The following is a 57671-nucleotide window of genomic DNA, read 5'->3' as shown; positions in this document are numbered from 1 at the left end:
CACCGCAGTCGATCACCGTCACCGTGCCGCTGAAGGCCGGCGAGAACACGATCGGTTTCGGCAACCCCGCGGACTACGCCTCCGACATCGACCGGATCACCCTCTGACCCCCTGTCCGGCCCCGACCGACGTTCCCGCCTGAACCAGAGGAGAGTGCCGTGGTGGTCACATCACAGGGCAAGCTCACGCAGCCGGCCACACCGCCGCCCGCCGAGGTGACCACCACGGCCACCGCCTCCGGCCGAACTCCGCGCGTCCGCAAGACCCTTGGCGCCCGCAGGCCGGGACGCACCACGCCGACCAGGTCCGCGGCCGCCCGCCGCCGCGACCTGCCGGCCGCCCTCCTGCTCATCCTGCCCGCGGTGGCCGGGTTCGCGGTCTTCTTCGCCTATCCGACCCTCCGCGGCATCTACCTCAGCTTCACCGACTTCCACGTCCTCACCCCGCCGCACTGGGTGGGACTGGCCAACTTCCACGAGATGGCCGGCGACGACGTCTTCTGGCACTCCCTCCTCGTCACGGTCTACTTCGTCGCGCTGTCCGTCTCCTTCGGCACCCTGGTCTCCCTGGTGACGGCCGTGGTGCTGCACCGGGTGACCCGCTCCTCGCTGCTGCGCGGCGTCATCCTGCTGCCGTTCCTCATCTCCAACGTCATCGCCGCCCTGGTCTGGCAGTGGCTGCTCGACCCCAGCCTCGGCGTCATCAACAGCGTCCTCAAGGCGCTGACCGGCCACAGCATCCTCTTCTTCGGCAGTGGCGGCTGGGCGATCCCCTCCCTCGCCGCCATCAGCGTCTGGAAGTGGATGGGCTACTACGCCCTGCTGATCTTCGCCGGCCTGCAGACCATCCCGCCCACCATCTACGAGGCCGGACGCGTCGACGGCGCGGGCGAGTTCCAGATGTTCCGCCGCCTCACCATCCCCCTGCTGCGCCCGATCCTGGTCATGGTGGTCGTCCTGACGGTCATCAACTCCTTCCAGGTGTTCGACATCGTGCAGGTCACCACCCGCGGCGGACCGGCCAACGCCTCGAACGTGCTGCAGATGTACATCTACGACAAGGCCTTCCGCCAGTTCGACTTCGGCTACGCCGCCACCCTCTCGCTGGCCCTGTTCGCCCTGCTGATCACGGTCACCTTCACCCAGCTGCGGCTCGCCCGCGCCAACGAATCCGACCTGAGCTGAAGGAGCCCGTCATGGCAGTCGCCCTCGCACCCGGCCGGACGGCCACTCCGCACGACCGCACCGGGCGGCGCCCCCGCCGCACATCCCCCGGCAGGATCGCGGCCTGGATCTACCTCGGCGCCATCGTCCTGGTCACGCTCTTCCCCTTCTACTGGATCCTGCGCACCGCGCTCTCCGACAACTACAAGCTGGCGACCAACCCTTCGTCACCGCTTCCGGTCGGCTTCACCTGGGGCGCGTTCGAACGCGTCCTGGGGCTCGCCTCCACCGCCGACGCGCAGGCCCAGGGGGGCTCAGGCGCCTCCATCGACATCGCGCTCTACCTGCGCAACTCACTGATCTACGCGACGGTGCAGACGGCCCTGATCGTGCTGTTCTCCGCTGCGGCCGCGTACGCCTTCTCGCGGCTGCACTGGCGCGGCCGCAACCTGGTGTTCAACATCCTCATCGCCGCGCTGATGGTGCCCAGCGTCTTCACGCTGCTGCCCAACTTCGTGCTCGTCAAAGACCTCGGGCTGTCCAACACCTTCGGCGGACTGATCCTGCCCGGCGCCCTCTTCCAGGCCTTCACCCTCTTCTTCCTGCGGCAGTTCATGCTCGGCCTGAGCACTGAGGTCGAGGAGGCCGCCATCATCGACGGCGCCGGCCCGCTGCGGATCTTCTTCCGGATCATCCTGCCGATGTCGTCGGCGCCGATCGCCACGGTGTCGCTGCTGATGTTCGTCAACGCCTGGAACGACTACTTCTGGCCGCTGCTCATCACCAACAGCCAGGACGTGCAGCCGCTCACCCTCGCCCTCGGGGTCTTCAAGCAGTCCTCGCCGCAGGCCGCCCCCGACTGGGCGGGGCTGATGGCCGCCGCCCTCATAGCGGCGCTGCCGATGCTGCTGCTCTTCGTCGCCTTCGGCAGGCGCATCGTCAACTCCATCGGCTTCTCCGGTCTCAAGTGACCGGGCGTACACCGCGATCGGACGGCACAGCCATGCCTCCCAGTGACGACCTGGTACTCAGCTGGCCCGCGCCCGCGGCCACGTGGACCGAGGCCGCCCCCGTCGGCAACGGCCGGCTGGGCGCGATGGTCTTCGGCGGGCCACACCGGGCCCGCATCCAGATCAACGACTCCACCGTGTGGTCCGGCACCCCCGGCGGCCCCGCAGCCGCCCTGGCCGCCGTCCGCGCGGCCGGAGCCGGCCCGCAGCGCCTCGAAGAGGTGCGTGCCGCCCTCCGCACGGGTGACCAGGACCGGGCCGAGAAGCTGCTCATGACCTTCGAAGGGCCCTACAGCCAGGAGTACCTGCCCTACGCCGACCTGCATCTGACCGTCGCGGGCGGCGAGAAGGCCGCCTACCTCGGCAGGACCCTCGACCTCGACACCGCTGTCGCCGAGGACGCCTTCCGGCTCGACGCGACCTCGGTCCGCCGCCGGGTCTGGGCCGACGCCGTGACCGGCGCGCTGTGCACCACGCTGGACACGGACGGCGGCACCGTGGACCTGTCCGTCGATCTGTCGACTCCCCTGCGGGAGGTGCACCGTTCGGCCACGTCGAGCCGCCTCACCCTGGGGATCGAGATCCCGGTGGACGGCGCTCCCGCGCACGAGCCGCAGGTCGCCGAGCCCCTGCGCCACGCCGACGGCCCGCTCGACGGCTACGACCCGTTCGCCGCGCTCGCCCTGGCCCTGGACACCGACGGCGAGGTGACCGCCGCCCACGGGAACCTGCTCGTCACCGGCGCCTCCCACGTCCTACTCACGCTCGCCAGCTCCACCGCGGCCGCCCGGCAGTGGCACGGTGAGGACCCCGCCGACCGCGCCACGCACCTGGCCCTCGCGGGCGACACCGCCGCCCAGGCCCTCGCACAGGGTGCCGATCACCTGCTCGGCAACCACGTGGTGGACGTGCGCGCCCTGCTCGGCGGCACCTCGCTGCGCATCGGCCCCCGCCGCCACGGTACCTACGACGTCGCTCGCGACATCCTCGCCGGGGACGACGAACTCCTCACCGCCACCGTGCTGTTCCAGCTCGGCCGCTACCTACTGGCCACCGCGTCCCGCCCGCACGCCGGTCCCCCGGCCAACCTCCAGGGCATCTGGAACGCCGACCTGCGCCCCGCCTGGTCGTCGAACTACACGATCAACATCAACACGCAGATGAACTACTGGGGCGCGGAGGCGGCCGGTCTCTCCTCCTGCCATGCGCCCCTGTTCGACCTGCTCGACCGCATGGCGGCCCAAGGCGCCATGGTGGCACGGGAGTTGTACGGCGCCCGCGGCTGGGTCGCGCACCACAACACCGACATGTGGGGCTGGGCGCTGCCGGTCGGCATGGGCCACGGCAGCCCCTCCTGGGCCCTGTGGATGACGGGCGGCGCCTGGCTCACCCAACACGCCTGGGACCACTACGAGTTCACCCGCGACCTCGGCTTCCTGCGCGAGCGGGCGTGGCCCCTGCTCAGCGGCTGCGCGGAGTTCCTGCTCGACTGGCTGGTCGACGACGGCACGGGCTTCCTGGACACCCTCCCGTCCACCTCCCCCGAGAACCTCTTCCTCGTCGACGGCACGCACAGGTCCCTGACGCGTTCCTCGGCGATGGACATGGCCCTGATCCGCGCGACCTTCGAACGGACAGTGGCGGCAGCCGAGTTGCTCGGACTGGACACACCTCTCGTCCAAGCGGTACGAGCCGCCCTGCCCCGCCTGCGCCCGCCGCGGATCTCGGCGGAGGGCCGGCTCCCGGAGTGGGCGGAGGACCTGACCGAGGCCGACCCCCACCACCGCCACCTCTCCCACCTGATCGCCGTCCACCCGCTCGGGCTCATCGATCCCGACACGACGCCCGAACTGGCCGTAGCGGCAGGGAAGTCGATGGACCGCCGGGGTCCCGGAGCCATGGGGTGGTCCTGGGCCTGGAAGATCGCCCTGCGGGCCCGGCTGCGCGATGCCGCGACGGCTCGTTCGCTGCTGCTGGAGGCGAGCCGCCCGCTCGACGGCGACGCCACGGTCGACGCTCCGCCCGACGGCTCCGAGTGGGGAGGGCTGCTGCCCAACCTGTTCTCCACCCACCCGCCGTTCCAGATCGACGGCAACTACGGCTTCATGGCCGCCCTCACCGAGATGGTGCTGCAGAGCCACACCGGCACGGTCCATCTGCTGCCCGCCCTGCCCGCGCAGTGGCCCGAGGGCCGGGCAACGGATCTGCGCTGCCGCGGCGGACTCGCGGTCGACTTCGACTGGGCCGACGGCGTCCCGACCACGATCACCGTGCGCCGCCTGGCCGGTGACGCGGACGAACCGGTCAGCGTCCGCCACGGCGACCGTACGACAAAGCTGCGCCTCCCGATCGGGCACCAGGCAGAGCTCGACGCCGACCTGCGGGTGCGAGGGGAGCCGGTGCCGTGCTGACCGAGCAGGACGTGCCCGAGCTCTTCGCCTACCGCAGCTCCTACCGGGAGCCCGCCGACTTCGACGTCTTCTGGAAGGACACCCTCGCGCAGGCACGTGCCGAGCGCGAGGCGGCGCTGGAGCTGACGGCCGTCGACACCGGCCTGGAGACCGTCGACGTGTTCGACGCCGTGTTCCCCGGCTTCGGCGGCCACCCGGTCCGCGGCTGGCTCCGGCTGCCCCGGCACCGCACCGGGCCGCTTCCCGCGGTCGTCCAGTTCCACGGCTACGGCAGCGGGCGCGGCGCCCCCGTCGACGACCTGCTGTGGGCGTCCGCCGGATACGCCCATCTGCTGGTGGACGCCCGCGGGCAGGGCGGCGCCTGGGCGGGCGGCGGCGCGACTCCCGACCCTGTCGGCAGCGGGCCCGCCCACCCCGGCTTCCTCACCCGCGGCATCGAGGACAAGGACGCGTACGTCTACCGGCGAGTGTTCACCGACGCCGTCCGCGCCGTGGAGGCGCTGCGCGGCCGTGGCGACCTCGTCGACCCGGCCAGGGTCGCCGTCGTCGGTCCCAGTCAGGGCGGCGGTATCGCCCTGGCGGTCGCCGGACTCGTCCCCGGCCTGTCGGCCGCCCACTTCCAGGCGCCCTTCCTCTGCGACATCCGGCAGGCCACCCGGCTCACCGACGCCGACCCCTACGCCGAGATCGTCGGCTACCTGGCGGCCCGCCGGGACCGGGTCGCTCAGACCTTCGAGACCCTCGGCTACTTCGACGGGCTGGCCTTCGCCCGCCGCGCCACCGCACCCGCCTGGTTCTCCGCCGGGTTGCGCGACGAGGTGGTCCCGCCGGTCACCACCATCGCCGCCTACCACGCCTACGCCGGGCCCAGGCGGCTGCGCCTGTGGGAGTTCAACGGCCATGACGCCGGCGGCTCCGAGGACCTGGCCATCGCCCTCGGCGCGTTCCGCACCCTCCTCAAGACGTCGTCCCGCCCTCCGGTGCTGCCGTCCCCCGCACCCTCCGCGTCATCCCGAAAGAAGGACCAATGAATCGCTCCACGGGAGTTCGAAAGGCCGTCACGCTGGGCGCCACGCTCACTCTGGCGGCCGTGCTGTCGGCCTGCTCCAACGGCTCGTCCTCGGCCGGCGGCTCCAAGACCGTCAACTGGTGGACCTGGGACGACAAGCAGGCCGCCGCGTACAAGGTGTGCGCCACGGACTTCGAGAAGGCCAACCCCGGTGTCACGGTGAAGATCACCCAGTACAACGTCGCCGACTACTTCACCAAGCTCACCGCCGGCTTCGTGGCCGGCAACGCGCCCGACGCCTTCCAGAACAGCGTCCAGTTCTTCCAGGCGTACGCCTCCCAGCACCAGTTGATGCCGCTGGACGACTTCATCGCCAAGGACAAGTTCGACCTGTCCCGCTTCTCGGTCGGCGTGGGCGCCTGGAAGTTCACCGACGGCAAGCAGTACGCCCTGCCCCTGGACTGGGCGGCGACCGGCCTCTACTACGACCAGGCCGCCCTGAAGAAGGCCGGATACACCGAGAAGGACGTCGACTCGCTCAACTGGAACCCCGACGACGGAGGCACACTCGGCAAGATGATCGCCCACATGACGATCGACGAGAAGGGCCGCCGCGGCGACGAGAAGGGCTTCGACAAGTCCCACGTCAAGACCTACGGCTACGGGGAGGTCGCGGCCAAGGACTTCATCGGGCAGGTCACCTGGAGCCCGCTGGTGGACACCACGGGCTGGCGCCTCGGCGACAGGGCCACCTGGCCGACCGTGTTCAACTACAGCGATCCGCGCTTCGTGAAGACCATGGACTGGGTGCGCTCCCTGACGGACAAGGGGTACGCGCCCAGGATCGGCCAGTTCACCGACAGCGTCAGCGACATCGACCTGCTCTCCTCCGGCAAGGTCGCCATGGAGAGCGCCGGATCGTGGGAGGCCTCGACCTTCGTGAAGATCCCCGGCCTCAAGGTCGGCATCGCGCCCACTCCCTACGGCCCCGACGGCAAGACCCGGGCCGTGCTGAGCAACTCCAACGGCAACAACATCTGGGCCGGGACCAAGAACGCCGACCTCACCTGGAAGTGGGTCTCCTACATGGGCAGCGAGGCGTGCCAGTCCAAGGCCTCGCTGACGGGCACCTTCTTCCCGTCGATCCCGGCCTCGATGAACGCCTCCGCCAAGGCGCTGGCCGGCAAGGGAGTGGACCTGTCCGTCTTCACGGACATGATGAAGAACAAGGTCCTCTACCCGTCTCCGGTCTACGGCAACGGCGCCGCCCTCCAGGACGCGCTCGAGCCGCTGTTCCAGGCCTACTTCGCCGGCCAGAAGGGCGATTCCGTCTTCTCCGAGATGCAGAGCAAGAGCAAGCAGCTGCTCGCGAAGAAGTGACCCACCCGCACGACGACACCGCACCCTGAAAGGCAGGACTCTGCATGCCGGACACCACCGCGCGGATCCACACCCTGCGCGCGGCAGGCACCGCACTGATCGTGGAGCTCACCGAGCCCGTGCCCAGAGTCCTGCACTGGGGGGCCGACCTGGGCGAGCTGCCGCCGGACGCCCTGGCGGCACTCGCCCTCACCGGCGAACCCGCGGTCCTCAACAACTCCGTGGACATTCCACGCCGGTTCACCGTCTGGCCCACCGAGGCCGACGGCTGGTCCGGCACGCCCGCCCACGAGGGACACGTGGCCGGCACCTTCGCCGCACCGAGGCTGACGCTGACCGGCAGCACGTACCGTCCGCTGCCCGAGGGCGGGGAGCTGACTCTCCGGCTCACCGACGAGGGAGCCGGACTCGACGTCGCCCTCACCTACCGGCTGGAGCCGTCCGGTGTACTGGGCGTGCGGACGTCACTCACCCGCCGCTCCGACGCGGACCCCGCGCCGTACGACCTGGCGCAGGTCACGACGCTGCTGCCGCTGCCCCGACGGGCCGCGGAGGTCCTGGACTTCACCGGCAAGTGGAGCCGGGAGCGCTCCCCGCAGCGGCGCCCGCTGGGCTTCGGCAGCCACGTCCGGGAGGTGCGGCGCGGAAAGCCCGGACTGGACTCGCCGTACCAAGTCACCGTCGGTGTGCCCGGGTTCGGCTTCCGCGGCGGCGAGGTCTGGGCGGTGCACGTCGCCTGGAGCGGCGATCAGCGGTATCTGGTCGAGCAGTTGCCGGAGGGTGCGGGCACCCACTCGGCCGTGCTGGGCGGCGGCGAGCTGCTGCGCGCCGGGGAGATCCGGCTCGCGCCCGGCCAGTCGTACACCACGCCGGTGTGTCACTTCGCCTGGTCCGGCCAGGGGCTCGACGGGCTCGCCGACCGCTTCCACACGCTGGTGCGGGCCCGCGCCACTCATCCGAGCCGTCCCCGCCCGGTGATCCTCAACAGCTGGGAGGCGGTGTACTTCGACCACGATCTGGACCGGCTGCTGCGGCTGGCCGACAAGGCCGCCGAGGTGGGGGTCGAGCGGTTCGTGCTGGACGACGGGTGGTTCCGCGGGCGCCGCTCGGACGACGCCGGGCTGGGCGACTGGACCGTGGACCCCGTGGTGTGGCCCGAGGGGCTGACACCGCTGGTGGACCATGTCCGGTCCCTGGGGATGGAGTTCGGGCTGTGGGTCGAGCCGGAGATGGTGAACCTCGACTCCGACCTCGCCCGCGAGCACCCGGACTGGGTGCTCGGACCGGCCCGCGGGATCGGGCCGCCCGCCCGCCATCAGCACATCCTGGACCTGTCCAACACCGAGGCGTGGCGGTACCTGCTGGACTCGCTCGACGCCCTGGTGGCGAAGTACGGCGTGGCCTGTCTGAAGTGGGACCACAACCGGGAGCTGCACGAGACCGTCCACGGCACGGCCGACCGCCCGGTCGCGCACGCCCAGGTGCTCGCGCTCCACCGGCTGATGGACGCGCTCAAGCAACGCCACCCCGCACTGGAGATCGAGAGCTGCGCCGCCGGCGGCGGACGCATAGACCTGGGCATCCTGGAGCGCACCGAACGGGTCTGGGCCTCGGACTGCAACGACCCGGTGGAGCGCCAGGCCATCCAGCGCTGGACCGCGCAACTGCTGCCGCCCGAGCTGGTCGGCACCCATGTCGGCCCGGCCACCAGCCACACCACCGCCCGCGTCGGCTCCGACTCGCTGCGGCTGGCCACCGCCCTGTTCGGGCACGCGGGTATCGAGCAGGACCTCACCCGCTGCTCGCCCGGGGAACTCGCCCGGATCACCGCCTGGACCGCGCTCCACCGCGAGCTGCGCCCCCTGCTCCACGGCGGGCGCACGGTCCGCGCGGACCTCGCCGACGAGGCGACGCTGTTGCACGGGGTGGTGGCGCACGACGGTTCCGCCGCGCTCTACTGCTGGGCCCGCCTGGTCACCTCGCCCGAGGGCCAGTACGGGCGGGTGCAGCTGCCCGGCCTCGCCCCCGAGGCGGCGTACCAGGTGCGGGTGCGGGCCGAGTTGGGCCTGCCGTCCTTCCACCAGACCGACGGGCCCGCCTGGCTGCCGGCTGCGCTCGACGGCCGGCTCACCCTGCCGGGCCCGGTCCTGGCCATGGCCGGGCTGCCCATGCCGAACCTCAACCCCGGTCAGGCGCTGCTGCTCGAACTGCGCCGGACCGAGGCCGGATAGCGGGGTGCCGGCTACGCGGACTCGCGCAGCAGCAGTTCCGCCCTGACCGCCGCCTCGGCGCGGCTGAGCGGGCCGCTCCTGGTGAGCAGCCGGGCGGCCTGCTCCACGGTGAGCGCGCCGAGTTCCCGCGTGTCCAGGGCCACGGTGGTCAGGGGCGGTTCGACGAGTGTGCCGAGCTGCAGGCCGTCGAAGCCGATCACGGCGAGGTCTTCGGGGATCCGCCGGCCGAGCTTCCGCGCGGCGCGCAGGGCCCCGATGGCGATGATGTCGTTGAAGGTGAACACGGCGGTGACGTCAGGGTGTTCGGCGAGCAGGGCCCGCAGGGCGCCCTCCCCGCCCTCGATGCTCTGGTCGGCGCGGCTCACCGTGCCGGAGTCCAGTCCGCAGGCGGACATGGCGGCGGCGAACCAGCGGTGGCGGATGCTCGGCTCGGACCGGGTCGCGTGGTCGATCATGCCGATGCGCCGGTGCCCCGCGTCCACCAGATGCCTGATCGCGTCGCGGACGCCCGCCTCGCCGTCGATGCGGATGGCGCTGAACCGCTCGGCGCGGTGCTCCCGGTCGATGAGCACCACGGGCAGCCCCCGGGTCAGCTTGTCGATCTCCTCCTCGGGCAGGGTCAGATATCCCACGACGGCGTCCACCTGCGTCGCGATGACCTCCAGCGTGCCGCGCTCCTCCTCGACGCGGTCCCCGGTGTCGTAGACGACGACGTGCCAGCCCCGTGCGCGTGCCGCCTCCAGGGCGGAGGCGGCGACCTCGGTGAAGAAGGGGTTGAGCAGGTCGGGGATGACCAGGCCGACGCTTGTCGTGTCCTGCCGCACCAGGCCCCGGGCGAACCGGCTCGGGCGGTAGCCCAGCTCCTGGGCGGCGTCGAGGACACGCTGCTTGGTGGTGGCGTCGATCTCGCCCTTGTCGTTGAGCGCGCGTGACACGGTCTGCCGGGACACCCCGACGGCCCGCGCCACATCGTCGATCGTCACCCGGCGCGGGCCGGACCCCGACGACGCCATCGTCCACCTCCGTCTGTTGGGTTCGACTCCGGAGCCTTGACACTTGTCCGCACATAAGCGCAGACTCCGAATCGCTTGCTCCCGTGAGCGCTCACGTTACCGCTCACGGCGCTTGGTTCCAACCCACCCAGCTACCGCCGCCAGTCGTTCTCTGGGAACGGAAAACATGAGCTACACAGTCACCCGCACCCGCCTCGCCGCCATCGTCGCGGCCACCGGTATCGCCGTGCTCTCCGGCTGCTCCTCGTCCGCTCCGTCGGACAAGGCGGCCGCGGCCTCCTGCGACCCCGCGAAGGGCAAGGTCACGCTCCAGTACTGGAACACCGTTCCGGGCATGGACAAGGTGGTCGCCCTCTGGAACAAGAAGAACCCGGACATCCAGGTGGAGACGAAGAACATCTCCAACGACCAGTACGGCATCCTCGGCAACGCCCTCAAGGCGGGCAAGGCACCGGACCTCGCGCAGGTCGGCTACGACGAGCTGCCCAACCTGCGCACCCAGAACGCCTTCGTGGACGCCTCGGCCTGCTCGGCGGCCACCGCCGCCAAGTCGAAGTTCGTGCCGTGGACCTGGTCGCAGACCAGCTTCGGCAACACCGGGGTGTTCGCCCTGCCGCAGGACACCGGCCCGATGGCCCTCTTCGTGCGCAGCGACCTCTTCAAGAAGTACGGCATCGCCGTGCCCACGACGTGGGACGCGTACGCGACCGCCGCGCAGCAGCTGCACAAGGCGAACCCGAAGCTCACGATCACCTTCTTCGACCCGAACAACGCCGAGTGGTTCAACGGTCTCCTCTGGCAGAACAGCGCCAGGATGTACGGCTACTCCGGCGGCAAGTGGCAGGTGACCGTCCAGTCCGAGCAGAGCAAGCAGGTCGCCGACTACTGGCAGAAGCTGATCTCCGCCAAGCTCGTGCGCACCGACCTCGCCAACGGCTCGACGCAGATGTACGCCGCGTACCAGAAGGACCAGATCGCCAGCTACGTCGGCGCCGCCTGGGGCTACAGCATGTTCCGCGACAACCTGCCCAAGCAGGCCGGCAAGTGGAGCGTCGTGCCGATGCCGACCTGGGGCGCGAACGGCTCGTCCGGCGACTGGGGCGGGTCGACCGTGGCGTTCATGAAGGGCGCCAAGCACCTGTACGAGTCGGTCAAGTTCAACACCTGGCTGAACACCGACCCCGAGGCCCTGGCGATGGAGAACAAGCTGGGCGGTCTCTACCCGGCGGCCAACGCCGGGCTTCAGCTGCCCGCCCTGTCGAAGGGTGTTCCTTACTACAACAACGAGAAGGTCTTCGACGTCTTCGCCGACTCCTCCCGCAAGATCGACACCAGCTTCGCCTGGGGGCCCACCCAGAAGACGGTGAACCTGGCGCTCCAGGACGCGATGGCCAAGGCGGCCGCCGGTGACGGCACGCTCGCCGACGCCCTCGCCAAGGCCCAGGCCACGGCGCTGAAGTCCATGAAGGACCAGGCGATCCCGGCCGCGGCGGGCAAGTGACCGTCGCATGACCGACATCGCGACCCGCACGCCCCGTGCGATCCGCGTGGTGCAGCCGCCCAAGGGCCGCCGCCGTCCCCACGGCGGCGGCCCGCGGGCGGCCACGATCGCCGCGTTCCTCACCCCGTTCTTCCTGCCGTTCGTGCTGTTCTACCTGGTACCGGTCGGTTACGCGCTCTGGCAGAGCTTCCGCGTCGTACGGCGCACCGGCGGCCAGTACGGCACCTCGTACACCACCTTCGGCGGCTTCCACCAGTACGTGCAGGTGTTCCAGAACGACGAGTTCTGGTCCAGCATCGGGCGCATCGGCCTGTTCGGCGTCGTGCAGGTGCCGGTCATGCTGTTCGTCGCCCTGATCATGGCGCTGCTGCTGGACACACCGCTGCTGCGGCTCAAGCCGTTCTTCCGCATCACCGCGTTCATGCCGTACGCCGTGCCCGGTGTCATCGCCGCGATCATGTGGTCGTACCTCTACTCGCCCCAACTCAGCCCGGTCGTGGACCTGTTGAACGGCATCGGACTCAAGCCCGACTTCCTCGGACCGGGCGCCGTGCTGTGGTCGACGGCGAACGTCTCGACCTGGCTGTGGACCGGCTACAACATGCTGATCATGTACTCGGCGCTCCAGTCGATCCCGCAGGAGCTCTACGAGGCGGCACGCATCGACGGCGCGAGCAACTGGACCATCGCGTGGCGGATCAAGGTGCCGATCATCGCCCCGTCGATCGTCCTGACGACAGTCTTCTCCATCATCGGGACGCTCCAGCTCTACGCGGAGCCGGCCGTGCTGCGGCAGATCTCCTCGAACATCTCCAGCACGTTCACGCCCAACATGCTCGCGTACGCGGTGGCTTCGGGGAACAACTACCAGCAGGCGGCGGCGATCTCCGTGGTCATCGCCGTCATCACCTTCGTGCTGAGCTTCGGGTTCATGCGACTGACGTCGAGGAGGGCCGGCCTGTGAGCCACCGACCCGCCGCCCGCGAGAGCCGCGCCGGCCGTACGGCCGTCATGGCGCTGATGCTCCTGCTGGCCGTCTACTTCATGCTGCCCGTCTACTTCCTGATCGTGGCGGCGACGAAGCCGCAGGGCGACCTCGCCTCCACCAACGGCCTCGCGTTCTCCCACTTCAACCTGTTCGAGAACCTGCGCATCCTGTTCACCCGCAGCGACGGCATCTTCGGGCGGTGGGCGGTCAACACCGTGATCTACGCGGTGCTGGGCGCGGCCGTGGGCACGCTGATCTCCGCCCTGTGCGGCTACGCCCTCGCCAAGTTCCCCTTCCGCGGGCGGGAGTTCCTGTTCTCCGTCATCCTCGGCGGAGTGCTGGTGCCCACCACCGCGCTCGCGCTGCCGCTGTTCCTGCTGTTCTCGGCGACCGGGATCGTCAACACCTACCTGGCGGTCTTCCTGCCCAGCATCGTCAGCCCGTTCGGCGTCTACCTGGCACGCATCTTCGCCAACGCCGCCGTACCGCAGGAGCTGATCGAGTCGGCGCGGCTGGACGGCGCGGGCGAGTTCCGCACGTTCTTCTCGGTGGCGTTCAAGCTGATGACGCCCGCGCTGGTGACCATCTTCCTGTTCCAGTTCGTGGCCATCTGGAACAACTTCTTCCTGCCGATGGTGATGCTCCAGAAGGAGTCGCTGTTCCCGATCACGCTCGGCCTGTTCGAGTGGAACGGCCAGACCGCGCGGGCCCCGCTGCTCCAGGAGTCCGTGATCACCGGCTCGCTGGTGTCGATCGTGCCCGTGATCGTCGTGTTCATCCTGCTCCAGCGGTTCTGGCGCACGGGGCTCGCCGCCGGGTCCCTCAAGTGACGCCCCCACCCACCCGGAAAGTGTCTGCCTCCATGCCCCACTCCGCAGTCTTCGTGCCCCACTTCCACTGGGACCGCGAATGGTACGAGCCGTTCCAGGTCTTCCGGCACCGGCTCGTCACCGCGCTCGACACCGTGCTGGAGACGGCCGAGTCCGACCCGGACTTCCGCTTCACCGTCGACGGGCAGATGGCGGCGGTCGAGGACTATCTGGAGATGCGGCCCGAGAACCGCGACCGTGTCGCCGCCCTGGTCCGCGAGGGCCGGCTCGCCGTCGGTCCATGGCTGATCCTGCTCGACGAGTTCCTCTGCTCAGGCGAGACCATCGTGCGCAATCTGCAGATGGGCTGGGCCGCCGCGGAGCGGCTCGGTGGCGCGATGCCGATCGGCTATCTGCCGGACATGTTCGGTCACGTCGCGCAGATGCCGCAGATCCTGGCCCGCGCGGGGATCGAGCACGCGGCACTGTGGCGCGGTGTGCCCGGTTCGGTGGACGGCCACGCCTTCCGCTGGCGCGCTCCGGACGGCTCCGAGGTGCGTACCGAGTTCCTCTTCGACGGCTACGACAACGGCCTCGACGTCCTGCTGGTGCCCGACCGGATCGGCAGCGCGCTCGGTGAGTACGACCGGATGACCGCCGAGCGGTGGGGCGGCGACCCGGTGCTGGCGATGGCGGGCACCGACCACAACGCGCCCGACCCGCGGCTGGCGGCCTGGCTGCGGCGCGCGTCCGGCGAGGAGCGCCCGATCACCCTCGCGACGCTCGACGAGTACGTCCGCAAGCACGTACGGGACGAGGTGACGTCCGTCGTCACCGGCGAGCTGCGCAGCCATGTACGGGGCAACATCCTCCCCGGTGTGCTGTCCGTACGGCTCGGGCTCAAGCAGCGCATGGCCGTGGCCGAGCGCACCGTCGACCACGCGGAACGCATGAACGCGCTGTGGTCGGGTCGCGACGACTCGGCGTTCCTGTCCCTCGCCTGGCACAAGATCGTCGAGTCGACCGCCCATGACTCGGTCGTCGGGTCCGGCACCGACGAGACCTGCGACCAGGTGGCGGCACGGCTGGAGGAAGCCGCGCAGACGGCCCGGGCGGTTCGGGACGCGGCGCTCGCCGAGCCGGCCGCCCGGGTGCCGAGCGACGCCTATCTGGTCGCCAACCCGCTGCCTGCGGCGCGTACGGCGCTGGTCGAGGTGGATGTCGCGGCTCCCGCCGAGGGTGCCGCGCTGGTCGCGACCACAGCCGAGGGGGCGGCGCATCCCGTGCAGCTGGTCTCCGAGGCCCCGACCGTGCTCAGCGACGAGCGCCTGGACGCCTCGCAGCTGGAGCGCGTGCTGCGCCGTATCCACCGGCGCGAGCTGTTCGGCCGGCAGATCGACCACTACGAACTCACCCCGCACTCCCTGGTGTTCCATCTCGCCGAGGTGCCGACCGGCGGGCCCTTCGATCTGATGGTCCTGCGCGGCGAGGTCGCCGCCGCGGCGTCCGCGCATCCGGGCAGATGGCGGGTGCGGACGCTGACGGAGGCCCGGGCCACCGCGCTGGTGGCGCTGCCCGTACCGCCCTCCGGACTGGCCTCTCTCCGGGTCGGGCCGGACGACGCCTCCGCCGCGGCGGCGACGCGGTCCGCACCCGCCACGGCCACCCCCGGCGCGCTCTCCAACGGGCTGGTCGAGGTGGCGGTCGCCACCGACGGCACGCTGGAGGTGACCGGCGCCGACGGCACGGTCCTGACCGGAGTCGGCCGGCTCGTCGACGGCGGGGACCGCGGCGACAGCTACAACTACGCGCCACCGGCACTGGACGCGCTCGTCTCGGAGCCGACGGGCGTCACCGTCGACGTCCTCGAGAACGGCCCGCTGCGCTCCCGCGTGCGCGTCACCCGCGTCTACGAGTGGCCCGACGCGCTCTTCTCCGACCGTGACGTGCGCGGCTACCGCACGGTGCCGACGCCGGTGGAGATGCTGGTGGAGCTGCGCGCGGGCGAGCCGTTCGTCCGCGTCTCCACGTCGTTCCTGAACCAGTGCGCCGACCACCGGCTGCGCCTGCACGTGCCGCTGCCGGAACCGGTGACGACGTCGGCGTCCGCCGGCCAGTTCGCGGTCACCGAACGGGGGTTGACCGCCGAGGGCGGCTGGGGCGAGTACCCGCTCCCGACCTTCCCGGCGAGTTCCTTCGTCTCGGCGGGACCGGCCACCGTGCTGCTCGACCACTCCACCGAGTACGAGGTGGTCGACGACGGCTCGGCGCTCGCCCTCACCCTGCTGCGCGCCGTCGGTTCGATCAGCGTCAACATCCATCCCCTGCGGGACGAGCCCGCGGCGAGCGAGATCCCGGCGCCCGGCGCGCAGGAGCTCGGCATGCGGATCGAGCACCGCTTCGCCGTCGTGCCGTCCGCGCGGGGCTGGCGGGGCGCCGACGCGGTCGCCCTGGCCGAGGAGTTCCGCAACGAGGTCCTCGTCGTGCGCGGAACGGCGCCCGGTTCAGGCCCACTTCCCGAGGACACGACCGGTCTGCGGGTCGAGGGCCGGGACGTCCAGGTCTCCGCCGTCCGGCGCGTCAAGGACGAGGCGGGCGGGACCGGGACCGAGGTCCGGCTGGTCGCGCTGAGCGACGCCGCGACTCCCGTCCGCGTGACCGGGCCGTTCACGCGGGCCGCCGCGGTCGACCTGATCGGCCGCCCGCTCGCTCCCGTGCCGGTACGGGACGGGCTCGCATTCACCCTCGATCCATGGGAGATCCGCACCGTCGTGCTCAGCTGACCGTGTCCGCCCGACGTCCCCGGCGGCCGCACCCGGTCGACCGACAACTCCCCCGCAACCAGCGTCTGTTGCCACCCAGAAAGTTGTGACCTCTTGCCTTACGAGCTCCCCGCACTTGTTTCGGACACCGCACCCGGGCGTGGCGCGCTGCGGCCGGCGCGCTCGTGGCTGCACTCCGACGCCCCCTCGCTCTCCCTCAACGGGCCGTGGCGGTTCCGTCTCTCCCCCACGGCGTCCGTGCCGGAGGACTTCGCGGCCGAAGGCTTCGACGACGGCGGCTGGGACAGCATCCCGGTGCCCTCGCACTGGGTGCTGCAGGGCGACGGCGCCTACGGCCGGCCGATCTACACGAACGTCCAGTTCCCCTTCCCGATCGACCCGCCGCACGTCCCGGACGAGAACCCCACCGGCGACTACCGCCGCGTCTTCGACCTTCCCGCCGGCTGGTCGGACGCCGACCGCGTCGTGCTGCGGTTCGACGGTGTCGAGTCGCTCTTCCGGGTGTGGGTCAACGGCGTGGAGGTCGGCAGCGCGAGCGGCAGCCGGCTGGCCCACGAGTTCGACGTGACCTCCGAGGTGCGGCCCGGCGCCAACGTCGTCGCCGTACGCGTGCACCAGTGGTCGGCGGCCAGCTACCTGGAGGACCAGGACCAGTGGTGGCTGCCGGGCATCTTCCGCGACGTCACCCTGCTGGCCCGGCCTGCCGGAGGCCTCGAGGACGTCTGGCTGCGCACCGGATACGACAACGGGCGCGGGCGCGTCGACCCGGAGGTCCGCGCCGATCCGGCGGCCTTCCCGGTCACCCTGCGCATCCCCGAACTCGGCGTCGAGCGGGTCTGGGCCTCGGCGGCCGACGTGGCCCCGGTCGAGGTGGCCGACGTCGAGCCCTGGTCGGCCGAGCGGCCCCGCCTGTACGACGCCACCGTCTCCTCGGCCGCGGAGAGCATCGCCCTGCGCGTGGGTTTCCGTACGGTCGAGATCCGCGGCGACCGGTTCCTGGTCAACGGCCGCCGCGTCGTCTTCCACGGGGTCAACCGCCATGAGACCCACCCCGAGCGCGGCCGCGTCTTCGACGAGGCGCACGCCCGCGAGGACCTGGCCCGCATGAAGCGGTTCAACGTCAACGCGATCCGTACCAGCCACTACCCGCCGCACCCCCGGCTGCTCGACCTCGCGGACGAACTCGGCTTCTGGGTCATCCTCGAATGCGACCTGGAGACCCACGGCTTCGGCAAGGTCGACTGGGCCGGGAACCCGAGCGACGACCCCACCTGGCGCGCGGCCTATCTCGACCGCGTCGAGCGCACCGTCGAGCGGGACAAGAACCACCCCAGCATCGTGATCTGGTCGCTGGGCAACGAGGCGGGTAGCGGCGGCAACCTCGCCGCCATGTCGGCCTGGGTCCACGCCCGCGACGCCGAGCGCCCCGTGCACTACGAGGGCGACTACACCGGCGACTACACGGACGTCTACTCGCGCATGTACCCCTCGGTCCTGGAGACCGAGCAGATCGGCACCGACGGCTCCCGCGCACCGCTGCTCGGCTGCACGCCCGCACAGGGCGCCCGGCAGCGCACCAAGCCCTTCCTGCTGTGCGAGTACGCGCATGCGATGGGCAACGGCCCGGGCGCGCTCGACCAGTACGAGGAACTGGTGCACCGGCACCCGCGCCTGCACGGCGGGTTCGTCTGGGAGTGGCGCGATCACGGCATCCTCGCCACGGCCCCGGACGGAACGCCGTACTACGCCTACGGCGGTGACTTCGGCGAGGTCGTGCACGACGGCAACTTCGTGATGGACGGCCTGGTGCTGAGCAACGACGTGCCGACGCCGGGCCTGTACGAGTTCAAGGCGGTCGTCCAACCGGTCCGCTTCACCTTCGACGGCGACAAGCTCGCCATCACCAACCTGCGCCACTCGGCCGACACCTCGGACCTGCGCCTCCGCTGGCGCGTGGAGCACGACGGAACTGTCGTCGAGTCGGGGGAGCTGGACACGCCCGTCGTCGCGGCCGGGGAGTCCGGTTGGGTGCCCCTGCCGCCGGTCGCGGTGTCCCCGGACGCCGAGACCTGGCTGACGATCGACGCCGTGCTGGCGACGGAGACCGCGTGGGCTCCCGAGGGGCACGTGGTGGCAACGGCCCAGCTCGATCGCTCGGTCCCGCTCCCCGTCCCCGCCGTCCGGCACCGGTCCGCATGGCTCCCGGCTGCCGGGGCCCTGACCCTCGGCATCGCCGAGTTCGAGAACGGAACGCTCGTCCGCCTCGCCGGCCGCCCCGTGGCCGGACCCCGGCTGGAGCTGTTCCGCGCGCCGACGGACAACGACGAGGGCACGTCCGACCGGCTCGACGGGAGCGACGACAGCCTCGCCGAGGTGTCCAGCGCCGACCTGTGGCGACGGGACGGTCTGCACCGGCTCACCTCGCGGCGCGTCTCGGTGGAGCAGGCCGCGGACGCGCTGCGCACCGTCGACAAGGTCTCGGCCGCGGACTCCGCCCTGTACGTGATGGTGGAGTCGGTCTGGTCGCTGGACGACGGCGAGCTGGAGCTGCGTGTGGAGATCCAGCCCTCGCACGGCTGGCAGGCCGTGTGGCCACGGATCGGGGTCCGCTTCGACCTGCCCGACGGCACGGCCCCCGTCGACGCCGCCGAGTGGTTCGGCCTGGGCCCGTTCGAGTCCTACCCCGACAGCCTCCACGCGGCGCGCACGGGCCGTTTCTCCGCCGGCGTCGACGAACTCCCGGTCGACTACGCCCGCCCGCAGGAGACGGGACACCGCTCCGCCCTGCGCCGGCTGACGCTCAAGAGCGGTGACTCGGAGGTGCTGTCCCTGGTGGCGCTGCCCGACACGCGCGGCCGCCGCCCCGGCTTCACCCTCGCCCGCCACACCCCGCAGCAGATCGCGGCGGCCGGCCACCCCTTCGAGCTCCCCGACTCGACCACGAGTCACCTGTTCGTCGACGCGGCCCAGCACGGCCTCGGCTCACGGGCCTGCGGACCCGACGTGTGGCCCGAGTACGCACTGCGCCCCGAGGCCCGCACGATCAGGCTCCGGATCACCGCGGCGCGGTAAGGGAGGGGTCGTGGGGCCCCCCCCTCCCCCCCCCCAGAAGAACCCACCCCCCCCCCCCCCCCCCGCGCCCGCCTCCAGCGCGTCGAGCACGGTGTCGAGCAGCGGGCGCAGGGCGTCGCGGCCTGCGGGGCCCGAGGCGAGGCTGGACGTGCTCATGGGTTCCTCCCGGGCGCGCGGCTGAGGGAGTTCCAGCTTGGACGCGGATGCGTGCGCGTGCCCGGGGAGTCAACGATCGGAACCCGAAAGTGGGTATGCCCTGCGGCGCCTCAGTGCGGGGTTCGCGGTGGGCGCCGCAGGCGCCGGACGGGCCGGGTCACCTCTCCCTCACCCGCAACGCCCGTGCCAGGTCGTCCAGTTGGTCGATGAGCTTCCTCCGCAGCGACGGGATCGGCTTCGCGTCCGCCAGGCAGGAGTGGCCCAGGTCGAGGGTCTCCTGATCGACGGCGTGCAGCGGGAAGGCCCAGCGGCCGGCGGCGTCGGCGATGGCGGGACCCCGGCGGGCGGCAACGGCCACCGCGTCCTCGTAGTAGCGGGCGACGTACTCCCGGACGAGGTCGGCCTGTTCGGGCTGCCAGAAGCCCTGGGCGGTGGCGATGAAGAGGTAGTTGGAGAGGTCGGTGCGCTCGTCGCCGCCGAACATCGCCTCCCAGGCGCGTGCCTTGGCCTGGTCGTCGGGCAGCGAGGCGCGGCAGCGGGCGGCGCCCTCCTGGCCGGTGGCGGAGGGGTCGCGGTCCAGCTCGGCGGCGATGGCGGCCTCGTCGGTGGCGCCGAGGACGGCGAGGCGGGCGAGGACGCGCCAGCGCAGGTCGGGGTCGAGCTCGGGACCGCCGGGGACGGTGCCCTCGGCGAGCCAGGCGGCGATGGTGTCGGGCTGGGCGGCCACGCCGATGAAGTGGCGTACGGCGATCAGGCGCAGGCCGGGGTTGTCGCCGTCCTCGGTGCGGCGGATGAGGTCGCGGCACAGGGAGGAGAGCGTGCTCAGGGCCGCCGGACGCTCCTCGGGGGTGACGTAGCGGTCGGCCACCTGGGCGGTGGCGAAGGCCAGGACGCCCTGCACGAGGGCGAGGTCCGTCTCGTGCGGGAGGTGCGTGCGGGCCGCCTCCAGGTAGGCGGCGGGCGGGAGTTGGCCGTCGCGGACGGCGTCGCGCAGGGCGTTCCACACGACCGCGCGCGTGAGCGGGTCGGGCAGGCCCGACAGGCTGGTGCGGACCGCCTCGAAGGACTCCGCGTCGAAGCGGATCTTGGCGTAGGTGAGGTCGCCGTCGTTCAGCAGGAGCAGGGCGGGGCGCTTGCCGAGCGCGTGCGGCTCGGACTGCGGGATGTCGAGGCCGACGCGCTCGCGCAGGACGAGCTGCCCGCCCTCGTCGGAGACGTCCTGGTCGTAGAGCCCGACGGCGATGCGGTGCGGGCGGCTGCCGGCGCGGTCTACCTGGAGCGTGTACGTGCCCGAGTCGACGCGGGTCACCTCGGGGCTGAGCAGGTCGACCCCGGTGGTGCGCAGCCACGCGTCGGCCCAGGCGTGCACGTCGCGGTCCGTGGCGGAGGCGAGGGAGTCGATGAAGTCGGCGAGCGTGGCGTTGGCGAACCTGTGGCGTGCGAAGTGGGTGTTGATGCCGGCGAGGAAGTCCTTCTCGCCGAGCCAGGCCACGAGCTGACGCAGCGCGGAGGCGCCCTTGGCGTAGGAGATGCCGTCGAAGTTGAGGAGGGCGGAGGCCGTGTCGTCGACGTTCTCCGGGGCCACCGGGTGGGTGGACGGGCGCTGGTCGGCGTCGTAGCCCCAGGCCTTGCGGGCGACACCGAAGTCGGTCCAGGTGTCGGTGAAGCGGGTCGCCTCGGTGAGGGTGTGGTAGCCCATGTATTCGGCGAAGGACTCGTTCAGCCAGATGTCGTCCCACCACCGGAGGGTGACGAGGTCGCCGAACCACATGTGGGCCATCTCGTGGGCGATGACCATGGCGCGGGTCTGCCGCTCGGTGTCGGTGACCGCGGAGCGGTAGACGAACTCGTCGCGGAAGGTGACCAGGCCCGGGTTCTCCATGGCTCCGGCGTTGAACTCCGGGACGAACGCCTGGTCGTAGGAGTCGAAGGGGTACGGCTCCTGGAACTTCTCGTGGTAGCGGTCGTAGCACTGCTGGGTGATCTCGAAGATCTCGTCGGCGTCCGCGTCCAGGTGGGGGGCGAGCGAGCGGCGGCAGTGGATGCCGAAGGGCAGGCCGCGGTGCTCGGTGCGCACGGAGTGCCAGGGGCCGGCGGCGACGGCGACGAGGTAGGTCGAGATCAGCGGGGTGGCGGCGGCCTGCCAGCGGCCCTCGCCGAGGTGTTCGGTGACGCCGTTGGCGAGGACGCTCCAGCCGTCCGGGGCCGTGACCGTCAGCTCGAAGACGGACTTGAGGTCGGGCTGGTCGAAGGCGGCGAAGACGCGCTGCACGTCCTCCATGAACAGCTGCGTGTAGACGTAGGTCTCGCCGTCGGTGGGGTCGGTGAAGCGGTGCATGCCCTCGCCGGTGCGGGAGTAGCGCATGCTCGCGTCGATGCGCAGCTCGTGCTCGCCGGCGGTGAGGCCCTTCAGAGGCAGGCGGTTCTCGTGCAGCGTCCCGGGGTCGATGGGCTGTCCGTCGAGCGTGGCCGAGCGCAGTTCGGCGGGCTTGATCTCCACGAAGGTGTCGGCGTCCGCGTGCGCGCTGAACCGGATGACGGTACGGGAGTCGAAGGTCTCGTCGCCGGTGGTCAGATCGAGGTCGATCGTGTAGCGGTGGACGTCGAGGAGCGTGGCACGGGTCTGCGCTTCGTTGCGCGTCAGTACGGACATGCAGGCAATGCTGCCTGATGCCGCTGACAAGGCACAGGGGGAATCGGTACGCGAACCGCGCCCGCTCCCCCGCGTGCTACGTCCGCTCCTCTTCGAGCTCCCCGTTGTGCGCCCGTCCGGCGCGCCGGACGGCGAGACGGGAGTCCGGGTGGGGCAGGGCGGGCGCGCGGGGCGCGGGGCCGTCCTCCTCGGTGTGGCCCTTGACCAGGGCGCGCAGGTCGCGGACCTCCTGCTCCAGGTCGAGGAAGCGGCGGTGGGCGTCGTAGAGGTAGCGGACCTTGGTGCGCAGCGCCCAGGGGTCGATCGGTTTCATGACGAGGTCGGCGACGCCGAGCCCGAAGGCCGCGGAGGTCAGGAGGTGGTCGACGCCGAAGCCGGTGAGCAGGATGACCGGTATGTGCTGGGTCTGCTCGACCCGGCGCATGTAGCGGACCACGTCCAGGCCGCTGACGCCGGGCATGCGGACGTCGAGCAGCAGGAGGCCGACCTGCCCGCGGAGCACCTGCTTGAGGGCGTCGTCGCCGTTCGTGGCCCGCCCCAGCTCGTAGCCCAGCGGGGCCAGGGCGCTCTCCAGGGCGTACAGGGTGTCCTCGTGGTCGTCGACGATGAGGATCTTGGCATCCGGCATGGCCCGACGTCCCTCCCGCGTGGACAACCAGCTTATGACCGGAATGCTGACGTGGCGTGCTCGTCAGCTGACAAGGAGTGCACAGCGCAGCATGCCTCCTGCCGGCCGTGCTGTCACGCCCCCTGTGGCATCTGCCGAGGTCAATTGGCCGTCTGTGCGGAGCCGTTCACGGTGTCCTCGGCGATGCGCTCGTGGTGGCGGATCACTTCCGCCACGATGAAATTCAGGAACTTCTCAGCGAAGGCCGGGTCCAGCTTGGCGCTCTCCGCGAGGGTGCGCAGGCGGGCGATCTGGCGCGCCTCGCGGGCCGGGTCGGCCGGCGGCAGCCGGTGCGCGGCCTTGAGGTGGCCGACCTGCTGGGTGGCCTTGAAGCGCTCGGCGAGCATGTGGATGACGGCCGCGTCGATGTTGTCGATGCTGTCGCGCAGCCGGGCGAGTTCCGCGCGGACGGCGGGGTCGACGTCCTGGGTACCGGTGTTGCTGGTGGTCATGGGCGTCCACCCTACGGGGCGGGCCGGGGTGCGATCATCCCCGCGGGCCGGGCGAGGGGCCGAGCCTCGGCGGATCGTCGGGGTCCGGCACGCGGTCGCTCCAGCCGCCGGGCACGGCGCGGTACTGCTGGGCGCGGAAGCGCACCGGGGGCATGCCGACGCGGCGGGTGAACAGGCGGGAGAAATAGGCCGGATCGTCGTAGCCGACGCGGCGGGCGACGGCGGCGACGGGCAGTTCGGTGGCGGCGAGGAGCTCCTTGGCGCGGCCGAGCCGTATGCCGAGCAGGAAGTCCTTGGGGCTGCAGCCGGCACCGCGGCGGACGGCGGTGCGCAGTTCGGCCGGGCTCATGCCGTGCCGGGCGGCGTGCTCGGCGACCGACATCGGCAGGCAGGCGTCGCGGGCGAGGGCCTTGAGGACGGGGTCGCCGTCGGGCGCGAGGTCGGCCCGGGCGCGGTGCAGGGCGACGAGGAGCTCGTGGACGGCTGCGCCGGTCTCGACCTCCAGCAGCGGGTTGCCCTGGCGGGCGGCCCGCGCGATGCGGCCGATCACGGCACGCGCGTCGGTCGCGTCCGAGAGCGGCACCACGGGGCGGTCCGGCTCGATGTAGCCGAGTTCCGTGTACGGGGCGACGGCGGGCCCGGTGAAGACGACGAAGCCCTCGTCCCAGCCGCCGTCGGGCCCGGCCCCGTAGTGGTGCGGCACCCCGGGGGTGAGCCACAGCAGCGCGGGCGCGGTGACGGGCGTACGGCGGCCGTCCGGGGCGAGGAACCAGCCGCCGCCCGCGCTGACGACGACGGCGACGTGGTGGTCGAGGGTGCGGGGGCCGACGGTGGGCAGCGCGCCGTACTGCAGGCCGACGCCGAGGCAGACGAGACCCGTCCGGTGGTGGGCCGGTCCGGGCGTGAAGAACCGCATCCAGGTGTGGTACATCCGCGCTCCCTGTGCGCGTGTTTCGGTCCAAGTAACGGTGATCTTTGTCCATGGACGGGGCCGCCGCCAGGGGGTCAGGGTGGGAGCCATGAGCGAGTTCGGGGTGGGGGACGTTGATTTCCTGCTGGACGGCCGGCCGGTACGGCTGCTGTCCGGCGCACTGCACTACTTCCGGGTGCACGAGGCGCACTGGGAGCACCGGCTGCGGATGCTGCGGGCGATGGGTCTCAACTGCGTGGAGACGTACGTCCCGTGGAACCTGCACGAGCCGCGGCCGGGCCGCTACCGGGACGTGCAGGCGCTCGGCCGCTTCCTGGACGCGGCCCGGGAGGCCGGGCTGTGGGCGATCGTGCGCCCGGGTCCGTACATCTGCGCCGAGTGGGAGAACGGCGGTCTGCCGCACTGGCTGACGGGCAAGCTGGGCACGCGCGTGCGGACCCGCGACGAGAGGTACCTGGGGTACGTGCGGGGCTGGTTCCGGCATCTGCTGCACGAGGTCGTGCCGCGGCAGATCGACCGCGGCGGACCCGTGATCATGGTGCAGGTCGAGAACGAGTACGGCAGCTACGGCTCGGACGCCGCGTATCTGCGCGGCCTCGCCGGCCTGCTGCGGGAGCAGGGCGTCACGGTCCCGCTGGTCACCTCCGACGGTCCGGAGGACCACATGCTGACCGGCGGCTCGATCCCCGGTGTGCTCGCGACGGTGAACTTCGGCTCCCACGCGCGCGAGGCGTTCGGGACGCTGCGCCGGCACCGCCCCGAGGGGCCGCTGATGTGCATGGAGTTCTGGTGCGGCTGGTTCGACCGCTGGGGCGGAGAGCACGCCGCCCGTGACGCGGGGGACGCCGCGGACGCACTGCGGGAGATCCTGGAGTGCGGGGCCTCGGTCAACCTGTACATGGCGCACGGCGGCACCAGCTTCGCCGGCTGGGCGGGCGCCAACCGGGGCGGCGGCGACCTGCACGAGGGCCCCCTGGAGCCCGACGTGACGTCGTACGACTACGACGCCCCGATCGACGAGACGGGACGCCCGACGGAGAAGTTCTGGCGCATGCGCGAGGTCCTCGCCGGGTACGCCGAGGGCCCGCTGCCCGAGCCGCCGCCCCCGCCCGCGCCGCTGGGCGCGCCGGCCGAGGTGCGGCTCGCGGGCTGGGCCTCCCTGGACGCCGTGCTGGAGGCGCGCGGCGGCCCGGAGGTGCCGGCGCCCGTGCCGCCCACCTTCGAGGAACTGGACGTGGACCGGGGTCTGGTGCGGTACACGGTGGGGGTGCCCGGCCCGCGGCGGCCGTATCCGCTGGTCGCACGCGGTCTGCGGGACCTGGCCGTGGTGTATGTCGACGGGGTGCGGACGGGTGTGCTCACCGAGGGCGACGAGCAGCTCAAGGAGCCTGTCGCGGGACCCGCGCGCGTGGAGCTGTGGGTGGAGTCCCTGGGGCGGGTCAACTACGGGCCGCGCAGCGGCGAGCCCAAGGGCATCACCGGCGGCCTGCTGCACGAGCGGCAGTACCTGCACGACGTACGCGCGCGTGGCCTGCGCCTCGACACGCTCGACGACATCGCGGACGTCCCCTTCGGGCCGCTTCCCGAGGACGAGGGCCCGGGGCTGTACCGGGGCACCGTCACGGTGCGCGGCGCCGGTGACGCACGGCTCGAGCTGCCGGGCCGCACCCGCGGGTTCGTCTGGGTCAACGGTTTCAACCTGGGCCGCTACTGGTCCGTCGGCCCGCAGCGCTCGCTGTTCGTGCCCGGTCCGGTGCTGCGCGAGGGCGAGAACGAGGTGTGGCTGCTGGAGCTGGACGGTTCGGACCCGGCCGGGACGGGGAGCGTCCTCCTGCGCACCCTTGCGGGGACCGGTTCCCCGTAGAGTGGAGCAGGGTGCAGGTCGTCCTGGGGGTCAGGCGTGGCGAACGGCGGACCGGTCGAGCACGGCTTCCCACACCTGGCGAAGGTGCGGGACGCCATCACCGCGCTCTACAAGCGGTTGTCGTACGACACGATCCGGACGTTCTCCAGCAGCGTCGCCCCCGCCGACGTGGCCTTCGTCGACACGGACGACCTCTATCTGGGCGCCCAGCGGGTGGCCCGCGAACTCGTCCGGCACTACCGCCTCCCGGACGCCCGCCTGATCGTCGGCTTCCGGGAGATGGAGCACGCGGCGAACATCGAACTCGCCGCGGGCCCCGAGTACTTCGTCGAGCTGAACGACCGCTTCCGCACCCACCGCCGGGACATCGGCGCCGCGCTCGCGCACGAGATCATGCACGTCTATCTGCACCGGCTGGACCTGTCGTTCCCCGGCACCCGCGACAACGAGATCCTCACCGACACGGCGACGACCTACCTGGGCGCGGGCTGGCTGCTGCTGGACGCCTACCGCGAGGACTCGGCGTCCTCCCAGAAGCTCGGCTACCTCACCCCCGAGGAGTTCGGCTACGTCCTGGCGAAACGGGCGCTGGTCTTCGACGAGGACCCGTCGATCTGGTTCACCAGCCCGCAGGCCTACGAGGCCTACAACCGCGGCATGGCCAAGGCCCGCCACGACGGGCAGCAGCCCCCGCTGACGGCGGCCGGCTGGGCGGGGCGGCGGCGCTACGCCCGCGACCGCCGGCACGCCCAGGACCAGCACGCCCCGGCGTCGCACCCCGGCGTGCCGTACTCGTTCAGCCCGGACGGCCGCGGGCCGCTACGGGTGTCGTTCCCCTGCCCCACCTGCCACCAGCGGATCCGGGTGCCCGTACGGGGGCGCGTCCGCGCCCGCTGCGGGTTGTGCCGGACGGTGCTGGAGTGCGACACGTAGGGGGCGGGGCGCGGTGAACGTCCGGAGCCGTGGTGGACGTCGGGGGCGCGATGGAGGTCCGGGGCTGCGGTGGCATCCGGGACTGTGGTGGATTCCCGTGTCCGGGACTGTGGTGGACTTCCGGGGCCGAGGCGGACGTCCCGGGACCGTGGTCGACGCCCCGGGGCCGCAGTGGACCTCCGGGACCGAGGCGGAAGCTCCGGGGCCGCATTGGACGTCCGGGACCGTGGTCGACGCCCCGGGACCGCGGCGGACTTCCGGCGCCAAGGCGGACGTCCCGGGGCCCTGGTCGACGTCCCGGGGCCCCAGTGGACCTCCGGGACCGAGGCGGAAGCCCCGGGACCGTGGCCGACGCCCCGCGGCCGCAGTGGACCTCCGGCGCCGAGGCGGACTCCCGGGACCGTGGTCGACGCCCCGGGGCCGCAGTGGACCTCCGGGACCGAGGCGGAAGCCCCGGGGCCGTGGTGGGCGTCACGGGGCCGCGGTCGACGCCCCGGCGCCGACGTGCCCGGGGGCGCGATCGGCGTCGCGGGGCCGGCCTCAGGCCCCGTACACCGGCCCGGGCGCCTCCGCCTCGGCGAGCAGTTTCAGGGCCGTCTCCCCCGCCTCGGCCGGGCTCCGGCGGGCGCCCTTGTCGGCGCTCGGGCCGGGGCGCCAGCCCTCCATGACGGTGATCCGGCCGCCCTCCGCCTCGAAGACCCGGCCGGTGACGCCGGCGCTCGCGGCGGAGCCGAGCCAGACGACGAGCGGGGAGACGTTCGCGGGGGCCATCGCGTCGAAGCCGGTGGCCGGCGCCGCCATCGTCCCGGCGAAGGTGCGCTCGGTCATCCGGGTCCGGGCCGCGGGCGCGATCGCGTTGACCTGGACGCCGTAGCGGGCGAGTTCGGCCGCCGCGACCAGCGTCAGCCCCACGATGCCCGCCTTCGCGGCGCTGTAGTTCCCCTGCCCCACCGACCCCAGCAGCCCCGCTCCGCTGCTGGTGTTGACGATCCGGGCCGTCGGGGTGCGGCCCGCCTTGGCCTCCGCGCGCCAGTGTGCGGCGGCGTGCCTGAGCGGCAGGAAGTGCCCCTTGAGATGCACGCGCAGGACCGCGTCCCAGTCGTCCTCGTCGAGGTTGACCAGCATCCGGTCGCGCAGGAAGCCGGCGTTGCTGACGAGGGTGTCGAGGCGCCCGTACGCCTCGAGTGCGGCCGCGATCAGGGACGCCGCGCCCTCCGTGGTCGCGATGTCGCCGCCGTGGGCGACCGCCTCGCCGCCCGCCGCGCGGATCTCCTCCACGACCTGCCCGGCCGGGCTGCCGGCGCCGGGCGCGCCGTCCAGGCCCACGCCCAGGTCGTTCACCACGACCCGCGCCCCCTCGGCGGCGAACGCGAGCGCGTGCGCCCGTCCGAGGCCGCGCCCGGCACCGGTGACGACGACCACCCGTCCGTCGCAGATTCCGTTCATCTCACCCCTCCTTGTGGGCGGTTGACGCGTCGAGGAAGGCAGGCCGCTCCCCGCCCCCGTGCACGAGCAGGCTCGCCCCGCTGATGTAGGCGGCGCAGTCCGAGGCGAGGAACACGGCGGCGGCGCCGACGTCGGAGGGCGTGGCCATCCGGCCGAGCGGCACCGTGCGCGAGACGGCCTCGATGCCGTCCTCGTCGCCGTAGTGGAGCGCGGACAGCTCGGTGCGGACCAGGCCGACGACGAGGGTGTTGACGCGGACCTCCGGCGCCCACTCCACGGCCATCGAGCGGGCGAGGTTCTCCAGGCCCGCCTTCGCCGCGCCGTACGCGGCCGTGCCGGGCGAGGGGCGGGTGCCGCTCACGCTGCCGACCATCACCACCGAGCCCCGGGCGCCGCGCAGTTGCTCGTACGCGGCGAGCGAGGCCGTCAGCGGGGTGATGAGGTTGAGCTCGACGACCCGGGCGTGCCACGCGGCCCCGGACCGGTCGAGCCGGCGGTGAGGGGCGCCGCCCGCGTTGTTCACCAGCACGTCGACCCGCGGCAGTCGGGCGAAGAAGGCGTGCACGGCGTCCGCGTCGCGCAGCTCGACGGGGAAGAACTCCGTTCCCTCCACCGGCTCCTGGGGCGGTCTGCGGGCGCAGGTCACGACGTGCGCGCCGGCCTCGGCGAAGGCCCTCGCGATCCCCGCCCCGACGCCGCGGGTGCCGCCGGTGACGACCACGACCTTCCCGTTCAGTCCCATGCGCGGCTACCCTTCGCCTAACAAACGTTTGGTGGAAAGGTAGCTGATGCGCCCATGAGTGTCTCCACCTCGTCCCCGGAAAACGGGCCAGGAAAAGACGGAATCGCCGTCGTGACGGTCGACTTCCCCCCGGTGAACGCGCTGCCGGTGGACGGCTGGTACGCCCTGGCCGACGCCGTGCGCGCGGCGGGCCGCGACCCCGGGGTGCGGTGCGTGGTGCTGACGGCCGAGGGGCGGGGGTTCAACGCGGGCGTGGACATCAAGGAGATACAGGCGAAGGGGCACAGCGCGCTGATCGGCGCCAACCGCGGCTGCTTCGAGGCGTTCGCGGCGGTGTACGAGTGCGCGGTGCCCGTGGTGGCGGCGGTGCAGGGCTTCTGCCTGGGCGGCGGCATCGGGCTGGTGGGGAACGCCGACGTGATCGTGGCGAGCGAGGACGCCGTCTTCGGCCTGCCCGAGCTGGACCGCGGCGCCCTGGGCGCGGCCACGCACCTGGCCCGCCTGGTCCCGCAGCACCTGATGCGCGCGCTGTACTACACCTCCGCCACCGTGAGCGCGGCCGAGCTGCACCGGCACGGCTCGGTGTGGCGGGTGGTGCCGCGCAAGGAACTGCACGCGGCCGCACTGGAGTTGGCGCGGGAGATCGCCATCAAGGACGGCGAGCTGGTGCGGCTGGCCAAGGCGGCGATCAACGGCATCGACCCCGTCGACGTACGCCGCAGCTACCGCTTCGAGCAGGGCTTCACCTACGAGGCGAGCACCCTCGGGGTGGCCGACCGGGTGCGGGACGGCTTCGGCAAGGAGGACGCGCTGTGAGCGACAAGACGATGACCGCCGAGCAGGCCGTCTCCCGGCTGGCGAGCGGCATGACCCTCGGCATCGGCGGCTGGGGGTCGCGCCGCAAGCCCATGGCCCTGGTCCGCGCCCTTCTGCGCTCCGGCGTCACGGACCTCACGGTGGTCTCCTACGGCGGCCCCGACGTCGGCATGCTCGCGGCCGCCGGGCGGATCCGGACACTGGTCGCCCCGTTCGTCACCCTCGACTCGATCCCGCTCGAACCGCACTATCGCGCGGCCCGGGAGTCCGGCGCCTTCGAGCTGACGGAGCTCGACGAGGCGATGTTCATGTGGGGGCTGCACGCGGCGGCCAACCGGCTGCCGTTCCTGCCGGTGCGGGCCGGCCTCGGCTCGGACGTGATGCGGGTCAACCCCGGCCTGCGGACGGTCACCTCGCCGTACGAGGACGGGGAGACGTTCGTGGCGATGCCCGCCCTGCGGCTGGACGCGGCCCTGGTGCACGTCAACCGCGCCGACCGGCTGGGCAACGGGCAGTATCTGGGCCCGGACCCGTACTTCGACGACCTGTTCTGCGAGGCGGCGGACGCGGCGTACGTCAGCTGCGAGCGGATCGTGGACACGGCCGAGCTGACGAAGGAGGCGGCGCCCCAGACGCTGCTCGTCCAGCGGCACACGGTGACCGGCGTCGTGGAGGCCCCGAACGGCGCCCACTTCACCTCCTGCGCACCCGACTACGGCCGGGACGAGGCGGCACAGCGGGAGTACGCCACCACGCCCTGGCCCGAGTTCGCCGGGCGGTACCTCGCCGCGCCCGGGGAGGCCGGATCATGACCGACACCCGTGCCGCCCAGCTCCCGCCCACCCGCGCCGAGTACTGCGTGATCGCCTGCGCCGAGGCCTGGCGCGGCGACGGCGAGGTGCTGGCCAGCCCGATGGGCCTGATCCCCTCCGTCGGCGCCCGCCTCGCCCGGCTCACCTTCGCGCCGGACCTGCTGCTGACCGACGGCGAGGCGCTGCTCGTCCGCCCGGACGGGACGGCCGAGGGCTGGCTGCCCTACCGCCGGCACCTCGCCCTGGTCACCGGCGGCCGGCGGCACGTGATGATGGGCGCCAGTCAGGTCGACCGGTTCGGGAACCAGAACATCTCGTGCATCGGCGACTGGTCGCGCCCGAAGCGGCAGCTGCTGGGGGTGCGCGGCGCACCGGTCAACACGCTGAACAACCCGACCAGTTACTGGGTCCCGAAGCACTCCCGACGGGTCTTCGTCGAGCGGGTCGACCTGGTGTGCGGTGTCGGCTACGACCACGCGGACGGGGCGCGCTACCACCGCATCCCGCGGGTCGTCTCCGACCTGGGCGTCTTCGACTTCGCCACCCCGGACCGCTCGATGCGGCTGGCCTCCCTGCACCCCGGTGTCACGGTGGAGCAGGTCAGGGAGGCGACCTCCTTCGACCTGCGGATCCCGGACGAGGTCCCGGCGACCCGCGAACCCACCGCCGAGGAGCTGCGCCTCGTCCGCGAGGTGATCGACCCGGGCAACACCCGGGCCAGGGAGGTCGGTTCGTGATGGAGACGGCGCTGACCCGGCTGGTCGGGGTGCGGCACCCGATCGTCCAGACGGGCATGGGCTGGGTGGCGGGACCCCGCCTGGTCTCCGCGACGGCGAACGCGGGCGCCCTCGGCATCCTGGCGTCCGCGACCATGACCACCGACCGGCTGCGGGCGGCGATCCGCGAGGTCAGGTCGCGTACGGACGCGCCCTTCGGGGTCAATCTGCGCGCCGACGCCTCGGACGCCGGCGACCGGGTGCGAATCATGATCGAGGAGGGCGTACGGGTGGCGTCCTTCGCGCTCGCGCCCTCCCCCGAGCTGATCGCGGAGCTGAAGGAGGCGGGCGTGGTCGTCATCCCCTCGGTCGGCGCCCGGCGGCACGCCGAGAAGGTCGCGGACTGGGGCGCGGACGCCGTGATCGTGCAGGGCGGCGAGGGCGGCGGGCACACCGGCGAGGTCGCCACGACCGTGCTGCTGCCGCAGGTGGTGGACGCGGTGCGGATACCGGTCGTGGCGGCGGGCGGCTTCTTCGACGGGCGGGGCCTGGTCGCGGCGCTGGCGTACGGGGCGGCGGGCGTCGCGATGGGCACACGGTTCCTGCTCACCTCGGACTCGACGGTGCCGGACGCGGTCAAGGCCCGGTATCTGGCGGCGACCGTCAAGGACGTCACCGTGACGACGGCGGTGGACGGCCTGCCGCACCGGATGCTCCGTACGGACCTGGTGAACTCGCTGGAGAATTCCGGCCGTACGGCGGCCCTGGTGCGCGCGGTGCGCCGGGCGGCCGGGTTCCGCAAGCTCTCCGGGCTCACCTGGCGGCGGATGGTGCGCGACGGGCTCGCCCTCAAGCACGGCAAGGAGCTGTCCTGGAGTCAGGTCCTGCTCGCCGCGAACACCCCGATGCTGCTCAAGTCCGCGATGGTGGACGGCCGTTCGGACCTCGGAGTGATGGCGTCGGGGCAGGTCGCCGGGGTGATCGACGATCTGCCGTCCTGCGCCGAGCTGGTGGAGCGGGTGATGGCGCAGGCGGCTCAAACAGTCGGCGCGCTTCCGGCGGGCGGTGCTTCAATGCGTGCATGACGGAAGCGATCAAAGAGCCCTGGGGTCTCAGTGTCTTCGGTGCGGGCAGTGTGCGGGTCGAACCGCAGCTCGTCCGGGTGAAGTTGACGGTGGACGTGCTGGAGCCGCAGCCGGACACGGCGTTCCAGCAGGCGGGCGCGGCCGTTGCCCGGCTGCGCGAGGTGCTGCGCGGGCACGGGATACCGGACGCGTCGGTGTCCGGCTCACGGCTCAAGCTCAGCTCGGACTACGACGGCTACGGCGGCGAGCGGAAGTTCCTCGGCTACCGCTGCCGCGCCTCGTACGTCATCGAGAGCGAGGCGCTCGACGACCTCCAGCAGCTGATCGTGGACGCCGTCGACGCCGGGGCGCACCAGATCGAGAGCGTCGAGTTCGACGTGCACGACAAGCCGGCGCTGCGGGACGAGGCGCGCCACAAGGCGGTGGCGGCCGCCCGGCGCAAGGCCGAGGTGTACACGGAGGCGGCCGGGGTGCGGGTCGGCCCGGTCGTGCACATCCAGGACGTGGACTCCGAGTCGTACGAGTTCCGCCAGTACCGCGGTCACGGCGGCGGGGGCGGCAGCTCGTCGGGCGATCTGGCGCCGGGCATGGTGGAGGTGTCGGCGGGCGTGGTGCTGGGCTTCGCCCTCGGCCGCTGAGCGCTGCTCAGAGCCGCTCGACGATCGTCACGTTGGCCTGGCCGCCGCCCTCGCACATCGTCTGCAGGCCCAGCCGGCCGCCGGTGCGCTCCAGTTCGTGCAGCAGGGTCGTCATCAGCCGGGTGCCGGTCGCGCCCAGCGGATGGCCGAGGGCGATCGCGCCGCCGTTGACGTTGACCTTCTCCGGGTCGGCGCCGGTCTCCTTCAGCCAGGCGAGGACGACCGGCGCGAAGGCCTCGTTGATCTCGACGAGGTCGATGTCGTCGATGCCCAGGCCGGTCTTCTTCAGGGCGTGGGCGGTGGCCGGTATCGGCGCGGAGAGCATCCGGATCGGGTCCTCGCCCCGGACGGAGAGGTGGTGCACGCGCGCGCGTGGCGTGAGCCCGTGCTCGCGCACCGCCCGCTCCGAGGCGAGCAGCATCGCCGCCGCCCCGTCGGAGACCTGCGAGGAGCAGGCGGCGGTGATGGTGCCGCCGTCGAGGACCGGCTTGAGCCCGGCCATCTTCTCCAGGGAGGTGTCCCGGCGCGGCCCCTCGTCGACGCCGACCTCGCCGTACGCCACGATCTCCCGCTCGAAGCGGCCCTCGTCGACGGCCCTCAGCGCCCGCCGGTGCGAGCGCAGCGCGAACTCCTCCTGGTCCTCACGGGTGATGCCCCACTTCGCGGCGATCATCTCGGCCCCGGCGAACTGGTTCACCGGCCGGTCGCCGTACCGCGCGCGCCAGCCCTCGCTGCCCGCGAACGGGCCCTGGGTGAAGCCCAGGGGCTCGGCGGCCTGGCGGGTGGCGAAGGCGATCGGGATCTGCGACATGTTCTGCACGCCGCCCGCGACCACCAGGTCCTGGGTGCCGGACAGCACGCCCTGCGCCGCGAAGTGCACGGCCTGCTGCGAGGAGCCGCACTGCCGGTCGACCGTCACCCCCGGCACCTCCTCGGGCAGCCCGGCCGCCAGCCAGCAGGTCCGCGCGATGTCCCCGGCCTGCGGCCCCACCGCGTCCAGACAGCCGAAGACGACGTCCTCGACGGCGGCCGGGTCCACTCCCGCGCGCGCCACCAGTTCCTTCAGCACGTGGGCGCCGAGGTCGGCCGGGTGGACCCCGCTCAGCCCGCCTCCTCGCCGTCCGACGGGCGTGCGTACCGCTTCGACGATGTAGGCCTCGGCCATGGCAACTCCCTCGGCAGAAAGGGCTATGCGCGTACGGCGATCCCGTCCAGCACCATCGACAGGTACTGCCGGGCGATCTCTTCGGGGCTGTGCTGTCCGCCCGGCCGGTACCAGGACGCGGCGACCCACACGGTGTCGCGCACGAAGCGGTAGGTGAGCCGGACGTCGAGGTCGGCACGGAAGACCTGGGCGGCGACTCCGCGCTCCAGCGTGGACAGCCACGCCTTCTCGAACCCCCGCTGCGACTCCGCGAGGAAGGCGAACCGCTCCTGCGCGACCAGCTGCTTGCTCTCCTTCTGGTAGATCGCGACGGCGGCGCGGTGCCGGTCGATCTCCCGGAACGACTCGGTGACCAGGGCCTCCAGGGTCTCCCGCGGCCCCGACTCCGCCTGCAGGACGGCGTCGTAGCCGCTCCAGAGCTCGTCGAGGAAGGTGCGCAGGATCTCCTCCAGCATCGATTCCTTGGAGTCGAAGTGGTAGTAGAGGCTGCCCGCGAGCATGCCCGCGTGGTCCGCGATCTTGCGTACGGTGGTGGCGTTGTAGCCCTGCTCGGCGAAGACCTCGGCGGCGGTGTCGAGGAGTTCGCGGCGCCGGGCGGGGGCGGCGGTCACCTGGGGCTTCTTCTTGGTCGGCACGGTTCCATTGTGATCTGCTCCGGTCCTCAGGGGTGCTGGCTGCTGACGGAGACGACCTCTCCGGTGAGGTAGGAGGAGTAGCCGGAGGCCAGGAACACGATGACGTTGGCCACCTCCCAGGGCTCGGCGTACCGCCCGAAGGCCTCACGCGCGGTGAGCTCCTCCAGCAGCTCGGGTGTCGTCACCTTCACCAGGTGCGGATGCATGGCGAGGCTCGGCGAGACGGCGTTGACCCGCACGCCGTACCCGGCGGCCTCCAGCGCCGCGCACCGGGTCAGCGCCATCACGCCCGCCTTGGCCGCGGCGTAGTGCGCCTGCCCGGCCTGGGCGCGCCAGCCTACGACGGAGGCGTTGTTGACGATCACGCCGCCGCGGCCGTCCGCCCGCATCCGGCGCAGCGCCGCCCGGGTGCACCGGAAGGTGCCGTTCAGCGTCACGTCGAGGACGCGGGTCCACTGCTCGTCGGTCATGTCGGCGAGGTCCGAAGTGCCGCCCAGACCGGCGTTGTTGACCACGACGTCCAGCCGGCCGTGCTCCCCCACGGCCGCCTCGAACAGGGCCTGGACCTGGCCCTCGTCGGTGACGTCGCAGGGCAGCGCCGCGACCGACGACGCCCCGAACTCGCCGGCCAGCTCGGCCTCGTGCTCCTTCAGCCGCCGTGCGTGCGCGTCGCTGATGAGCACGCGCGCCCCCTCCTCCAGGAAGCGCCGCGCGGTCGCGCCGCCGATGCCCGCGCCGGCGGCGGCGGTGATGACGGCGGTGCGTCCCTTCAGCAGCCCGTGTCCCGGTTCGTACACAGGGCTCTCGACGGCTGTCATGGCCCCACGCTAACCTACCAAACACTTGTTAGGGAAGGATGGCCGCCGATGGAGCTCGCCTTCACGCAGGAGGATGAGGCCTTCCGCGCCGAGGCCAGGGAGTGGCTCGCGGCCCATGTGCCGGCCGCCCCCCTGCCGTCACTGGAGACCGCGGAGGGCTTCGCGGCGCACCGCGCGTGGGAGGCGGAGCTGGCCGCGGACCGCTGGTCGGTCGTCAACTGGCCGGTGGCGTACGGCGGCAGGGACGCCGGGCTGATCCGCTGGCTGGTCTTCGAGGAGGAGTACTGGTCGGCGGGCGCCCCGGGGCGTGTCGGGCAGAACGGCATCAGCCTGCTCGCCCCGACCCTCTTCGACCACGGCACCGAGGAGCAGCGGGCGCGGGTGCTGCCCGCCATGGCCACCGGCGAGGTCGTCTGGGCGCAGGCGTGGTCGGAGCCCGAGGCGGGCTCCGACCTGGCGTCGCTGCGGTCCAAGGCGGTGCGCACGGACGGCGGCTGGCTGCTGAGCGGGCAGAAGACGTGGTCGTCGCGGGCCGCCTTCGCCGACCGGGCCTTCGGCCTGTTCCGCAGCGAGCCCGGCCTGCCCAAGCCCCATCAGGGCCTGACCTACCTGATGTTCGACCTGCGCGCCCCCGGCGTCACGGTCCGCCCGATCGGCCGACTCGACGGGAAGCCGGCGTTCGCGGAGCTGTTCCTGGACGAGGTGTTCGTCCCGGACGAGGACGTGATCGGCACCCCCGGCGAGGGCTGGCGCATCGCCATGTCGACGGCGGGCAACGAGCGGGGGCTGATGCTGCGCGCCCCCGGCCGCTTCCTCGCCGCGGCCGGCCGCCTGCGCGAGCTCTGGACGCGGCGAGGCCGCCCGCGGCACGCCCGCGACCGCGTGGCCGACGCACTGATCGGCGCCCGCGCCTACCAGCTCTTCACCTACGCGGCGGCCTCCCGCTTCCTGGCGGGCGACTCGATCGGCCCGGAGTCCAGCCTGAACAAGGTCTTCTGGTCGGAGCTGGACCTCGCCCTGCACGAGACGGCGCTCGACCTGCTGGGCGAGGAGGGCGAGCTGGCGGACACGGCCTGGTCCGAGGGGTACGTCTTCTCCCTCGCGGGCCCCGTCTACGCGGGCACGAACGAGATCCAGCGGGACATCATCGCCGAACGCCTCCTGGGCCTGCCGAAGGGACGCCGCTGATGCGCTTCCTGCCGGACACCGAACAGCGCGCCTTCGCCGCCTCACTGGACGCGATGCTCACCGCGGCGGACACTCCGTCGGCCGTCCGGGACTGGAGCCACGGCGACCACGCACGCGGGCGGGCGCTGTGGTCCCGTGTCGCCGAGGCCGGCGTCTTCTCGCTCGCGGTGCCGGAGGAGTACGGCGGCGTGGGCCTGCGCCCGGTCGAACTCGTCCTCTCCTTCGTCGAGTTGGGGCGGCACGTGGTGCCGGGCCCGCTGGTGGAGACGGTCGCGGCGGCCGCGCTGTTCACCGAGCCGGGCCCGGACGCCAAGCGGCTGCTCCCGCCGCTGGCGTCGGGCGAGGCGATGGCGACGCTGGCGCCCGACGGCTCGTACGCGCTGGACGCGGACGTGGCGGCCACCCGGCTCTCGCTGACGCCCGGCGGGGTGCGGCTCGCCCCCGGCCACGGCCCGCTGCGGGCGTCGCTCGACCCGGCCCGCCGGCTCGCTCCCCTCGCGCCGGGCGGGGAGCTGCTCACCTCGGCGCCGTCCGTCGGGCAGGCGCTGGCCTGCGCCCGCCTCACCACCGCCGCCCAGGCCCTGGGCGTCGGCCTCGCCCTCCTGGACCGCACCGTCGCGTACGTCCGCCGGCGCACCCAGTTCGGCGTCCCCATCGGCTCGTTCCAGGCCGTCAAGCACCGTCTCGCCGACGCGAAGATCGCGCTGGAGTTCGCGCGGCCGGTGCTCCTGGGTGCCGCGTCGACCCTGGCGCCCGCCGACGTCGCCGCCGCCAAGGTCACCGCGTGCGAGGCGGCGTACACCACGGCCCGTGCCGCACTGCAGCTGCACGGCGCGATCGGGTACACCGCCGAGTACGACCTGTCCCTGTGGCTGACCAAGGCCCGGGCGCTGCGCTGCGCCTGGGGCGGGCCCCAGGAGTGCCGGGACGTGGTGCTCAGTGGTGGTGATCGCCGCCGGTGAGCTCGCGGTACTCCTCCACCGTCGGCTTCGGGATGCGCGAGTCGGACCCGAACATGGCCCGCGCCAGCTGCGCCCGCACCCGCTGGGAGACCGTGACCGGCCGCCGCACGCCGTTGGCGTCGACCGTCGGGCCGATCTCGTAGGGCGGATTCTGCTCGTGCTGGGTGAGCGTGAACAGCTCGTCCTGCGCGAGGGGCTCGTGGACCTCGACGAACTCGCCGGTCGGCAGCCGCTTGATGGTGCCGCTCTCCCTGCCGTGCAGCACCTTGTCCCGGTCCCGGCGCTGCAGGCCCATGCAGACCCGCTTGGTGATCACGAACGCGGCCACCGGCGCCACGAAGAACGCGATCCGCACGAACCAGGTGATCGCGTTGATGGACAGATGCAGATGCGTGGCCACGATGTCGTTGCCGCCGCCGATCAGCAGCACCGCGTACAGGGTCAGCCAGGCCACGCCCAGGCCGGTGCGCACGGGCACGTTGCGCGGCCGGTCCAGGATGTGCTGCTCACGCCGGTCGCCGGTGATCCACGCCTCGACGAAGGGATACAGCCCGAGGGCGAGCAGGATCAGCGGGAAGAGGGAGAAGGGGATGAGGACGCCGGGTATCAGCGTGTGGCCCCAGATGTTGATCTCCCATCCCGGCATCACCCGGATCAGGCCCTCGGAGAAGCCGAGGTACCAGTCGGGCTGGGCGCCGGTGGTGACCAGGTCGGGCCGGTACGGGCCGAAGGCCCACACGGGGTTGATGCTCGCGATGCCGCCCATGACCGCCAGCACGCCGAAGACGAGGAAGAAGAAGCCGCCCGCCTTCGCCATGTAGACCGGCAGGAAGGGCATGCCGACCACGGTCTTCTGGTCCCGTCCGGGCCCGGGGTACTGCGTGTGCTTGTGGTAGAAGACCAGGATCAGATGGGCGACCACCAGGCCCAGCATGATCCCGGGCAGCAGCAGGACGTGGACCGGGAAGAGCCGCGAGATGATGTCGTGCCCCGGGAACTCTCCGCCGAACAGGAACATCGACAGATACGTCCCGACGATCGGGATCGACAGGATCGCGCCGTCGGCGAACCGGATGCCGGTGCCGGAGAGCAGGTCGTCGGGGAGCGAGTAGCCGGTCAGGCCGGTGATGATGCCGAGCAGCAACAGGGTCCAGCCGAACAGCCAGTTGAGCTCGCGCGGCTTGCGGAAGGCGCCGGTGAAGAACACCCGCATCATGTGCACCAGCATGCCGGTGACGAAGACCAGCGCGGCCCAGTGGTGGATCTGCCGGATCAGCAGTCCGCCGCGCACGTCGAAGCTGATGTCGAGGGTGGACTCGTAGGCCCGCGTCATCGAGATGCCGTTGAGCGGGGTGTACGAGCCGTGGTAGATCACCTCGACGCCGCTCGGCTCGAAGAACAGGGTGAGGTAGATGCCGGTGAGGATCAGGATGAGAAAGCTGTAGAGGCAGATCTCCCCGAGCATGAAGGACCAGTGGTCCGGGAAGACCTTGCGCATGTTGGCCCTGGCCAGCCCGTAGAGCCCCAGCCGCCCGTCGGCCCAGTCGGCGATCCGCTCGCCCGCGCCGGGCGGCTCCCGCCGTGCGGAGCCCGCCGCTTCGTTCCCCGATCGTGCGCCGTCCATACGTTCGTCGCCTCCCCGTCGGATCATCCTCAGGGTGGCACGAGGGCCCGGCCCGAGCCAACGGTGCGGTCAGGACGGCGGCAGGATGCCCTGGGCCCGCGCCGCCACCAGCCACTTCGGGAACTCCCCGACCAGCCGGTCGTACAGCTCCGCGTCGGACACCTTCGCGGGGTCCGCGCCGGCGTGGAAGAACCCGGCGTTGTCCACCACCCGCCGGTCCGGCACCGCCAGTTCGTCCAGCCTGCGCAGGAAGTCGAACTGCTTGCTGCCCGGGTCCCCGAAGCCCACGAACTGCCAGAACAGCGGCAGCTTCGCGGCCTTGCACAGATACCGCTCGGCGGCGAGCTTGTTGATCGGGCCGCCGTCGGTCTGGAAGACGACGAGGGCGGGGGCCGTGGAGCCGCTGTCGAGGTAGTGGTCGATCACGGCGTCCATCGCCAGGTGGTAACTGGTCTTCCCCATGTGCCCGAGCCCGGCCACGATCCGCTCGATGCTGCCCTCGTGACCGGCGAGCGCGATGTCGGTCTCGGCGTCGACGTCGGTCGAGAAGAAGACCACCGGCACGCGTCCGTCGTCGTCGAGATGCGCGGACAGGCCGAGCACCCGGTCGGCGAGCGCCTGCACACTGCCGTCCTTGTAGTACGGCTTCATGGAGCCGGAGTGGTCGACCACCAGGTACACCGCCGCCCGCGTCCCCTCCAGACCGTGCCGGTGCAGTGAGACCCCCGCGCTCTTGTACAGGCTGACCAGCGCGGGCGCGGTCTCCTCGACCTTCTTGAGACTGATCGCAACCATGGCCCCTACTCTCCCATCCGCCACCGGTGTTCGTTATTTTGTTCGCCGCCGTCCCCACCGGCTCACCGTCCGTCCCACCCCTTCCGAGGAGCCGGCTGTGGAACCCGAGTCCGCCGTCACCACCTGCTACCGCCATCCCAAGGTGGAGTCGCACGTCCGCTGCACCCGCTGCGACCGCTACATCTGCCCGGACTGCATGCGGGAGGCGGCCGTCGGCCACCAGTGCGTGGAGTGCGTGAAGGAGGGCGCGCGGTCGGTGCGGCAGGCGCGCACGGTCTTCGGCGGCAGGATCGCGGCCGTGCCCGTGGTGACGTACGTGCTGATCGGCCTCAACGTGCTCGCCTACCTGGTCGAGTTGGTGCGTCCGGCGTTCGTGGACCGCTTCGAGATGCTGGGCCGCGGCCTCGCCGGACCCGACGGCGGGCACTACGTCTGGCAGGCCAACTACCCCTCGGACTACCACGCGGAAGGGGTCGTCGACGGCGAGTGGTACCGCCTGCTGACCGGCGCCTTCCTCCATCTCCCGGTCACCGAGGGGACGTTCGGGATCCTGCACATCGTGATGAACATGGTGTCGCTGTGGAACATCGGCCGGGTGGTGGAGTACCAGCTGGGCCGGGTCCGCTACCTCGCCCTGTACCTGCTGTCCGCGCTCGGCGGCTCGGTCCTGGTCCTGCTGATCGCGCCCGACACCCCCACGCTCGGCGCCTCCGGAGCGATCTTCGGGCTCGGCGCGGCGTACTACGTGATGGCCCGCCGCCTCGGCGCCGACATGAGCACCGTCAACCGCTTCATGGCGGGCCTGCTGCTGTGGCTGCTGATCTCCGCGGGCCTCACCTCCTGGCAGGGCCACCTCGGCGGCCTGCTGGCGGGCGGCGTGGTGACGCTGGCGTACGCCTACGCGCCCCGCGACCAGCGGCGCGGCCTCGTCCAGGGCGGTACCTGCGTCGCCCTGCTGGCGCTGCTGGTGGTCCTCAGCATGGCGAAGGTCGCGGAGCTGACCGTGTGACCGGATCATGGAACATGTGCACGTAATGTGTGGACCATGAAACGTGCCGGTTGCCTGCTGTTCGCGGCCCTCCCCGTGGTCATCACGGCGGGCGTCTACGTCCTCACGCCCGCGCACTCCGACGACGGCACCCCGAAGACCTCCGTGTCCGCGGCGCAGCACGGCGCCGCGGACGCCAAGAGCCGGGCCGAGAAGGAGCGGGCGGAGGACGACGAGGTGATCGCCGACCTGCCGCCCGGCCTCGCCGCCCCGGCCGAGAAGGAGCTGGCCCAGAAGCTGGTCGCGAGCGCCGAGAACTCGACGCTGGACTGGCGCAGCGCCTACGGCTACATCGAGGACATCGGCGACGGTCAGGGCTACACGGCCGGCGTCATCGGCTTCTGCACCGGCACGCACGACCTGCTCACCCTGGTCGAGCGCTACACCAAGGCGCACCCCGGCAACGGCCTCGCCACATACCTCCCGGCCCTGCGCGCGGTCGACGGCACGGACTCCCACAAGGGCCTGGACCCCGGCTTCACCGCCGCGTGGAAGGCGGAGGCCCGGCTGCCGGCCTTCCGCACGGCCCAGGACGAGGAGCGCGACCGCGTCTACTTCGACCCGGCCGTCCGCCTCGCCAAGCTCGACGGCCTCGGCACGCTGGGCCAGTTCATCTACTACGACGCCATGGTCTTCCACGGCCCCGGCACCGGCCCGACCAGCTTCTACGGCCTGCGCGAGCGCGCCATGCGGGAGGCGGACACCCCGTCCCAGGGCGGCTCCGAGAAGAACTACCTGGACATCTTCCTCGACGTCCGCCGCAAGGCCATGCAGGCCAAGCGGGCGGACATCGACACCTCCCGCATCGACACGGCCCAGCGCCAGTTCCTCTACGACGGCAACCTGAGCCTGCGGACACCGCTGACGTGGCGGGTGTACGGGGAGACGTACAAGGTGCAGTAGGACTACTCAGCCCATTCCCGCCGCAGCACCTCCTCCGCGGGCTTGCCGTGCGGCGAGTACGCCAGCCGCGCCGGCGTCTCCCCGCTGCCGGGCCAGTCGTCCCACATCCACCAGCACACCCCGGCCCACCAGTCGCTGCCGGTGAAGGAGTCGAGCAGCGCCCGGTAGGCGGCGGCCTGCTCGTCCGGGGCCGGGTGGCGGCTGACCGTCCAGGAGTACGGGGCGGTCGTGGAGCCGCGCTGGCTGACGTAACCGGCCTCGGTGAACAGGATGCGCCGATCCTGCCGGTGCGCGTAGGCGGCGAGTTCGTCCCGGATCGGCCGCCAGGCGCGGCGCAGCCGGCCGGCGTCGGCGGTGGGCCGGGCGGACAGGGGCCAGTAGGCGTCGATGCCGATCAGGTCGAGCTCCTTCCAGAAGCGGATCTTCCTGTACTCGTCGTAGTTGGCGGCGTAGGTGAGCGGTCCGGCGTAGTGCTCGCGCACCGCCCTGACGACGCTCGTCCACCCCGTCAGGTCGCCCGACACGCCCGCGAGTTCGGTGCCGACGGCGAACTGCTCGGTGCCGGTGGCGGCGGCGAGGCCGGCGTAGTGGGTGATGAAGCGGCGGTAAGCGGTGAACCAGGCGGCGCCGTCGCGCGGGCGGATGTCGGCACGATCCTCGTCGCCGGGCAGGTCGACGTGCGGCTTGATCATGACCTTGAGGCCGAGTGCGTGCGCGCGGCGCACGATCCGGCGCAGGCTGCCGTCGCTCGCGGTCTCCTCGGTGGTGTGCATCGAGGAGTCGGTGGGGCGGTTCTGGTACCAGGTCGGGGTGAAGGTGACCCAGCGGGCACCGGTGGCCCGGATGCCGCGCAGATAGCGGTCGGCGGCGGGGCTGTCGTAGTCGGTGCGGTACCAGGAGGGCAGGGTGATGCCGCGCATCGTCCCGCTCCTCGCGCCGGCACCGCCGGCCCTCCCCGCACCGGACCCGCCGGTGTCCCCGGCCGCGCCGCCGGTCGTGCACCCGGCCGCGGCGAGGAGGAACGCCACCGCGCTCGCGGTGACGGTCCTCCTCCTCAACTGCCCTGTCGTCACAGGCTGCTCGGGCTGACGAAGGTGTAGCCGAGGGCCTTGATGCCGGCGATCGTGTCCTGCAGCGGCTGGAGCGGGTAGTAGGGGTGGTAGAAGAAGCTCGCGACCCCGTCCCGGACGGCCAGGTTGGCCTTGGCCGAGGCGATCAGGTCGGCGGGCAGCCGCGGCGGGTGGTTGTTGTACGCCTCGGGCTCGTAGTTGCCGATGTTCTCGGGGAGCACCTTGGTGCCGTACACGTCCTTCACCACGTAGGGGAAGAACTGCCCGATGAAGGTGTTCGGGCCGGCCGGACCGCCGCTGAGCGTGCCGGAGAAGTACAGCGAACGCTCCAGGCGGGCCGAGAAGTTGGAGCTGAACACCTTGTAGTCGGTGGCGGAACCCGCGTAGTGCGGGGTGGTCCACAGCGTGGGCCTCGGCAGCCCGGCGGCGGTGAAGCCGGCGAGTGCGCCGGTCACCCGGCTCTGCGCCCAGACCGCGGAGTCCTCGGCGACCGGGCCGTCGTAGACGACGTTGTTCGCCGCGTCGACGTGCGCCCGGTAGAACTCGAAGTCGTCGCCGGTGACGCCGTCGTAGGGGTTGGCGACCGTGCCGTACTGGTGCGTGAAGCCGTGGTCCATCAGGACCGCGCCCCGGGCCAGCATGTACTTCAGGGCGCCGACCACCTGCGGGCGCTGGGCGAGTGTGACCGTCTGCGCGACACCGTTGTTGTAGGTGCCCTCCGGGTCCGTGTAGACGGGGATCACGTTGATGCCGTAGGGGATCTTCTGCGCGTAGAGGTAGTCGGCCATGCTCCGCAGCTCGGTGGGATCCGAGTCGGGGCTGATGTCCTCCAGGCGCACGATCGCCCGGTGCCGTTCGGTGGTGGCCGGGGCGAGCGCGTCGAAGAGGAGGTCCTCCAGTGCGATGACGCGGTCGCTCTCGGAGACGTAGGCGAACGGGATCTCACCGATGTAGGTGAGGTTGGACGAGCGGATCGCCCAGCCGAAGGTGTGGCCGTTGGACGAGTCGAGCCCCTGGGCGAGCGTCGTGACCGCGGGGTATCCGTCGCCCGTGAGGACATGGGGGCGCAGCACGCCCCCGTCCTGACCGGCCGGGACCTTCCGGGTCAGGGCCTGGTTCCGGTACGCCACCTGTGTCACGGTGCCGACGGAACCGCCGTCCTCGTAGTACGACGACGTCGGGTCCCAGCCGTACTTCTGCGCGAACTGGGCCACGCCGGTGGCGTTCGCCATGTTCCAGACGTTGGCGCCCATCCAGATCACCGGCTTGGTGCTCGCGGCCGCGTCCGTGTAGAAGGCCGCCGGGACGGCGTCCGGGATGTCACCGCCGTAGTAGGTCGAGCCGAGGTAGACCACGGCCGTGTAGGAGTCGATCATTCCGGCGGTGTACTGCTGGACCGGCTTGGCCGTCACGGTGCCGAAGTGACCTGCCAGGTTGGCCGTGGCCATCGCGTACAGCTCGCCCAGCTGACCGTAGGGTCCGGCGGTGTCGTAGAGCACGAGCGTGCTCGGACCGGCCGGGGCCTCGGCGGCGGGCTCCAGCAGGGAGGCCTGCCGCGTCACGGCCGTCGCGGCCCTGACCGGGGCCGCGGCCGTCGCCGCCAGGGCCGCCACCGTGGACGTGCGGTGCGGTGCGGCGCGACGTGCCGTGTCGGCCTTCGTCTGGGCCTTGGCCCAGCCCTGGAGATCGACCCGGCTCAGTCCGGATCGGCCGGCCACGGCCTCGTGGCCGTGCCGGTCGCCGCGGCCGGCCGCCTGGGCGCCCGCGGCCAGGAAGGTGCCGCTGAGCAGCGCGGCGAACAGCAGTAGGACGACCGAGAACTTCGAAATGCCTGGTCGTCGAGAACGGATCAGTGGTCTCACGATCATTCCCCCCACTTTGCCAATCCTTGGCAAAGGCTTTTCTGAGCAGAAGGCCATCGATTCTGGTAACCGATCAAGAAGAGTGTCAATGGGCCGAAAGGTGAATTCACCATGGACCATCAGACCCCACGCGAAGATTGGACATGTCGCTTTTTTGGAGAACCTTCTTGACCGCCCCGCGTGTCTGCTACGTTCACCAACGCGCGGTGGGGACGCGCACCATAATTGCTGTGGGGGGAAGATGTACGGACGACCTGCATTGGGGACACTGCTGCCCCTGGCAGGGGCGATTGCCGCGCCGGAAGCGATTCCGGGGCTACCTCTGGCCAAAACATTGCAGGCGGCAGCGGGAGCGGGATTCATGCTCTATTGCCTGACCGCCGTCCTGATATTGCTGGCCCGAATAAGCCTGCGCCGCCGGTCGCACAGGGCATCGGCCGGCACGGGGTGCGGCCATGGTCACTGAGTTGCTCCTGTGGTCGAGCATCACACTCATCGTCATGGCCGGCTGTTACAACACGAGTCTGTTTCTGCTGTCGAGGCGCAGAATTCGCCGGTCCCGCCCGGACCGGCGAGAACGGTTCTACGTATTTCTACTCGCATGCCTGAACGAGGAGAAAGTGCTTTCCGAGAGCCTGGAGCGCATCACCGCGCTGCCTGCCCGGAATTTCATGGCACTGGTCATCGACGACGGTTCGGACGATCGCACCGCCGAGATGGCCCGGGCGGCCGACCCCGCCCTGGTCCGGCTGCACCGGCGCACCCTGCCGAACGCCCGCCGGGGAAAAGGCGCCGCGCTCAACGACGGGGTGCGCCACCTGCGCGAGTCCGGTCTGCTCGCCGGCCACGACCCCGCCGACGTGGTGGTGTGCGTGGTCGACGCGGACGGGCGGCTCGACCCGCACGTCGTGCAGTCCGTCGACCCCTACTTCGACGACCCGCGAACGGGTGCGGTGCAGGTCTGCGTCCGGATGTACAACCGGCACCTTGGACTGCTCGCCCGCATGCAGGACATGGAGTTCGTCGTCTACGGCGATGTCTTCCAGAGCGCGCGCCGCTCCCTCGGCAGCGTGGGCATGGGCGGCAACGGACAGTTCATGCGGCTCGCGGCGCTCGACACCCTGGACGGCGACGGCCCGTGGAGCGACAGCCTCACCGAGGACCTCGACCTCGGTGTGCGGCTGATCGCCAAGGGCTGGACCAACCAGCACTGCACCACGGCCGCGGTGTCCCAGCAGGCCGTGCTCAGCCTCGGCCGGCTGGTCCGCCAGCGATCCCGCTGGTTCCAGGGCCACTTGCAGTCGGCCCGACTCGTCCCGCTCATCCTGCGGGACGTGCCGACCCGGGCCGCGCTCGACCTGCTCTACCACCTCTCCAGCCCGGTGCTGATCCTGCTCACCTCGCTGCTGCCGCTGTCGTTCCTGGTGGCCCTGGGCGCCACCGTGGCGGCCTCCGTCCGGGCCGGGCACCCGCTGTTCTCACCGATGTGGCTGCTCGGCCCCTACCTCCTGTCGTTCACCGCCGCCTACGCCTACGGCTTCGTGTACGCCAAGCGCGAGCGGGCCCTCGGCCTGATGCGCTCGGTGCTGCTCGCCCATGTCTTCGTCTTCTACGGCTACATCTGGTTCGCCGCCGGCTGGTGGGGCCTGTGGCGGATGGTCACCGGTCAGCGGGGCTGGCTGAAGACCGCACGCACCTGAGGGCTCTCCGTCCGCGCCAGGTCCTGGCGCGGGTCCTCGTCCGCGCCGTACCTCTCGTCTCTCATCTCTCATCCGCAGTACCTCTCATCACCGCTCGACGCGGTCGCTGCGTCGATCGCGCATGCCCAAGGGGGGCACCCATGTCCACACACTCCTCAGCCGTGCCCGTACGCGCCATGCTCGTGCTCGGCACCCGGCCCGAGGCGATCAAACTGGCGCCCGTGGCGCGGGCGATGGCCGCCGGCCCGCGGTTCGAGCCGTTCGTCGTCACCACCGGCCAGCACCGCGAGATGCTCCACCAGATGCTCAGCCTGCTGCGCGTCGACGCGCGGATCGCGCTGGACGTCATGCGCACCCGGCAGCAGCTCTCCGACCTGACCGCCCGGCTCGTGCGGGAGCTCGGCGACGTCATGCGCGAGCAGCGGCCCGACCTGGTGGTGGTGCAGGGGGACACGACCACCGCGCTGTGCGGGGCGCTCGCCGCCTTCTACGAGAAGATCCCGGTCGCCCATGTCGAGGCCGGGCTGCGCACCGGGGTGCTGGACAACCCCTTCCCGGAGGAGCTCAACCGCTGTCTGATCAGCCGGATCGCCCGCTGGCACTTCGCGCCCACACCGGCCGCGGCAGGGCATCTGGCCGCGGAGGGCGTGCCCGGCGAGCAGGTGTTCGTCACCGGCAACACGGTCGTCGACAACCTGCTGTGGGTGCTGGCCGAGGGCACCGCGGCCTCCGCCTTCCGCACCGATGCCAGGCGGATCCTGGTGACGCTGCACCGCCGGGAGAACCAGGGCGAGCGAATGCGCGGCATGGGCCGGGCGCTGACCCGGCTCGCGGCGCGCGGGGACGTCGAGATCGTGCTGCCGCTGCACAAGAGCCCGGCCGTGCGGGAGGTGCTGCTGCCCGAACTCGACGGCCGGCCGGGCATCTCGCTGATCGAGCCGCTCGACTACCTCGACTTCGCGGCCACGCTGGCCGAGTGCGACCTCGTCCTGACCGACTCCGGCGGCATCCAGGAGGAGGCCCCGAGCCTGAGCAAGCCCGCCCTGGTGCTGCGCACGACCACCGAGCGGCCGGAGGCGGTCGAGGCGGGCGCGGCCCGGCTGATCGGCACCGACCCGGAGGCCATCGTGACCTGGGCGCAGCGGCTGCTGGACGACCCCGCGGAGTACCGGCGGATGGCGCGCGCGGGCAACCCGTTCGGCGACGGCACGGCGACGACGCGCATCCTGGCCCAGCTGGCCGAGGACTTCGCCGCCGACGTGCCCGTCGGGCTCACGGCGTCCGGTCCATACTCGGCGGCATGACGCGCAGGGGTCGCATCGTCGCCGGACTGGCACTGGCTCTCGCGCTGGCCGCTCTCGCGGGTGTGCTGAGCCAGTGCCAGGGCGGCGGCGCGCCCCCGCGCAGACCGTGGCTGGACGGTACGACCCACGGCCGCTGGCTGTCGGTGTTCAACGGCATGGGCACCAACCTCGGTGACGACACGTCACTCTCGCTCTCCCCCATGGCCGCCGAGGATCCCGGCACCACGCACGCCGGGCTCGTGGTGAGCACCGCGTCCTACACGGACGTGCGCTACGCGGCCCGGATGCGGGCGGTGAAGCAGCTGCGCTCGCCGAAGCCGAATCCGTGGGAAGTGCCGTGGCTGGTCTGGGCGTACACCGATCCGGAGCACTTCTACTACGTCACCCTGAAGCCGAACGGCTGGGAGCTGGGCAAGCGGGACCCCGCGTATCCGGGCGGGCAGCGCTTCCTGGCGACCGGGCGGACGGCGTACCCCACGGGCACCTGGTACGACGTACGGGTCGAGCAGCGCGGGGCGGTGCTGTCGGTGTCGGTGGGCGGGAGGCCGCTGGTGACGTTCACGGATGCCGAACGCCCCTACCGCCGGGGGCGGGTGGGCGCGTACACCGAGGACGCGACCGTGAAGTTCGAGGGCCTGAAGGCGAGTTCGGGCTGAGGACGTGCGACGGCGCCCGTCCACAGTCCGGTCGGGGACTTACGGGGCGGGCGCCGTCGGTGTTCCGTACGCCGTTGTACGGGACGTCTGTTGGTGCTTACCGAGGGGCCGTCAGGCCGTCAGGGAGCGGTCCGTCGGGCGGATCGGGGCCGGCAGGTCGCTGGCGCCGGTCAGGAAGCGGTCGGCCCCCTTGGCGGCGGAGCGGCCCTCGGCGATCGCCCACACGATGAGCGACTGGCCGCGGCCCGCGTCACCGGCGACGAAGACACCGGGGACGTTGGTCTGGAAGTCGGCGTCGCGGGCGATGTTGCCGCGCTCGTCGAGCTCCAGGGCGAACTGCTCGACCAGGCCGTTCTCCCGGTCGGTGCCGGTGAAGCCCATGGCGAGGGTGACCAGCTGGGCGGGGATCTTGCGCTCCGTGCCCGGCTTCGGGGTCAGCTTGCCGTCGACGAACTCGATCTCGGTCAGGTGCAGCCACTGGACGTTGCCGTCCTCGTCGCCCTCGAAGTGGGTGGTGGAGACGGAGTAGACCCGCTCGCCGCCCTCCTCGTGCGCCGAGGTGACCTTGTAGAGCATCGGGAAGGTCGGCCACGGCTGGGAGACGGCGTTCCGCTCCTCGTTCGGGCGGGGCATGATCTCCAGCTGCGTGACCGAGGCCGCGCCCTGGCGGTGGGCGGTGCCCACGCAGTCGGCGCCGGTGTCGCCACCGCCGATGACCACGACGTGCTTGCCCTCCGCCGAGATCGGGGAGGTGACGTAGTCGCCCTCCTGGACCTTGTTGGACAGGGGCAGGTACTCCATCGCCTGGTAGATGCCCTGGAGCTCGCGGCCGGGGACCGGGAGGTCGCGGGCGGTCGTCGCACCGGCGGCGATGACGACCGCGTCGTACCGCTTCTTCAGGTCGGTCGCCTTGAGGTCGCGGCCGATCTCGATACCGGTACGGAAGCGGGTGCCCTCCGCGCGCATCTGCTCGATACGGCGGTTGATGTGCCGCTTCTCCATCTTGAACTCGGGGATGCCGTAGCGCAGCAGGCCGCCGATGCGGTCGGCGCGCTCGTAGACGGCCACGGTGTGGCCGGCCCGGGTCAGCTGCTGGGCGGCGGCCAGGCCCGCCGGCCCCGAGCCGATGACGGCGACGGTCTTGCCCGACAGGCGCTCGGGGATCTGCGGGGCGACGTCCCCGGTCTCCCACGCCTTGTCGATGATCGAGACCTCGACGTTCTTGATGGTGACCGGCGCCTGGTTGATGCCGAGCACGCACGCCGACTCGCAGGGCGCCGGGCAGAGACGACCGGTGAACTCCGGGAAGTTGTTGGTCGCGTGCAGGCGCTCGGAGGCTGCCGCCCAGTCCTCGCGGTAGGCGTAGTCGTTCCACTCGGGGATCAGGTTCCCGAGCGGACAGCCGTTGTGGCAGAACGGGATGCCGCAGTCCATGCAGCGGCTGGCCTGCTTGCTGATGATCGGCAGCAGGGAGCCGGGGACGTAGACCTCGTTCCAGTCCTTGACGCGCTCGGTGACGGGGCGGGTCTTGGCGACCTCACGGCCGTGGTTCAGGAAGCCCTTCGGGTCAGCCATTGATCGCCGCCTCCATCATCTTCTCGGTGATCTCGGTCTCGGTGAGACCGGCTCGCTCGGCGGCGTCCTTGGCGGCGAGCACTGCCTTGTACGTGCTGGGGATGATCTTGCTGAAGCGCTCCACGGCGGTGTCCCACTCGGCGAGCAGCTTCTCCGCGACCGTGGACCCCGTCTCCTCCTGGTGCCGGCGCACGACGTCGTGCAGCCACTGCTTGTCGGAGTCGTCGAGGGCCTCGACGGCGCTGACGTTGCCGACGTTGACGTTGTCGACGTTCAGGTCGATCACGTACGCGATACCGCCCGACATGCCGGCCGCGAAGTTGCGGCCCGTCTCGCCGAGCACCACCGCGTGGCCACCGGTCATGTACTCGCAGCCGTGGTCGCCCACACCCTCGGAGACGACCAGCGCACCGGAGTTGCGGACGCAGAACCGCTCGCCCGTACGACCGCGCAGGTACAGCTCGCCGCCGGTGGCGCCGTAGGCGATGGTGTTGCCCGCGATCGTCGAGTACTCGGCGAGGTGGTCGGCGCCCCGGTCCGGGCGGACGATCACACGGCCGCCGGACAGGCCCTTGCCGACGTAGTCGTTGGCGTCGCCCTCCAGGCGCAGCGTGACACCGCGCGGCAGGAAGGCGCCGAAGGACTGGCCCGCCGAGCCGGTGAAGGTGATGTCGACGGTGTCGTCGGGCAGGCCCGCGCCGCCGAACTTCTTCGTCACCTCGTGGCCGAGCATGGTGCCGACCGTGCGGTTGATGTTGCGGATCTGGACCTGGGCGCGCACCGGCTGGGCGTCGGTCGCGGAGTCCGCGGCCAGGGCGTCGGCGGCGAGCTTGATCAGCTCGTTGTCGAGCGCCTTGGTCAGGCCGTGGTCCTGCTCGACGAGCTGGTGGCGCACCGCACCCTCGGGCAGCTCGGGCACGTGGAACAGCGGCTCGAGGTCCAGGCCCTGCGCCTTCCAGTGGTCGACCGCGCGGGTCACGTCGAGCGCCTCGGCGTGGCCGACGGCCTCCTCGATGGAGCGGAAGCCCAGCTCGGCGAGGATCTCGCGGACCTCTTCGGCGATGTACTGGAAGAAGTTGACGACGTACTCGGCCTTGCCGGTGAACCGGTCCCGCAGGGTCGGGTTCTGCGTGGCGATGCCGACCGGGCAGGTGTCCAGGTGGCAGACACGCATCATGACGCAGCCGGAGACGACGAGCGGCGCGGTCGCGAAACCGAACTCCTCGGCGCCGAGCAGCGCGGCGATGACGACGTCACGGCCGGTCTTGAGCTGGCCGTCCGTCTGGACCACGATCCGGTCGCGCAGGCCGTTGAGCAGCAGGGTCTGCTGGGTCTCGGCGAGGCCAAGCTCCCAGGGGCCGCCCGCGTGCTTCAGCGAGGTGAGCGGGGAGGCGCCCGTACCGCCGTCGTGGCCGGAGATGAGCACCACGTCCGCGTGCGCCTTGGACACACCCGCGGCGACCGTGCCGACGCCGACCTCCGAGACCAGCTTGACGTGAATCCGCGCCTGCGGGTTCGCGTTCTTCAGGTCGTGGATCAGCTGGGCCAGGTCCTCGATGGAGTAGATGTCGTGGTGCGGCGGCGGGGAGATCAGGCCGACACCCGGCGTCGAGTGACGGGTCTTGGCGACCCACGGGTAGACCTTGTGGCCGGGCAGCTGGCCGCCCTCGCCGGGCTTGGCGCCCTGGGCCATCTTGATCTGGATGTCGTCCGCGTTGACCAGGTACTCGCTGGTCACGCCGAAGCGGCCGGAGGCGACCTGCTTGATGGCGGACCGGCGGGCCGGGTCGTAAAGGCGGTCGGGGTCCTCGCCGCCCTCACCGGTGTTGGACTTGCCGCCCAGCTGGTTCATGGCGATGGCGAGCGTCTCGTGCGCCTCGCGCGAGATGGAGCCGTAGGACATGGCGCCGGTGGAGAAGCGCTTGACGATCTCGGAGACCGGCTCGACCTCGTCGATGGAGATCGGCTCGCGGCCGGACTTGAAGCCGAACAGGCCGCGGAGCGTCATCAGGCGCTCGGACTGCTCGTTGACACGGTCCGTGTACTTCTTGAAGACGTCGTAGCGGCCCGTGCGCGTGGAGTGCTGCAGGCGGAAGACCGTCTCCGGGTCGAACAGGTGCGGCTCGCCCTCGCGGCGCCACTGGTACTCGCCGCCGATGTCGAGGGCGCGGTGGGCCGGCGCGATGCCGGAGGCCGGGTACGCCTTCGCGTGGCGGGCGGCGACCTCCTTGGCGATGACGTCGATACCGACGCCGCCGATCTTGGTGGCCGTGCCGTTGAAGTACTTCTCGACGAAGGTCTCGTCGAGGCCGACGGCCTCGAAGACCTGCGCGCCGCGGTAGGAGGCGACGGTCGAGATGCCCATCTTGGACATGACCTTCAGGACGCCCTTGCCGAGGGCGTAGATCAGGTTGCGGATCGCCTGCTCGGACTCTATGTCCGTCAGGAAGGTGCCGGCCCGGACCAGGTCCTCGACCGACTCCATGGCCAGGTACGGGTTGACCGCCGCGGCGCCGAAGCCGATGAGCAGGGCGACGTGGTGGACCTCGCGGACGTCGCCGGCCTCGACCAGCAGGCCCACCTGGGTGCGCTGCTTGGTGCGGATGAGGTGGTGGTGGACGGCCGCGGTGAGCAGCAGCGACGGGATCGGCGCGTGCTCGGCGTCCGAGTGGCGGTCCGACAGGACGATCAGCCGGGCGCCGTTCTCGATGGCGGCGTCGGCCTCGGCGCAGATCTCGTCGATGCGCGCGGCGAGGGAGTCGCCGCCGCCGGAGACCCGGTACAGGCCGGAGAGGGTCGCGGCCTTGAAGCCGGGCATGTCGCCGTCGGCGTTGATGTGGATGAGCTTGGCCAGCTCGTCGTTGTCGATCACCGGGAAGGGCAGCAGCACCGAGCGGCAGGAAGCGGCCGTCGGGTCGAGCAGGTTGCCCGAGGGGCCGAGCGACGAACGCAGCGAGGTGACGAGCTCCTCGCGGATGGCGTCCAGCGGCGGGTTGGTGACCTGCGCGAACAGCTGCGTGAAGTAGTCGAAGAGCAGGCGCGGGCGCTCGCTCAGCGCGGCGATCGGCGAGTCGGTGCCCATCGAGCCGATCGGCTCGGCACCGGCCTTGGCCATCGGCGCGAGGATGACGCGCAGCTCCTCCTCGGTGTAACCGAAGGTCTGCTGGCGGCGGGTGACCGAGGCGTGGGTGTGGACGATGTGCTCGCGCTCGGGCAGGTCGCCCAGCTCGATCTCACCGGCCTCCATCCACTCGGCGTACGGCTGCTCGGCGGCGAGGGTCGCCTTGATCTCGTCGTCCTCGATGATGCGGTGCTCGACCGTGTCGACGAGGAACATGCGGCCCGGCTGCAGCCGGCCCTTGCGCACGACCTTGGCGGGGTCGATGTCGAGGACGCCGACCTCGGAGCCGAGGACGACCAGGCCGTCGTCGGTGACCCAGTAGCGGCCGGGGCGCAGTCCGTTGCGGTCGAGGACCGCGCCGACCTGCTTGCCGTCGGTGAAGGTGACACAGGCCGGGCCGTCCCAGGGCTCCATCATCGTGGAGTGGAACTGGTAGAAGGCGCGCCGGGCCGGGTCCATGGAGTCGTGGTTCTCCCACGCCTCCGGGATCATCATCAGCACGGAGTGCGGCAGCGAACGGCCGCCCAGGTGCAGCAGTTCGAGCACCTCGTCGAAGGACGCCGAGTCGGAGGCGTCCGGCGTGCACACCGGGAACAGGCGCTCCAGGCTCTGCTCGCCGAACAGGTCGGAGACCAGCTGCGACTCGCGGGCGCGCATCCAGTTGCGGTTGCCCTTGACGGTGTTGATCTCACCGTTGTGCGCGACGAAGCGGTAGGGGTGCGCGAGCGGCCACGACGGGAAGGTGTTCGTGGAGAAGCGCGAGTGGACCAGGGCGACGGCCGAGGCGAAGCGGCGGTCGGAGAGGTCCGGGAAGAACGGCTCCAGCTGACCGGTCGTCAGCATGCCCTTGTAGACGATGGTCCGGGCGGAGAGCGAGGGGAAGTAGACGGCGGCCTCGCGCTCGGCGCGCTTGCGCAGCGCGAAGGCCTTGCGGTCGAGCGCGATGTCCTTGCTCGCGCCGTCCGTCACGAAGATCTGCCGGAAGGCGGGCATCGTCGAACGGGCGGTGGCGCCGAGCAGTTCCGGGGCGACCGGAACCTCGCGCCAGCCGAGCACCGTGAGGCCCTCCTCGGCGGCGATCGTCTCGATCTGTGAGACGGCCTCCTGGGTGCCCTCCTCGGGCAGGAAGGCGATGCCGACCGCGTACGCGCCGGCCTCGGGCAGCTCGAAACCGGCCACCTCGCGGAAGAAGGCGTCGGGCACCTGCGAGAGCAGGCCGGCACCGTCGCCGGAGTCCGGCTCGGAGCCGGTGGCGCCGCGGTGCTCGAGGTTGCGCAGCACCGTCAGGGCCTGTTCGACCAGAGTGTGGGACGCCTCGCCGGCGAGGGTGGCCACGAAGCCGACGCCGCACGCGTCTCGTTCGTTGCGGGGGTCGTACATACCCTGCGCAGCAGGGCGAGCATCCATGAAGGACCAGTTCTGGCCATTCGCGGAATGCTGGGACGGCTGGCGCGGCGTACGCATCGGCTCTCCCGTCGTCGTCTCAAGTGGCATGTTCAAGGTGCCGAGGGACGACGTTGGCCCTCTGCTCGGTGCAAAATTTCGTGCAGGTTACATGATGGAGCGGTTCTCGGGAAGCGGATGCTTCGTTCCAGCATGCGGACACCACGGGCCGGCGGGGGTACCACGCCTGCGGTGGAAGCTATGGGGACGGAACGGGACAGATCGATGTCCGTCAGTCCAGGCGGGAGGGGCGGCGTCGCCCGCCCCGCGGGTGCGCGACAGGCGTCATTGCCCACAGCGCTTACGGCTCATGCCCCGTGGTCATGCATCCGAAACCAGCGAGTAACGGCTACTTATGCGGCCCAACGCATACTGTGCAACCGGCCTTATCCTACGGCCGTTCCGAACAGGATGCCCAGGGCGTACGTCACACCGGCCGCCGCACCACCGAGGGCGAGCTGCCTGAGCCCGCTGTACCACCAGCTGCGCGCCGTCACCCGGGCCACCACCGCACCGCAGCCGAACAGGCCGAAGAGCGCGAGCAGCACGGCCGGCCACAGCGCGGTCGCACCGAGCAGGTACGGCAGCAGCGGCAGCAGGGCGCCCAGCGCGAAGGAGCCGAACGACGACACGGCCGCGACCAGCGGGGAGGGCAGGTCGCCGGGGTCGATGCCGAGCTCCTCGCGGGCATGTATCTCCAGCGCCTGCTCGGGGTCCTTCGACAGCTGGCGGGCCACTTCCCGCGCCAGCTCGGGCTCGACGCCGCGGGACTCGTAGAGCGCCGCGAGCTCCGCCTCCTCGTCCTTGGGGTGCTTGCGCAGCTCCCTGCGCTCCACGTCCAGCTCCGCCTCCACGAGCTCGCGCTGCGAGGCGACGGACGTGTACTCGCCGGCGGCCATCGAGAAGGCGCCGGCCGCGAGGCCCGCGAGCCCGGTCAGCACGATGGTCTGCTGGCCGACGGACCCACCGGCGACGCCGGTCATCAGCGCGAGGTTCGAGACCAGGCCGTCCATCGCCCCGAAGACGGCGGGGCGCAGCCAGCCGCCGTTCACATCCCGGTGCGTGTGGTTGTCGCGGTGCGCGTCGTGCAGCGCGGCTTCGGTCTCGATGATGGCCACGGGTCTCCCCCAGGAAAGCTAAGCCAAAGCTAACTTTGGACATGTTCTATGTTTCGACAACCCAGAAGATACGCCCGGCATTCCCTCCCCGCCAGCAAGGAAAGGCTCGGCTAACCTGCGGGTTTGCCCGTAACCGCTCATCCGCTACGACCTCTGCACATATGTCGACCGGGTGACGATGGCGCCGGGCGGGCTCGCCGAATCCGCTGCGGTGGGACACATCCGCAAAGGGCTCCCGGAGGACCGGAGTCCCGCAGGAGAGGCCGCGCGCGTATGACATCGATCGCCCGCATTCCCGCTGTCCCGCCGCCCGGCGACGCCGCCGAACTCCGCGAACGGGCGCGCGGCGCGCTGCTCGGCCTCGCCGTCGGTGACGCCCTCGGGGCCCCGGCGGAGAACATGAAGCCCTCGGAGATCCGCGCCCGCTGGGGCCGTATCACCGGCTACGTCGCCGAGCGGCCCCGCGGCACCGACGACACCGAGTACGCGATCTTCTCCGGCCTGCTCCTCGCCCGGCACGGCGCGGATCTCACCCCGGCCCATGTGGAGGCGGCCTGGCACGAGTGGATCGCGGACCGGGAGGAGGGGCCGTTCCGGGGCGCGGGTTTCAGCGAACGCGGCACCCTGGAGAACCTCCGCCGCGGTCTCGCCGCGCCCATCTCGGCCCAGCACCGGCACGCCTGGAGCGACGGCCTGGCCATGCGCGCGGCCCCCTTCGGCGTCTTCGCCGCGGGACGCCCCGCCGAGGCGGCCCGGCTGGCCGCGATCGACGGCTCGGTGAGCCACGACGGCGAGGGCATCTACGGCGGCCAGGCGGTGGCCGCGGGCGTCGCGGCGGCGATGGCGGGCGCCTCGCCGATCGCCGTCGTGGCCTCCGCGCTCGCCGTGATCCCCGACGACTCCTGGACGGCCCGCTCCCTGCGCCGTGCCGCGGCGGTCGCCCACCGCGGCGAGCGCGCGGTCCGCTCGGCGGTCGTCATCGGCGGCTACCCCTGGACCGACCTGGCGCCGGAGGCGGTGGCCCTGGCCTTCGGCGCCTACGCGGCGGCCGACGGCGACGTCCGCGACGCGGTCCTCACCGCGGTCAACATGGGCCGCGACGCGGACACCACGGCAGCGGTCGCGGGAGCGCTGGCGGGCGCGGCCCAGGGCGCCTCCGCGATCCCGGAGGAGTGGGCGTCGGCGATCGGCCCGGCACGGGGGAGCTGCCTGCCGGCGATGGCCGGACATCACGTACTGGAGGTCGCCGACCTCTTGGTCCCCGGGACGTCCCGATGACGCCGCCGGCACCGTGGACGGGGCCGGCGCCCACCACCTCCACGCACGAACGGTCGGCCGCCTGCGGCGAATACGGCCCACAGGGGCCACCCGCACCCGACGACGAGAGAGAAACCGGTGGTGCG

Annotated in this window: 45 protein-coding genes (1 of these 45 running past the window's edge); 28 read left to right on the top strand and 17 right to left on the bottom strand. The window is 71.7% G+C overall.

Annotation, left to right across the window (positions count from 1 at the left end; genetic code table 11):
* The 7 genes in view from ACFU97_RS11830 to ACFU97_RS11800 are tightly spaced (at most 51 nt apart) and all read left to right on the top strand, a layout consistent with a single transcriptional unit that may run on beyond the window.
* Positions 1–107, top strand: the end of a protein-coding gene (locus ACFU97_RS11830) for a fibronectin type III domain-containing protein (RefSeq protein WP_384254260.1). It extends 1975 nt beyond the left edge of the window; 107 of the gene's 2082 nt are visible here — the last part of the coding sequence; its start codon lies beyond the left edge, outside the window; its stop codon occupies positions 105–107.
* Positions 108–158: 51 nt separating this feature from the next.
* The gene (locus tag ACFU97_RS11825; protein ID WP_384254258.1) at positions 159–1184 is read left to right on the top strand and encodes a carbohydrate ABC transporter permease; all 1026 of its coding nucleotides are present in this window, start codon (positions 159–161) and stop codon (positions 1182–1184) included.
* Between the two features lie 11 nt (positions 1185–1195).
* Positions 1196–2134, top strand: a complete 939-nt coding sequence (locus ACFU97_RS11820) for a carbohydrate ABC transporter permease (RefSeq protein WP_384254256.1) — start codon at positions 1196–1198, stop codon at positions 2132–2134.
* Positions 2135–2166: 32 nt separating this feature from the next.
* The gene (locus ACFU97_RS11815; protein ID WP_384254253.1) at positions 2167–4584 is read left to right on the top strand and encodes a glycoside hydrolase N-terminal domain-containing protein; all 2418 of its coding nucleotides are present in this window, start codon (positions 2167–2169) and stop codon (positions 4582–4584) included.
* Positions 4578–5615, top strand: coding sequence for an acetylxylan esterase (locus ACFU97_RS11810; protein WP_384254251.1), 1038 nt, complete (start codon positions 4578–4580; stop codon positions 5613–5615). The genes ACFU97_RS11815 and ACFU97_RS11810 overlap by 7 nt, the downstream gene beginning before the upstream one ends.
* A complete protein-coding gene (locus ACFU97_RS11805) occupies positions 5612–6973 on the top strand; it encodes an ABC transporter substrate-binding protein (RefSeq protein ID WP_384254249.1) in 1362 nt (453 codons plus the stop codon). The genes ACFU97_RS11810 and ACFU97_RS11805 overlap by 4 nt, the downstream gene beginning before the upstream one ends.
* Before the next feature lie 44 nt (positions 6974–7017).
* Positions 7018–9204 (top strand): alpha-galactosidase, encoded by a 2187-nt coding sequence (locus tag ACFU97_RS11800; RefSeq protein WP_384254247.1) that lies wholly within the window; start codon positions 7018–7020, stop codon positions 9202–9204.
* An 11-nt stretch (positions 9205–9215) separates the two neighbouring features.
* Here the strand turns inward: ACFU97_RS11800 and ACFU97_RS11795 are convergent, their stop codons facing one another.
* Entirely contained in the window at positions 9216–10217 is a 1002-nt protein-coding gene (locus ACFU97_RS11795; protein ID WP_384254245.1) for a LacI family DNA-binding transcriptional regulator, read from the bottom strand.
* A 166-nt stretch (positions 10218–10383) separates the two neighbouring features.
* Here ACFU97_RS11795 and ACFU97_RS11790 point away from each other — a divergent pair, with 166 nt between their 5' ends.
* From ACFU97_RS11790 to ACFU97_RS11770, 5 genes are all read left to right on the top strand, one after another.
* Complete coding sequence (locus tag ACFU97_RS11790; protein ID WP_384254242.1) at positions 10384–11718, top strand: ABC transporter substrate-binding protein; 1335 nt, start codon at positions 10384–10386, stop codon at positions 11716–11718.
* Between the two features lie 7 nt (positions 11719–11725).
* Positions 11726–12682, top strand: coding sequence for a carbohydrate ABC transporter permease (locus ACFU97_RS11785; RefSeq protein ID WP_384254240.1), 957 nt, complete (start codon positions 11726–11728; stop codon positions 12680–12682).
* Between the two features lie 47 nt (positions 12683–12729).
* Complete coding sequence (locus ACFU97_RS11780) at positions 12730–13536, top strand: carbohydrate ABC transporter permease (RefSeq protein ID WP_384254706.1); 807 nt, start codon at positions 12730–12732, stop codon at positions 13534–13536.
* A gap of 32 nt (positions 13537–13568) precedes the next feature.
* On the top strand, positions 13569–16298 hold the full coding sequence (locus ACFU97_RS11775) for a glycosyl hydrolase-related protein (RefSeq protein WP_384254237.1): 2730 nt from the start codon (positions 13569–13571) through the stop codon (positions 16296–16298).
* 93 nt (positions 16299–16391) lie between these two features.
* On the top strand, positions 16392–19370 hold the full coding sequence (locus ACFU97_RS11770; RefSeq protein WP_384254235.1) for a glycoside hydrolase family 2 TIM barrel-domain containing protein: 2979 nt from the start codon (positions 16392–16394) through the stop codon (positions 19368–19370).
* A 313-nt stretch (positions 19371–19683) separates the two neighbouring features.
* Here ACFU97_RS11770 and pepN read toward each other — a convergent pair whose 3' ends face one another.
* From pepN to ACFU97_RS11750, 4 genes are all read right to left on the bottom strand, one after another.
* Complete coding sequence (gene pepN / locus ACFU97_RS11765) at positions 19684–22179, bottom strand: aminopeptidase N (protein WP_384254233.1); 2496 nt, start codon at positions 22177–22179, stop codon at positions 19684–19686.
* 76 nt (positions 22180–22255) lie between these two features.
* Positions 22256–22807, bottom strand: a complete 552-nt coding sequence (locus tag ACFU97_RS11760) for a two-component system response regulator (protein ID WP_384254230.1) — start codon at positions 22805–22807, stop codon at positions 22256–22258.
* A gap of 140 nt (positions 22808–22947) precedes the next feature.
* A complete protein-coding gene (locus tag ACFU97_RS11755) occupies positions 22948–23298 on the bottom strand; it encodes a chorismate mutase (RefSeq protein ID WP_384254228.1) in 351 nt (116 codons plus the stop codon).
* 34 nt (positions 23299–23332) lie between these two features.
* A complete protein-coding gene (locus tag ACFU97_RS11750) occupies positions 23333–24229 on the bottom strand; it encodes a helix-turn-helix domain-containing protein (protein ID WP_384254226.1) in 897 nt (298 codons plus the stop codon).
* A gap of 88 nt (positions 24230–24317) precedes the next feature.
* Between ACFU97_RS11750 and ACFU97_RS11745 the strand changes: the two genes are divergently transcribed.
* Positions 24318–26093 carry a beta-galactosidase family protein gene (locus ACFU97_RS11745; RefSeq protein ID WP_384254223.1) on the top strand — a complete coding sequence of 592 codons (1776 nt, stop codon included), beginning with the start codon at positions 24318–24320 and terminating at the stop codon, positions 26091–26093.
* Between the two features lie 36 nt (positions 26094–26129).
* Positions 26130–27026 (top strand): hypothetical protein, encoded by an 897-nt coding sequence (locus tag ACFU97_RS11740; protein WP_384254221.1) that lies wholly within the window; start codon positions 26130–26132, stop codon positions 27024–27026.
* Between the two features lie 540 nt (positions 27027–27566).
* Here ACFU97_RS11740 and ACFU97_RS11735 read toward each other — a convergent pair.
* On the bottom strand, positions 27567–28472 hold the full coding sequence (locus ACFU97_RS11735; RefSeq protein ID WP_384254219.1) for an SDR family oxidoreductase: 906 nt from the start codon (positions 28470–28472) through the stop codon (positions 27567–27569).
* Position 28473: 1 nt separating this feature from the next.
* Positions 28474–29214: an SDR family oxidoreductase gene (locus ACFU97_RS11730; protein ID WP_384254216.1), complete on the bottom strand. Its 741-nt coding sequence runs from the start codon at positions 29212–29214 to the stop codon at positions 28474–28476.
* A gap of 54 nt (positions 29215–29268) precedes the next feature.
* Between ACFU97_RS11730 and ACFU97_RS11725 the strand changes: the two genes are divergently transcribed.
* From ACFU97_RS11725 to ACFU97_RS11705, 5 genes are read left to right on the top strand one after another with little or no spacing between them, the layout of a single operon-like run.
* Complete coding sequence (locus ACFU97_RS11725; protein ID WP_384254214.1) at positions 29269–30030, top strand: enoyl-CoA hydratase family protein; 762 nt, start codon at positions 29269–29271, stop codon at positions 30028–30030.
* On the top strand, positions 30027–30842 hold the full coding sequence (locus ACFU97_RS11720; RefSeq protein ID WP_384254212.1) for a CoA transferase subunit A: 816 nt from the start codon (positions 30027–30029) through the stop codon (positions 30840–30842). The genes ACFU97_RS11725 and ACFU97_RS11720 overlap by 4 nt, the downstream gene beginning before the upstream one ends.
* Entirely contained in the window at positions 30839–31579 is a 741-nt protein-coding gene (locus ACFU97_RS11715) for a CoA-transferase subunit beta (RefSeq protein WP_384254210.1), read from the top strand. Before ACFU97_RS11720 ends, ACFU97_RS11715 begins: the two co-directional genes overlap by 4 nt.
* The gene (locus ACFU97_RS11710) at positions 31579–32643 is read left to right on the top strand and encodes an NAD(P)H-dependent flavin oxidoreductase (protein WP_384254703.1); all 1065 of its coding nucleotides are present in this window, start codon (positions 31579–31581) and stop codon (positions 32641–32643) included. Before ACFU97_RS11715 ends, ACFU97_RS11710 begins: the two co-directional genes overlap by 1 nt.
* Positions 32640–33281 (top strand): SIMPL domain-containing protein, encoded by a 642-nt coding sequence (locus ACFU97_RS11705; protein ID WP_384254207.1) that lies wholly within the window; start codon positions 32640–32642, stop codon positions 33279–33281. The genes ACFU97_RS11710 and ACFU97_RS11705 overlap by 4 nt, the downstream gene beginning before the upstream one ends.
* A gap of 7 nt (positions 33282–33288) precedes the next feature.
* Here the strand turns inward: ACFU97_RS11705 and ACFU97_RS11700 are convergent, their stop codons facing one another.
* Genes ACFU97_RS11700 through ACFU97_RS11690 form a run of 3 tightly spaced genes read right to left on the bottom strand, consistent with a single transcriptional unit; the run spans position 33289 to position 35899 of the window.
* Positions 33289–34446, bottom strand: a complete 1158-nt coding sequence (locus ACFU97_RS11700) for an acetyl-CoA C-acetyltransferase (protein ID WP_384254204.1) — start codon at positions 34444–34446, stop codon at positions 33289–33291.
* A 23-nt stretch (positions 34447–34469) separates the two neighbouring features.
* Positions 34470–35081 (bottom strand): TetR/AcrR family transcriptional regulator, encoded by a 612-nt coding sequence (locus ACFU97_RS11695; protein WP_384254201.1) that lies wholly within the window; start codon positions 35079–35081, stop codon positions 34470–34472.
* A gap of 26 nt (positions 35082–35107) precedes the next feature.
* Entirely contained in the window at positions 35108–35899 is a 792-nt protein-coding gene (locus ACFU97_RS11690) for an SDR family oxidoreductase (RefSeq protein ID WP_384254199.1), read from the bottom strand.
* 48 nt (positions 35900–35947) lie between these two features.
* Between ACFU97_RS11690 and ACFU97_RS11685 the strand changes: the two genes are divergently transcribed.
* Both ACFU97_RS11685 and ACFU97_RS11680 read left to right on the top strand, forming a co-directional pair.
* Positions 35948–37087, top strand: coding sequence for an acyl-CoA dehydrogenase family protein (locus ACFU97_RS11685; protein WP_384254197.1), 1140 nt, complete (start codon positions 35948–35950; stop codon positions 37085–37087).
* Positions 37087–38049, top strand: coding sequence for an acyl-CoA dehydrogenase family protein (locus ACFU97_RS11680; protein ID WP_384254194.1), 963 nt, complete (start codon positions 37087–37089; stop codon positions 38047–38049). Before ACFU97_RS11685 ends, ACFU97_RS11680 begins: the two co-directional genes overlap by 1 nt.
* On the opposite strand, the gene ACFU97_RS11675 is transcribed toward ACFU97_RS11680, so the two are convergent.
* Both ACFU97_RS11675 and ACFU97_RS11670 read right to left on the bottom strand, forming a co-directional pair.
* Positions 38024–39673, bottom strand: coding sequence for a cytochrome bc complex cytochrome b subunit (locus ACFU97_RS11675; protein ID WP_384254192.1), 1650 nt, complete (start codon positions 39671–39673; stop codon positions 38024–38026). The genes ACFU97_RS11680 and ACFU97_RS11675 overlap by 26 nt on opposite strands.
* A 69-nt stretch (positions 39674–39742) precedes the next feature.
* Complete coding sequence (locus tag ACFU97_RS11670) at positions 39743–40468, bottom strand: vWA domain-containing protein (RefSeq protein ID WP_384254190.1); 726 nt, start codon at positions 40466–40468, stop codon at positions 39743–39745.
* Between the two features lie 97 nt (positions 40469–40565).
* Here ACFU97_RS11670 and ACFU97_RS11665 point away from each other — a divergent pair, with 97 nt between their 5' ends.
* Together ACFU97_RS11665 and ACFU97_RS11660 are read left to right on the top strand one after the other, a co-directional pair.
* Positions 40566–41477 carry a rhomboid family intramembrane serine protease gene (locus tag ACFU97_RS11665; protein WP_384254187.1) on the top strand — a complete coding sequence of 304 codons (912 nt, stop codon included), beginning with the start codon at positions 40566–40568 and terminating at the stop codon, positions 41475–41477.
* Positions 41478–41513: 36 nt separating this feature from the next.
* Positions 41514–42419, top strand: a complete 906-nt coding sequence (locus ACFU97_RS11660; RefSeq protein WP_384254185.1) for a chitosanase — start codon at positions 41514–41516, stop codon at positions 42417–42419.
* Between the two features lie 2 nt (positions 42420–42421).
* Here the strand turns inward: ACFU97_RS11660 and ACFU97_RS11655 are convergent, their stop codons facing one another.
* Positions 42422–43339, bottom strand: coding sequence for a glycoside hydrolase family 113 (locus ACFU97_RS11655; RefSeq protein WP_384254183.1), 918 nt, complete (start codon positions 43337–43339; stop codon positions 42422–42424).
* On the opposite strand from ACFU97_RS11655, the gene ACFU97_RS11650 reads away from it, so the two are divergent.
* On the top strand, positions 43329–43508 hold the full coding sequence (locus tag ACFU97_RS11650) for a hypothetical protein (RefSeq protein WP_384254181.1): 180 nt from the start codon (positions 43329–43331) through the stop codon (positions 43506–43508). The genes ACFU97_RS11655 and ACFU97_RS11650 overlap by 11 nt on opposite strands.
* Here ACFU97_RS11650 and ACFU97_RS11645 read toward each other — a convergent pair.
* Positions 43489–45357: a DUF2334 domain-containing protein gene (locus tag ACFU97_RS11645; protein ID WP_384254179.1), complete on the bottom strand. Its 1869-nt coding sequence runs from the start codon at positions 45355–45357 to the stop codon at positions 43489–43491. The genes ACFU97_RS11650 and ACFU97_RS11645 overlap by 20 nt on opposite strands.
* A gap of 449 nt (positions 45358–45806) precedes the next feature.
* On the opposite strand from ACFU97_RS11645, the gene ACFU97_RS11640 reads away from it, so the two are divergent.
* From ACFU97_RS11640 to ACFU97_RS11630, 3 genes are all read left to right on the top strand, one after another.
* On the top strand, positions 45807–47051 hold the full coding sequence (locus ACFU97_RS11640; RefSeq protein ID WP_384254175.1) for a glycosyltransferase: 1245 nt from the start codon (positions 45807–45809) through the stop codon (positions 47049–47051).
* Between the two features lie 140 nt (positions 47052–47191).
* On the top strand, positions 47192–48355 hold the full coding sequence (gene wecB, locus ACFU97_RS11635) for a non-hydrolyzing UDP-N-acetylglucosamine 2-epimerase (protein WP_384254173.1): 1164 nt from the start codon (positions 47192–47194) through the stop codon (positions 48353–48355).
* Positions 48352–49011: a calcium-binding protein gene (locus ACFU97_RS11630; RefSeq protein WP_384254170.1), complete on the top strand. Its 660-nt coding sequence runs from the start codon at positions 48352–48354 to the stop codon at positions 49009–49011. The genes wecB and ACFU97_RS11630 overlap by 4 nt, the downstream gene beginning before the upstream one ends.
* Before the next feature lie 111 nt (positions 49012–49122).
* Here ACFU97_RS11630 and ACFU97_RS11625 read toward each other — a convergent pair whose 3' ends face one another.
* From ACFU97_RS11625 to ACFU97_RS11615, 3 genes are all read right to left on the bottom strand, one after another.
* Positions 49123–50586 carry a glutamate synthase subunit beta gene (locus tag ACFU97_RS11625; RefSeq protein WP_384254168.1) on the bottom strand — a complete coding sequence of 488 codons (1464 nt, stop codon included), beginning with the start codon at positions 50584–50586 and terminating at the stop codon, positions 49123–49125.
* Positions 50579–55171 carry a glutamate synthase large subunit gene (gene gltB / locus ACFU97_RS11620; RefSeq protein ID WP_384254165.1) on the bottom strand — a complete coding sequence of 1531 codons (4593 nt, stop codon included), beginning with the start codon at positions 55169–55171 and terminating at the stop codon, positions 50579–50581. The genes ACFU97_RS11625 and gltB overlap by 8 nt, the downstream gene beginning before the upstream one ends.
* A 365-nt stretch (positions 55172–55536) precedes the next feature.
* On the bottom strand, positions 55537–56268 hold the full coding sequence (locus ACFU97_RS11615) for a VIT1/CCC1 transporter family protein (protein WP_384254162.1): 732 nt from the start codon (positions 56266–56268) through the stop codon (positions 55537–55539).
* 273 nt (positions 56269–56541) lie between these two features.
* Between ACFU97_RS11615 and ACFU97_RS11610 the strand changes: the two genes are divergently transcribed.
* On the top strand, positions 56542–57546 hold the full coding sequence (locus tag ACFU97_RS11610; RefSeq protein ID WP_384254160.1) for an ADP-ribosylglycohydrolase family protein: 1005 nt from the start codon (positions 56542–56544) through the stop codon (positions 57544–57546).
* The last annotated feature ends 125 nt before the right edge of the window (positions 57547–57671 follow it).

Source organism: Streptomyces sp. NPDC057616 (assembly GCF_042800575.1).
In the GTDB taxonomy this organism is placed as follows: Bacteria; Actinomycetota; Actinomycetes; order Streptomycetales; family Streptomycetaceae; genus Streptomyces.
This window is presented reverse-complemented; position numbering and strand designations above follow the sequence as displayed.

Excerpts from the sequence above, each read along its gene's own strand:
- wecB (WP_384254173.1), top strand. The coding sequence starts at position 47,192 with ATGTCCACACACTCCTCAGCCGTGCCCGTACGCGCCATGCTCGTGCTC.
- ACFU97_RS11625 (WP_384254168.1), bottom strand. The coding sequence starts at position 50,586 with ATGGCTGACCCGAAGGGCTTCCTGAACCACGGCCGTGAGGTCGCCAAG.
- ACFU97_RS11730 (WP_384254216.1), bottom strand. The coding sequence starts at position 29,214 with ATGGGACTGAACGGGAAGGTCGTGGTCGTCACCGGCGGCACCCGCGGC.
- ACFU97_RS11820 (WP_384254256.1), top strand. The coding sequence starts at position 1,196 with ATGGCAGTCGCCCTCGCACCCGGCCGGACGGCCACTCCGCACGACCGC.
- ACFU97_RS11650 (WP_384254181.1), top strand. The coding sequence starts at position 43,329 with ATGCCGCGCATCGTCCCGCTCCTCGCGCCGGCACCGCCGGCCCTCCCC.
- ACFU97_RS11805 (WP_384254249.1), top strand. The coding sequence starts at position 5,612 with ATGAATCGCTCCACGGGAGTTCGAAAGGCCGTCACGCTGGGCGCCACG.
- ACFU97_RS11735 (WP_384254219.1), bottom strand. The coding sequence starts at position 28,472 with ATGAACGGAATCTGCGACGGACGGGTGGTCGTCGTCACCGGTGCCGGG.
- ACFU97_RS11705 (WP_384254207.1), top strand. The coding sequence starts at position 32,640 with ATGACGGAAGCGATCAAAGAGCCCTGGGGTCTCAGTGTCTTCGGTGCG.
- ACFU97_RS11670 (WP_384254190.1), bottom strand. The coding sequence starts at position 40,468 with ATGGTTGCGATCAGTCTCAAGAAGGTCGAGGAGACCGCGCCCGCGCTG.
- ACFU97_RS11645 (WP_384254179.1), bottom strand. The coding sequence starts at position 45,357 with ATGATCGTGAGACCACTGATCCGTTCTCGACGACCAGGCATTTCGAAG.
- gltB (WP_384254165.1), bottom strand. The coding sequence starts at position 55,171 with ATGCGTACGCCGCGCCAGCCGTCCCAGCATTCCGCGAATGGCCAGAAC.
- ACFU97_RS11760 (WP_384254230.1), bottom strand. The coding sequence starts at position 22,807 with ATGCCGGATGCCAAGATCCTCATCGTCGACGACCACGAGGACACCCTG.
- ACFU97_RS11640 (WP_384254175.1), top strand. The coding sequence starts at position 45,807 with ATGGTCACTGAGTTGCTCCTGTGGTCGAGCATCACACTCATCGTCATG.
- ACFU97_RS11750 (WP_384254226.1), bottom strand. The coding sequence starts at position 24,229 with ATGTACCACACCTGGATGCGGTTCTTCACGCCCGGACCGGCCCACCAC.
- ACFU97_RS11800 (WP_384254247.1), top strand. The coding sequence starts at position 7,018 with ATGCCGGACACCACCGCGCGGATCCACACCCTGCGCGCGGCAGGCACC.
- ACFU97_RS11700 (WP_384254204.1), bottom strand. The coding sequence starts at position 34,446 with ATGGCCGAGGCCTACATCGTCGAAGCGGTACGCACGCCCGTCGGACGG.
- ACFU97_RS11660 (WP_384254185.1), top strand. The coding sequence starts at position 41,514 with ATGAAACGTGCCGGTTGCCTGCTGTTCGCGGCCCTCCCCGTGGTCATC.
- ACFU97_RS11690 (WP_384254199.1), bottom strand. The coding sequence starts at position 35,899 with ATGACAGCCGTCGAGAGCCCTGTGTACGAACCGGGACACGGGCTGCTG.
- ACFU97_RS11715 (WP_384254210.1), top strand. The coding sequence starts at position 30,839 with ATGACCGACACCCGTGCCGCCCAGCTCCCGCCCACCCGCGCCGAGTAC.
- ACFU97_RS11630 (WP_384254170.1), top strand. The coding sequence starts at position 48,352 with ATGACGCGCAGGGGTCGCATCGTCGCCGGACTGGCACTGGCTCTCGCG.
- ACFU97_RS11755 (WP_384254228.1), bottom strand. The coding sequence starts at position 23,298 with ATGACCACCAGCAACACCGGTACCCAGGACGTCGACCCCGCCGTCCGC.
- ACFU97_RS11795 (WP_384254245.1), bottom strand. The coding sequence starts at position 10,217 with ATGGCGTCGTCGGGGTCCGGCCCGCGCCGGGTGACGATCGACGATGTG.
- ACFU97_RS11815 (WP_384254253.1), top strand. The coding sequence starts at position 2,167 with ATGCCTCCCAGTGACGACCTGGTACTCAGCTGGCCCGCGCCCGCGGCC.
- ACFU97_RS11685 (WP_384254197.1), top strand. The coding sequence starts at position 35,948 with ATGGAGCTCGCCTTCACGCAGGAGGATGAGGCCTTCCGCGCCGAGGCC.
- ACFU97_RS11785 (WP_384254240.1), top strand. The coding sequence starts at position 11,726 with ATGACCGACATCGCGACCCGCACGCCCCGTGCGATCCGCGTGGTGCAG.
- ACFU97_RS11790 (WP_384254242.1), top strand. The coding sequence starts at position 10,384 with ATGAGCTACACAGTCACCCGCACCCGCCTCGCCGCCATCGTCGCGGCC.
- ACFU97_RS11680 (WP_384254194.1), top strand. The coding sequence starts at position 37,087 with ATGCGCTTCCTGCCGGACACCGAACAGCGCGCCTTCGCCGCCTCACTG.
- ACFU97_RS11745 (WP_384254223.1), top strand. The coding sequence starts at position 24,318 with ATGAGCGAGTTCGGGGTGGGGGACGTTGATTTCCTGCTGGACGGCCGG.
- ACFU97_RS11610 (WP_384254160.1), top strand. The coding sequence starts at position 56,542 with ATGACATCGATCGCCCGCATTCCCGCTGTCCCGCCGCCCGGCGACGCC.
- ACFU97_RS11725 (WP_384254214.1), top strand. The coding sequence starts at position 29,269 with ATGAGTGTCTCCACCTCGTCCCCGGAAAACGGGCCAGGAAAAGACGGA.
- pepN (WP_384254233.1), bottom strand. The coding sequence starts at position 22,179 with ATGTCCGTACTGACGCGCAACGAAGCGCAGACCCGTGCCACGCTCCTC.
- ACFU97_RS11780 (WP_384254706.1), top strand. The coding sequence starts at position 12,730 with ATGGCGCTGATGCTCCTGCTGGCCGTCTACTTCATGCTGCCCGTCTAC.
- ACFU97_RS11710 (WP_384254703.1), top strand. The coding sequence starts at position 31,579 with ATGGAGACGGCGCTGACCCGGCTGGTCGGGGTGCGGCACCCGATCGTC.
- ACFU97_RS11655 (WP_384254183.1), bottom strand. The coding sequence starts at position 43,339 with ATGCGCGGCATCACCCTGCCCTCCTGGTACCGCACCGACTACGACAGC.
- ACFU97_RS11675 (WP_384254192.1), bottom strand. The coding sequence starts at position 39,673 with ATGGACGGCGCACGATCGGGGAACGAAGCGGCGGGCTCCGCACGGCGG.
- ACFU97_RS11775 (WP_384254237.1), top strand. The coding sequence starts at position 13,569 with ATGCCCCACTCCGCAGTCTTCGTGCCCCACTTCCACTGGGACCGCGAA.